41 protein-coding genes, 2 tRNA genes and 1 riboswitch are annotated in these 40,745 nt (G+C 69.6%); of the genes, 39 read left to right on the top strand and 4 right to left on the bottom strand.

Annotated features, from left to right (window positions below; all coding sequences use genetic code 11):
• Window positions 1–314: 314 nt before the first annotated feature.
• The 9 genes from V7Z97_RS13190 (at window position 315) to V7Z97_RS13150 (ending at window position 8,298) form a co-directional block, all read left to right on the top strand.
• Complete coding sequence (locus V7Z97_RS13190; RefSeq protein ID WP_334163887.1) at window positions 315–1,040, top strand: SDR family oxidoreductase; 726 nt, start codon at window positions 315–317, stop codon at window positions 1,038–1,040.
• On the top strand, window positions 1,040–1,636 hold the full coding sequence (locus tag V7Z97_RS13185) for a 2-hydroxychromene-2-carboxylate isomerase (RefSeq protein ID WP_334163886.1): 597 nt from the start codon (window positions 1,040–1,042) through the stop codon (window positions 1,634–1,636). Before V7Z97_RS13190 ends, V7Z97_RS13185 begins: the two co-directional genes overlap by 1 nt.
• Window positions 1,636–2,358 carry a DNA alkylation repair protein gene (locus V7Z97_RS13180; protein WP_334163885.1) on the top strand — a complete coding sequence of 241 codons (723 nt, stop codon included), beginning with the start codon at window positions 1,636–1,638 and terminating at the stop codon, window positions 2,356–2,358. Before V7Z97_RS13185 ends, V7Z97_RS13180 begins: the two co-directional genes overlap by 1 nt.
• A gap of 285 nt (window positions 2,359–2,643) precedes the next feature.
• Complete coding sequence (lon, locus tag V7Z97_RS13175; protein ID WP_334163884.1) at window positions 2,644–5,040, top strand: endopeptidase La; 2,397 nt, start codon at window positions 2,644–2,646, stop codon at window positions 5,038–5,040.
• Window positions 5,041–5,208: 168 nt separating this feature from the next.
• Window positions 5,209–5,484 carry an HU family DNA-binding protein gene (locus tag V7Z97_RS13170; protein WP_334163883.1) on the top strand — a complete coding sequence of 92 codons (276 nt, stop codon included), beginning with the start codon at window positions 5,209–5,211 and terminating at the stop codon, window positions 5,482–5,484.
• 85 nt (window positions 5,485–5,569) lie between these two features.
• Window positions 5,570–5,674: riboswitch (yybP-ykoY riboswitch) on the top strand.
• A gap of 84 nt (window positions 5,675–5,758) precedes the next feature.
• Complete coding sequence (locus V7Z97_RS13165) at window positions 5,759–6,340, top strand: TMEM165/GDT1 family protein (RefSeq protein ID WP_334163882.1); 582 nt, start codon at window positions 5,759–5,761, stop codon at window positions 6,338–6,340.
• A 71-nt stretch (window positions 6,341–6,411) separates the two neighbouring features.
• Window positions 6,412–6,488: transfer RNA gene (locus V7Z97_RS13160), tRNA-Val, on the top strand.
• 14 nt (window positions 6,489–6,502) lie between these two features.
• Window positions 6,503–7,384 carry an alpha/beta hydrolase family protein gene (locus tag V7Z97_RS13155; protein ID WP_334163881.1) on the top strand — a complete coding sequence of 294 codons (882 nt, stop codon included), beginning with the start codon at window positions 6,503–6,505 and terminating at the stop codon, window positions 7,382–7,384.
• Window positions 7,384–8,298 carry an aldo/keto reductase gene (locus tag V7Z97_RS13150; RefSeq protein WP_334163880.1) on the top strand — a complete coding sequence of 305 codons (915 nt, stop codon included), beginning with the start codon at window positions 7,384–7,386 and terminating at the stop codon, window positions 8,296–8,298. The genes V7Z97_RS13155 and V7Z97_RS13150 overlap by 1 nt, the downstream gene beginning before the upstream one ends.
• A gap of 3 nt (window positions 8,299–8,301) precedes the next feature.
• Here V7Z97_RS13150 and V7Z97_RS13145 read toward each other — a convergent pair whose 3' ends face one another.
• A complete protein-coding gene (locus V7Z97_RS13145; protein WP_334163879.1) occupies window positions 8,302–8,757 on the bottom strand; it encodes a DUF4402 domain-containing protein in 456 nt (151 codons plus the stop codon).
• Window positions 8,758–8,905: 148 nt separating this feature from the next.
• Between V7Z97_RS13145 and V7Z97_RS13140 the strand changes: the two genes are divergently transcribed.
• Both V7Z97_RS13140 and V7Z97_RS13135 read left to right on the top strand, forming a co-directional pair.
• Window positions 8,906–10,828 carry an NAD(P)/FAD-dependent oxidoreductase gene (locus V7Z97_RS13140; RefSeq protein WP_334163878.1) on the top strand — a complete coding sequence of 641 codons (1,923 nt, stop codon included), beginning with the start codon at window positions 8,906–8,908 and terminating at the stop codon, window positions 10,826–10,828.
• A 62-nt stretch (window positions 10,829–10,890) separates the two neighbouring features.
• The gene (locus V7Z97_RS13135) at window positions 10,891–11,166 is read left to right on the top strand and encodes an MliC family protein (RefSeq protein WP_334163877.1); all 276 of its coding nucleotides are present in this window, start codon (window positions 10,891–10,893) and stop codon (window positions 11,164–11,166) included.
• Between the two features lie 23 nt (window positions 11,167–11,189).
• Here V7Z97_RS13135 and V7Z97_RS13130 read toward each other — a convergent pair.
• Window positions 11,190–11,266: transfer RNA gene (locus V7Z97_RS13130), tRNA-Asp, on the bottom strand.
• 191 nt (window positions 11,267–11,457) lie between these two features.
• Here V7Z97_RS13130 and V7Z97_RS13125 point away from each other — a divergent pair.
• The 19 genes from V7Z97_RS13125 (at window position 11,458) to V7Z97_RS13035 (ending at window position 29,818) form a co-directional block, all read left to right on the top strand.
• Window positions 11,458–11,835 carry an NADH-quinone oxidoreductase subunit A gene (locus tag V7Z97_RS13125; protein WP_334163876.1) on the top strand — a complete coding sequence of 126 codons (378 nt, stop codon included), beginning with the start codon at window positions 11,458–11,460 and terminating at the stop codon, window positions 11,833–11,835.
• Window positions 11,805–12,386, top strand: coding sequence for a NuoB/complex I 20 kDa subunit family protein (locus V7Z97_RS13120; RefSeq protein ID WP_334163875.1), 582 nt, complete (start codon window positions 11,805–11,807; stop codon window positions 12,384–12,386). The genes V7Z97_RS13125 and V7Z97_RS13120 overlap by 31 nt, the downstream gene beginning before the upstream one ends.
• Before the next feature lie 8 nt (window positions 12,387–12,394).
• A complete protein-coding gene (locus tag V7Z97_RS13115) occupies window positions 12,395–13,006 on the top strand; it encodes an NADH-quinone oxidoreductase subunit C (protein WP_442958038.1) in 612 nt (203 codons plus the stop codon).
• Window positions 13,003–14,238, top strand: coding sequence for an NADH-quinone oxidoreductase subunit D (locus V7Z97_RS13110; RefSeq protein ID WP_334163873.1), 1,236 nt, complete (start codon window positions 13,003–13,005; stop codon window positions 14,236–14,238). The genes V7Z97_RS13115 and V7Z97_RS13110 overlap by 4 nt, the downstream gene beginning before the upstream one ends.
• Complete coding sequence (locus V7Z97_RS13105) at window positions 14,235–14,585, top strand: nuclear transport factor 2 family protein (protein WP_334163872.1); 351 nt, start codon at window positions 14,235–14,237, stop codon at window positions 14,583–14,585. Before V7Z97_RS13110 ends, V7Z97_RS13105 begins: the two co-directional genes overlap by 4 nt.
• Before the next feature lie 7 nt (window positions 14,586–14,592).
• Window positions 14,593–15,264, top strand: a complete 672-nt coding sequence (gene nuoE / locus V7Z97_RS13100; protein ID WP_334163871.1) for an NADH-quinone oxidoreductase subunit NuoE — start codon at window positions 14,593–14,595, stop codon at window positions 15,262–15,264.
• Window positions 15,264–16,577: an NADH-quinone oxidoreductase subunit NuoF gene (gene nuoF, locus V7Z97_RS13095; protein WP_334163870.1), complete on the top strand. Its 1,314-nt coding sequence runs from the start codon at window positions 15,264–15,266 to the stop codon at window positions 16,575–16,577. Before nuoE ends, nuoF begins: the two co-directional genes overlap by 1 nt.
• A gap of 5 nt (window positions 16,578–16,582) precedes the next feature.
• On the top strand, window positions 16,583–18,628 hold the full coding sequence (gene nuoG / locus V7Z97_RS13090; protein WP_334163869.1) for an NADH-quinone oxidoreductase subunit NuoG: 2,046 nt from the start codon (window positions 16,583–16,585) through the stop codon (window positions 18,626–18,628).
• A 2-nt stretch (window positions 18,629–18,630) separates the two neighbouring features.
• Window positions 18,631–19,731, top strand: a complete 1,101-nt coding sequence (gene nuoH / locus V7Z97_RS13085) for an NADH-quinone oxidoreductase subunit NuoH (protein WP_334163868.1) — start codon at window positions 18,631–18,633, stop codon at window positions 19,729–19,731.
• Window positions 19,728–19,922 carry a hypothetical protein gene (locus V7Z97_RS13080; RefSeq protein WP_334163867.1) on the top strand — a complete coding sequence of 65 codons (195 nt, stop codon included), beginning with the start codon at window positions 19,728–19,730 and terminating at the stop codon, window positions 19,920–19,922. Before nuoH ends, V7Z97_RS13080 begins: the two co-directional genes overlap by 4 nt.
• Window position 19,923: 1 nt before the next feature.
• The gene (gene nuoI, locus V7Z97_RS13075; protein WP_325458099.1) at window positions 19,924–20,415 is read left to right on the top strand and encodes an NADH-quinone oxidoreductase subunit NuoI; all 492 of its coding nucleotides are present in this window, start codon (window positions 19,924–19,926) and stop codon (window positions 20,413–20,415) included.
• A gap of 74 nt (window positions 20,416–20,489) precedes the next feature.
• Complete coding sequence (locus V7Z97_RS13070) at window positions 20,490–21,119, top strand: NADH-quinone oxidoreductase subunit J (protein WP_334163866.1); 630 nt, start codon at window positions 20,490–20,492, stop codon at window positions 21,117–21,119.
• Window positions 21,116–21,424, top strand: coding sequence for an NADH-quinone oxidoreductase subunit NuoK (gene nuoK, locus V7Z97_RS13065; protein WP_111458380.1), 309 nt, complete (start codon window positions 21,116–21,118; stop codon window positions 21,422–21,424). The genes V7Z97_RS13070 and nuoK overlap by 4 nt, the downstream gene beginning before the upstream one ends.
• A 10-nt stretch (window positions 21,425–21,434) precedes the next feature.
• Window positions 21,435–23,678, top strand: a complete 2,244-nt coding sequence (gene nuoL / locus V7Z97_RS13060) for an NADH-quinone oxidoreductase subunit L (protein ID WP_334163865.1) — start codon at window positions 21,435–21,437, stop codon at window positions 23,676–23,678.
• Between the two features lie 18 nt (window positions 23,679–23,696).
• A complete protein-coding gene (locus tag V7Z97_RS13055) occupies window positions 23,697–25,184 on the top strand; it encodes an NADH-quinone oxidoreductase subunit M (RefSeq protein WP_334163864.1) in 1,488 nt (495 codons plus the stop codon).
• Window positions 25,185–25,191: 7 nt separating this feature from the next.
• Complete coding sequence (nuoN, locus tag V7Z97_RS13050) at window positions 25,192–26,622, top strand: NADH-quinone oxidoreductase subunit NuoN (protein ID WP_334163863.1); 1,431 nt, start codon at window positions 25,192–25,194, stop codon at window positions 26,620–26,622.
• Complete coding sequence (locus V7Z97_RS13045; protein ID WP_334163862.1) at window positions 26,623–27,363, top strand: biotin--[acetyl-CoA-carboxylase] ligase; 741 nt, start codon at window positions 26,623–26,625, stop codon at window positions 27,361–27,363.
• Window positions 27,360–28,136, top strand: coding sequence for a type III pantothenate kinase (locus V7Z97_RS13040; RefSeq protein ID WP_334163889.1), 777 nt, complete (start codon window positions 27,360–27,362; stop codon window positions 28,134–28,136). The genes V7Z97_RS13045 and V7Z97_RS13040 overlap by 4 nt, the downstream gene beginning before the upstream one ends.
• On the top strand, window positions 28,136–29,818 hold the full coding sequence (locus V7Z97_RS13035) for a ribonuclease J (RefSeq protein ID WP_334163861.1): 1,683 nt from the start codon (window positions 28,136–28,138) through the stop codon (window positions 29,816–29,818). The genes V7Z97_RS13040 and V7Z97_RS13035 overlap by 1 nt, the downstream gene beginning before the upstream one ends.
• Here the strand turns inward: V7Z97_RS13035 and V7Z97_RS13030 are convergent.
• Window positions 29,815–30,174 carry a hypothetical protein gene (locus V7Z97_RS13030; protein ID WP_334163860.1) on the bottom strand — a complete coding sequence of 120 codons (360 nt, stop codon included), beginning with the start codon at window positions 30,172–30,174 and terminating at the stop codon, window positions 29,815–29,817. The genes V7Z97_RS13035 and V7Z97_RS13030 overlap by 4 nt on opposite strands.
• 154 nt (window positions 30,175–30,328) lie before the next feature.
• Here V7Z97_RS13030 and mce point away from each other — a divergent pair, with 154 nt between their 5' ends.
• The 5 genes from mce to V7Z97_RS13005 all read left to right on the top strand — a co-directional run bounded on the left by mce (window position 30,329) and on the right by V7Z97_RS13005 (window position 34,384).
• Window positions 30,329–30,751 (top strand): methylmalonyl-CoA epimerase, encoded by a 423-nt coding sequence (mce, locus tag V7Z97_RS13025; protein WP_334163859.1) that lies wholly within the window; start codon window positions 30,329–30,331, stop codon window positions 30,749–30,751.
• Entirely contained in the window at window positions 30,751–31,011 is a 261-nt protein-coding gene (locus V7Z97_RS13020; RefSeq protein WP_334163858.1) for a DUF1467 family protein, read from the top strand. Before mce ends, V7Z97_RS13020 begins: the two co-directional genes overlap by 1 nt.
• 76 nt (window positions 31,012–31,087) lie before the next feature.
• Window positions 31,088–32,410: a proline--tRNA ligase gene (gene proS / locus V7Z97_RS13015; protein ID WP_334163857.1), complete on the top strand. Its 1,323-nt coding sequence runs from the start codon at window positions 31,088–31,090 to the stop codon at window positions 32,408–32,410.
• Complete coding sequence (locus V7Z97_RS13010) at window positions 32,407–33,702, top strand: lipoprotein-releasing ABC transporter permease subunit (RefSeq protein ID WP_334163856.1); 1,296 nt, start codon at window positions 32,407–32,409, stop codon at window positions 33,700–33,702. The genes proS and V7Z97_RS13010 overlap by 4 nt, the downstream gene beginning before the upstream one ends.
• Window positions 33,695–34,384 carry an ABC transporter ATP-binding protein gene (locus V7Z97_RS13005; protein WP_334163855.1) on the top strand — a complete coding sequence of 230 codons (690 nt, stop codon included), beginning with the start codon at window positions 33,695–33,697 and terminating at the stop codon, window positions 34,382–34,384. The genes V7Z97_RS13010 and V7Z97_RS13005 overlap by 8 nt, the downstream gene beginning before the upstream one ends.
• A 6-nt stretch (window positions 34,385–34,390) precedes the next feature.
• Here V7Z97_RS13005 and V7Z97_RS13000 read toward each other — a convergent pair whose 3' ends face one another.
• Window positions 34,391–35,617, bottom strand: a complete 1,227-nt coding sequence (locus V7Z97_RS13000) for a hypothetical protein (protein ID WP_334163854.1) — start codon at window positions 35,615–35,617, stop codon at window positions 34,391–34,393.
• A 122-nt stretch (window positions 35,618–35,739) separates the two neighbouring features.
• Between V7Z97_RS13000 and sidA the strand changes: the two genes are divergently transcribed.
• The 4 genes from sidA (at window position 35,740) to rpsB (ending at window position 40,712) form a co-directional block, all read left to right on the top strand.
• Entirely contained in the window at window positions 35,740–35,829 is a 90-nt protein-coding gene (gene sidA / locus V7Z97_RS12995) for a cell division inhibitor SidA (protein WP_325458113.1), read from the top strand.
• A 16-nt stretch (window positions 35,830–35,845) separates the two neighbouring features.
• On the top strand, window positions 35,846–39,319 hold the full coding sequence (gene dnaE, locus V7Z97_RS12990) for a DNA polymerase III subunit alpha (RefSeq protein WP_334163888.1): 3,474 nt from the start codon (window positions 35,846–35,848) through the stop codon (window positions 39,317–39,319).
• A gap of 10 nt (window positions 39,320–39,329) precedes the next feature.
• Window positions 39,330–39,638, top strand: coding sequence for a hypothetical protein (locus V7Z97_RS12985; protein ID WP_334163853.1), 309 nt, complete (start codon window positions 39,330–39,332; stop codon window positions 39,636–39,638).
• 186 nt (window positions 39,639–39,824) lie between these two features.
• Complete coding sequence (rpsB, locus tag V7Z97_RS12980) at window positions 39,825–40,712, top strand: 30S ribosomal protein S2 (RefSeq protein WP_334163852.1); 888 nt, start codon at window positions 39,825–39,827, stop codon at window positions 40,710–40,712.
• Window positions 40,713–40,745 lie beyond the last annotated feature (33 nt).

Raw genomic sequence — 40,745 nt, 5'->3', positions numbered from 1 at the left:
GACGCGCGCAGGATGGAACCACGGAATACACGGACCACACGGAAGGCGGGCCCCATCGCAGGCCGCGCCCAGGTCACCCTGCGCGCCTCCGGCGCGCGATCTCACGTCCACCCGCGCCGCCCGGCCCGCACGTTCAGCGCCGCCCCCATCCGTGTGATCCGTGTAATCCGTGGTTCCTTCCTTCCTTCCTTCCCCTGCCGCCCCGCGCCGGGCAGGGCGCCGTTTCCCTCTCCAAGCGCCCGCAGAATTTCTGCCGCGCGCAATCCACGCCATGTGCGCTTACGCTGTACCCTCAAGGCACAGGAGCGCGGGTCATGGCGGAGAAGGCGGCCATCGTCATCGGAGCCGGCGACGCCCTGGGCGGCGCCATCGCCCGCCGCTTCGCCCGCGAGGGCTATGCGGCGGTGATCGCGCGCCGCCACGCCGACCAGCTCGAGGACCTCGCCGCGGCCATCCGCGACGCGGGCGGCGAGGCGCACCCGTTCGGGCTCGACGCCCGCCAGGAGGACCAGGTCGTGGCCCTGTTCGACAAGGTCGAGGCCGGGATCGCCCCGGTGGAGGTCTGCGTCTTCAACATCGGCGCGAACGTCCGCTTCCCGATCGCCGAGACCACCGCGCGGGTCTACTTCAAGGTCTGGGAGATGGCCGCCTTCGCGGGCTTCCTGGCCGGTCGCGAGGCCGCCCGCCGGATGACGCCGCGCGGCCGGGGGACTATCCTCTTCACCGGCGCCACCGCCAGCGTCCGCGGCCGCGAGGGCTTCGCCGCCTTCTCCGGGGCCAAGCACGCGCTCCGCGCGCTCGCCCAGAGCATGGCCCGCGAGCTGGGACCGAAGGGGATCCACGTCGCCCACACCATCATCGACGGGGCGATCGACACCGCCTGGATCGCCGAGAACTTCCCCGAGCGCTATGCCCTGAAGGACCAGGACGGCATCCTGAACCCCGACCACATCGCCGAGGCCTACTGGATGCTCCACGCCCAGCCGCGCGACGCCTGGACCCACGAGCTCGACCTGCGCCCCTGGACGGAGAGCTTCTGATGGCCCGCAAACTCGAGTTCCTGTTCGATTTCGGCAGCCCGGCCAGCTACCTGGCCTACAAGGCGCTGCCCGGCCTCGTGGCCCGCACGGGCGCGGAGGTCCAGTACGTCCCCGTTCTGCTGGGCGGGGTCTTCAAGGCCACCGGCAACGCGTCGCCGGCGACCATCCCCGCGAAGGGGGCCTGGATGAACGCCGACCTGGCCCGCTGGGCGAAGCGCCACGGCGCGGTGTTCAACCGCAACCCGCACTTCCCGATCAACACCCTGCACCTGATGCGCGGGGCCGCGGGCCTGCAGGGCGACCCGCGCTTCGCCGCCTATGTGGAAGCGGTGTTCGACGCCATGTGGAAGGAGCCACGCAACCTCGGAGACCCGGCCGAGATGGGCCCGGTCCTGGCCCGCGCCGGCGTCTCGGGCGACGAATTCATCGCCTTCCAGCATGACGGGGCGGTGAAGGCCCGGCTCAAGGACGCCACCGAGGCCGCCGTCGCCCGAGGCATGTTCGGGGCGCCGACCTTCTTCGTCGACGGCGAGCTGTTCTTCGGCCAGGACCGCCTCGACTTCGTCGAGGAGGCGCTGCAGGCGCCCGGTCGCTGATGCACCCCGAGCACGCCGGCCTGCTCGCCGGCCTGGAGGCGCTCGCCCCGCCGCCCGGCAAGCGCCCGCCGCCGAACTATCTGGGGCAGGGGAGCCATCCCCTGCTGGGCGTGTCCGTGCCGGCCAAGCGGTCCCTGGCCCGCGCCTGGGCCGTCGCCCACAAGACCACGGCGCCGGCCGAGGTGCTGGCCGTGGTCGAGAGCCTGTTCGCGGGCGCCTCCTACGACGAGAAGACGCTCGCCCCGCTGATCCTCGCCGCCCACCGGCCCGCGAGGCTCGCCGTGCGCCCCCACGACGTCCGCCGCTGGCTGGGCGGGCTCGTCGGCTGGGCCGAGGTCGACCACCTCTGCCAGAACCTGTTTCCGCCCGAGCAGCTGCTCGCCGACTGGCCCGCCTGGAGCGGCATGATCGCGGACCTGGCCGCCGACCCGGAGATCAGCCGCCGCCGCGCCGCCCTCGTGCTCCTGACCGGCCCTGCGAAGCGCTCGCCCGACCTCCGGCTGCGCGACCTCGCCTTCGCCAACCTGCAGGCCCTGCAGGGCGAGCGGGACGCCCTTGTCGCCAAGGCGGTCTCCTGGCTGCTGCGGGCCCTCGTCGTCCACCATGCCCGGGAGGTGGCGGCCTGGCTCGAGGCCCACGCGGCGGCCCTGCCGGCCATCGCGGTGCGGGAAACGTGCGGCAAGCTCGCCACGGGCCGCAAGTCCGGCCGGCCTGCGGCTTGATGGGAGGCGCCCGGCTTCCTATCTGAACAATGTTAAGTGAGGCATGGCCTTGCGCGAACGGCCCGGCTTTGTCCGGTGAAGCTAACCTGTGGATAGCGCTGAGGCCGAGTGTCGCGCACGGATGTTGCTCCGCTTGCGCGGGCTGGGAAACGGTCCACATAAAACAGTAACAGGCCGCCGCGGTCACGGCGGACGGGTCGTCCGACTCAGGCGCATCGTCTGGGTGACCGCGATCCGGCGAGCCTAAGCCCGGCGCCAATCGGGCAGGCCAGGAGTTGAAGCATCATGTCCGAGATTAAGATCCTCCCGATCCTGCCGCTGCGGGACATCGTGGTCTTCCCGCACCAGCCGGTCCCGCTCTTCGTGGGCCGGGAGAAGTCCGTGCGCGCCCTCGAGGAGGCCATGCGCAACGAGGGCAAGCAGATCCTGCTCGCCACCCAGAAGGACAAGGACGACGACGATCCGTCGCCCGAGGCGATCTATGACGTCGGCGTGGTCGCCACCGTCCTGCAGCTCCTGAAGCTGCCCGACGGCACCGTGAAGGTGCTGGTGGAAGGCCGCGCCCGGGCGGGCGTCGCCAAGTTCACCGACCAGGCCGACTACTACGAGGCCGAGGTGGCCTATGTCGCCGAGGACGGCGCCGGCACGGCCGAGGCCGAGGCGCTGAGCCGCGCGGTCGTCGAGCAGTTCGAGAACTATGTGAAGCTGAACAAGAAGGTGCCGCCCGAGGCGCTCGCTGCGATCCCGCAGATCGAGAACCCGGGAGAGCTGGCGGACCGCATCGCCTCGCACCTGTCGGTCAAGATCAGCGAGAAGCAGCAGCTGCTCGAGGTCTTCAACGTCGTGAAGCGTCTGGAGAAGGTCTACGCCCTGATGGAGGGCGAGATCTCCGTGATGCAGACGGAGAAGAAGATCCGCAACCGCGTGAAGCGTCAGATGGAGAAGACGCAGCGCGAGTACTATCTGAACGAGCAGATGAAGGCGATCCAGCGCGAGCTGGGCGAGCAGGACGACCAGCGCGACGAGCTGATGGAGCTCGAGAAGCGCATCAAGAAGACCAAGCTCTCCAAGGAAGCGCGGCAGAAGGCCGATGCGGAGCTGAAGAAGCTGCGCAACATGAGCCCGATGTCGGCCGAGAGCACCGTCGTCCGCAACTACCTGGACTGGCTGCTGTCGATCCCGTGGGGCAAGGCCAAGCAGAAGCCCATCGACCTGCAGAAGGCCGAGGACATCCTCAACGAGGACCACTACGGCCTCGACAAGGTCAAGGAACGGATCCTGGAGTACCTCGCGGTCCAGAGCCGCGTGGGCACCCTGAAGGGCCCGATCCTGTGCCTCGTGGGTCCTCCCGGCGTCGGCAAGACCTCCCTGGGCAAGTCGATCTCCAAGGCCACCGGCCGTGAGTTCGTCCGCGTCTCCCTGGGCGGCGTGCGCGACGAGGCCGAGATCCGCGGCCACCGCCGGACCTACATCGGCTCCATGCCGGGCAAGATCATCCAGTCGATGAAGAAGGCCAAGTCGACCAACGCCTTCTTCCTGCTCGACGAGATCGACAAGATGGGCTCGGACTGGCGCGGCGACCCGTCGTCGGCCCTGCTCGAGGTGCTGGACCCGGCGCAGAACTCCACCTTCGCCGACCACTACCTGGAGGTGGACTACGACCTGTCGCCGGTGATGTTCGTCACCACCGCCAACTCGCTGAACATGCCCCAGCCGCTGCTGGACCGCATGGAGATCATCCGCATCCCCGGCTACACCGAGGACGAGAAGGTGGAGATCGCCAAGCGCCACGTCCTGCCGAAGCTGACCAAGGACCACGGCCTGAAGCCGGAGGAGTTCGTGGTGCCGGAAACGGCCATCCGCGACCTGATCCGCTACTACACCCGTGAGGCCGGCGTCCGCTCGCTGGAGCGGGAACTGGGCAACCTGGCCCGCAAGACGGTCCGCGACCTGGCCCGCGAGAAGGTGCTGTCGATCACCATCGACGACGAGCGGCTGGCCAAGTACGCCGGCGTCCGCAAGTACCGCTACGGCGAGACCGACGCGGAGGACCAGGTCGGCATCATCACCGGCCTCGCCTACACCGAGTTCGGCGGCGACATCCTGACCATCGAGGCGGTCAAGATGCCGGGCAAGGGCCGCATGTCCATCACGGGCAACCTGAAGGACGTGATGAAGGAGTCGATCTCGGCGGCGAACAGCTACGTCCGCAGCCGCGCGACCCGCTTCGGCGTCGAGCCGCCGTCGTTCGAGAAGACCGACGTGCACATCCACGTGCCCGACGGGGCCACGCCCAAGGACGGTCCGTCCGCCGGCGCGGCCATGGCCACGGCCATCGTCTCGGTGCTCACCGGCATCCCGATCCGCAAGGACATCGCCATGACCGGCGAGGTCACCCTGCGCGGCCGGGTGACGGCGATCGGCGGTCTGAAGGAGAAGCTTCTGGCGGCCCTGCGCTCGGGCGTGAAGACCGTCCTGATCCCGACCGAGAACGAGAAGGATCTGGCCGACATTCCCGACAACGTGAAGAACGAGCTCGAGATCATCCCCGTCTCCACCATGGACGAGGTGCTCAGCCACGCGCTCACCCGCCAGCCGACCCCGATCGAATGGTCGGAAGCCGACGCCCCGCCGGTGTCGGTCGTCGAGGACGGCGACGTCGAGAGCGTGATCACCCACTAGGGCCGATCAAATCTGCTGAAACAGGGGCGGCGCGGGGGCGATCCCGCGCCGCCTTCGTTTGACGGCTAAGGTTCTCAGGGCCTTTAATCTCCCGCGAGGCGCGGAAGGGGGCGACGCCTGCGAGCCCTTCGACCTGCCCAAGAAAAAATGATGATGGGAGAAGACCACATGACGAAGGCCGAACTCGTCTCGGCGATCGCCGACAAGGCCGGGTTGAACAAGGCTCAGGCCAAGGAGGCGCTGGACGCCTTCATCGCCTCCGTCTCCACCTCGCTCAAGGCCGGCAAGGAGGTCCGCCTGGTGGGCTTCGGCAGCTTCGTGCCCGTGAAGCGCGCCGCCGGGACGGCCCGCAATCCCAAGACCGGCGAGACGGTCAAGCGGCCCGCCTCCCGCACCTGCCGCTTCCGGGTCGGGGAGAGCCTGAAGGGCGTCCTGAACGGCTGAGCCGGTCCGGCCGGCACGGCAAAGGGCGGCCGCTGGGGGAGCGGCCGCCTTTTTCGTTGCCCGATCGCGGCCTCGCCGGTTATGACCGCCGCCTCTTCGGGGAGTAGCCGTTCGCTCCAGCGAAGTCCGCGTCAACACACTTGCCCTTGCGGGGGCATGGCGCGGACGGCGGGCCAGTCAGGCCCGGATTGGCGAGACCGACGATGCGCGCGGGGCCTCACGGGCCGGCCCGGCGCCGCGTCGTCGTGCGTCCGCCGGCCCAGGAGCGTCCCAGTTGGAACCATTCCTCATCTCCGCCGGCGTCGTGGCCATCGCCGAGATCGGCGACAAGACCCAGCTCCTCGCCATGGTGCTGGCCGCCAAGTACCGCCGCCCGGTCCCCATCATCCTGGGCATCCTGGTCGCTACGCTCCTGAACCATGCGCTCGCCGCTGGTCTGGGCGTCCTGATCGCCCAGTGGCTCGAGGGCCGGCTGTTCCAGGCCGTCGTCGGCCTGGCCTTCGTGATCATGGCCGGATGGGCCCTGATCCCGGACAAGGAGGACGAGGGGGCCGCCGGACACACCCACGGCGGCGTCTTCCTGACCACCGTCGTGGCCTTCTTCCTCGTGGAGATCGGCGACAAGACCCAGATCGCCACCTCGCTGCTGGCGGCGCGCTTCGAGAACCTGACCCTGGTCACGGCCGGCACGACGCTCGGGATGATGCTGGCCAATGTGCCGGCCGTTTACCTGGGCGAGGCGGCGACGAGGGTCGTCCCGCTCAAGGTGGTGCGTATTGTCGCGGCGGCGATCTTCGCCCTTATCGGCCTGTGGGTGCTAGCCTCGGCCTTCCTTCCGCTGGGCTTCCGCGTCTAGGCGGCTTCGGGGCGCCGGCCCCGTCGATGCCTATGCGAACCCGCCGGACTTCGATTAGAACCGCTCGCGACGGGCGGCTAGCTCAGCTGGTTAGAGCACCTCGTTTACACCGAGGGGGTCGGGGGTTCGAACCCCTCGCCGCCCACCATCCCGGAGAGACGCGTGCGGCCATGGTCGATCCTCGGCGCGATGCTGGCGGTGGCGGGCGTGGCTGAAGCCGGGCCCGCGCCGCTCTCGGCCTACATGGAGCAGGCCCGCGTCCAGGCCGACGCGACGGTGCGCTACGGGTCCGAGCCGTCGCAGGTTGTGGAGCTGTTCCTGCCGGAGGGGCAGGGGCCGCACCCGGTCGTGGTCCTGTTGCACGGCGGCTGCTACCGCCAGGCCTTCGAGGGGCTGCCGCAGACCAGCGGGATCGCCGCCGACCTTGCGCGGCGCGGCCTCGCCGTCTGGAACGTGGAGTACCGCCGCCTCGGCGAGGCGGGGGCGGGCTACCCCGGGACCTTCCAGGACGTGGCGGCCGCCATCGACCGCATCCGGGACGAGGCCGGCCGCCACGATCTCGATCCGGGCCGCGTCGTCGCGGTCGGCCACTCGGCCGGGGGTCACCTGGCGCTGTGGGCCGCCGCCCGCCACCGCCTGCCCAAGGACAGCCCGCTGAGCCGGCCGGATCCCGTCCGCATCCGGGCCGTGGTGAGCCTGGCCGGCATCGGCGACCTGGAAGGGCAGGGCGACGTCTTCTCGCGCGCCTGCGGGGCCGACACCTTCCCGCAGATGCTCGGCGACCCGCGCCGCCTCGCCGATACCTCGCCGGCCGAGCTGCTGCCGACCGGGGCGCGCGTGGTGATGGTCCACGGCGCCTACGACCACGTCATGCCGCCGTTCACCGGCCTCGAATACGTCGGCAAGGCCCGGGCGGCCGGGGACGCGGCCGAGGTGGTGACGATCCCGGACGCCGGCCACTTCGATGTGGTCATCCCAACCACCGCGGCCTGGGGCGCCGTCGCGGACCTAGTGACGCGCGTCGCGCGGGACGAAGGTTCCTGATGCTCTATCGCTCCCTGGGCCGGACCGGGCTGCAGGTCTCCGAGATCGGCTACGGCTGCGCCAGCTGGTGGGGGAAGCCGACCTTCTCCGAGGCGACGGCCGTGGGCCTCGTCCATGCCGCCATCGACCTCGGCGTCACCTTCCTCGACACCGGGGCCAGCTATTCGGCCGGGGAGGCGGAGCCGAGGCTGGGACGCGCCCTGAAGGGCCGCGACGTGTCGCGCCTGGTGGTCGCCACCAAGGCCGGCACCTTCCATGCCGGCGGGGGCCGTATCGGCCGCAACTTCTCGCCCGCGGCCGTCGCCGCCAGCGCCGAGCGGTCGCTGCGCAACCTGGGCCTCGACGTGCTCCCGCTGCTGCAGTTGCACGGACCGGCCGTCTCCGAGCTCACCGACGAACTGCTCGCGGCGCTCGGCGACCTGAAGGCGAGGGGGCTGGTCCGGGCGCTGGGGGTCAACAGCTTCGATCCCGCCGTGATCGAGCATGTCGTGGACCTGCCGCAGTTCGACGCCGTGATGGTCGACTACAACGTGCTGCGCCCCGAGCGCGAGCCGCTGATCGCCCGGGCCGCGGCCGCCGGGAAGGGCGTCCTGGCGGGCATGGCGCTGGCCATGGGCCACACCGGGCTGAAGGTGGCGAAGATCCGCGGGCCCCAGGACCTCTGGTACGCCGCCCGCGGGCTGGTCCGGCACCGCGAGGAGGTGCGGCGCGGCGCGCGCTTCGGCTTCCTGCACCGTCAGCCGGACATGACGGGCTCCCAGGCCGCGCTCGCCTATGTGCTGGCGAGCCCGCACGTCTCCTGCGCCGTGATCGGCACGACCCGGCCGGCGCACCTGTACGAGAACGCGGCCGCTTCGGGCATGGCGCTGCCGCCCGCGCTGATGGCGCGGATCCGCAAGGCTCAGGCGGGATAGGACCTACTGGTAGGCGACGGTGACGTCGTACTGGCCCTGGTAGACGCCGCTCTTGGCGTCGCTGGCCACCGGCAGGGAGCCGCTGACGCCCACCTTGGCCGTCGCCGGCTGGCCCGCGGGGCCCGCGAAGGCGCCGACGGTCTGGCTGGGCACGATCTGGAGCCGGATCTCCTCAGTCCCGCCCTGGCGGGTGAGGACGACGCTCTGGGGCGCCGAGACGGCGAACGCCTCGCCGCCGAGGCCGGTGAGGGTGTAGCTGCCGTCCGAGGCCTTGGCGGTCCTGGCGCCCTTGGCGGGACGCGAGACCGTCGGCACGGCGAGATCGGCGTCCTGCCGCACCTGGGCCGGGTCGATGACGGTCACCGACCCCTGGGTGGGCGCCGAGACCCGCGACTGCGCGCAGGCGCTCCCCGCCGCGAGTGCGGCGGCCGTGAAGGTCGCGATCAGGATCGGTCGCATGGGCGTCATCCCCCTCAGCCTAGGCGGTTCGCCTTAACGGGACAATGACGCAGGCGCGACGTGGCCTGACGTCACGGCGCCCTTTCGCTCCGGGCGGGCGGGAGTCATGCTGGCCGAAAGAACAACGATAACCTGGGAGAAGACGAGGATGGCGGAGGCTGCCCTGCTGGACCAGGCGCTCCGGGAAGCGCACCTGCCGGCCCTGATCGCGGCCCTGGCGCAGGTCACCGGCGACCCCGACTGGCTCCGCCCGGAATGGACGCCCACCTACGTCCCGCTGTCGCGCGACGACATCGGGATATCCGAGGCCGAGAAGGCGAAGATCCGCGAGAAGGCGAAGGCGGCGATCGAGGCCCTGCTGGGGGGCGGCGAGGCGAAGGCGTCGACGCCCGAGCCCGCGCTCCTGCGGCGGCTGATGGACTTCGTCGCCGGCGCGCCGATCCCCGAGGGCTACGCCGACTTCCTCGCCGACGAGCTGGCCATCTCCGGCAAGAGCTCGAAGGACCCGCAGTTCGAGCAGCCCCGCCTCAAGGAAGCCGCCCGCCGGCTGAACGTGCTGGTGATCGGGGCCGGGATGTCTGGCCTGCTCACCGGCATCCGCCTGTCGCAGGCCGGCGTGCCGTTCCAGATCGTCGACAAGAACCCCGACGTCGGCGGCACCTGGTTCGAGAACACCTACCCGGGCTGCCGGGTGGACAACGCGAACCACATGTACAGCTACTCCTTCGAGCCGAACCACCTCTGGCCGCAGCACTTCTCCACCCAGCCCGTGCTGCTGAGCTACTTCCGCGGCATCGCCGAGAAGTACGAGCTGCGGAAGCACATCCGCTTCGAGACCCTGGTCGAGAGCCTGACCTGGGACGAGGGCAGGGCGGTGTGGCGGGCCGTGCTCAAGGGGCCCGAAGGGCGAACCGAGACCGTCGAGGCAAAGGCCGTGGTCAGCGCCGTGGGCCAGCTCAACCGGCCCCGCTATCCCGACATCGAGGGCCTGGACACCTTCGAGGGGCCAGCCTTCCACTCCGCCGAATGGCGCCACGACGTCGACCTGACGGGCAAGCGCGTCGCGGTGATCGGCACCGGCGCCTCGGCCTACCAGTTCGTGCCGGAGATCGCGCCCAAGGTGGCGCAGCTGAAGGTCTTCCAGCGCACCCCGCCGTGGGGCCTGCCGGTGCCGCACTACCATGAGGATGTGGGCGAGGGCATGAAGTGGCTCCTGGAGCACGTGCCCTTCTACGACAAGTGGTACCGCTTCTACCTGTTCTGGACGACCACCGAGGGCTTCCTGCCGATGGTGAAGTCGGACCCGAGCTGGAACGGCGGCCCCGGCGCGGTCGGACCCGAGAACGCCATGCTGCGCGAGATGGCCGCCCAGGCGATCGCCGCCCAGGTGGCGGACCGGCCCGACCTCGCCGAGAAGGTGATCCCGCAGTACCCGGTGGGCGGCAAGCGCGCCGTCCTGGACAACGGCGTCTGGCTGGCCGCCCTGAAGCGCCCGAACGTCGAGCTGATCACCGACCGGATCGAGAAGGTGACGCCGCACGGCGTGGTCACCGCCGAGGGGACCGAGCACCCGGCCGACGTGCTGATCTACGGCACCGGTTTCCAGGCCTCGAACTTCCTGTCCTTCATGAAAGTGACCGGCCGCGGCGGGCTCGAACTGCACGAGGCCTGGGGCGGGGACGCGCGCGCCTACCTGGGTGTCACCACCCCGGGTTTCCCCAACTTCTTCATGATCTACGGACCGAACACCAACATCGTCGTGAACGGCTCGATCATCTTCTTCTCGGAGTGCGCGGTCCGCTACATCGTGGGCTGCCTGCGGCTCCTGGCCGAGACCGGCGCGCGGGCCATCGAGGTCAGGAAGGACGTGCACGACGCCTTCAACGCCCGGGTCGACGAGGCCAACCAGGGCTGGGCCTGGGGCTCGCCGCACGTGTCCAGCTGGTACAAGAACAAGTTCGGCCGGGTGAGCCAGAACTGGCCGTTCGGCCTGATCGACTACTGGCGCGCCACCCTGGCCCCGAATCCCGAGGACTACACCCTGGAGCGGCAGCCGGAGGCGGTCGCCTGACCGGCGCGGCGTCCCGCCTCGCCCTCCTGGCGGCCGGCCTGGCGCTCACCGGATGCAGCACCGTGCTCAATCCTCACCAGCCGGCGGCGGTGCTCCACTGCGACAACGGCGAGACGGTGGAGGCCTCCTACGCCGACGACATCGCCATCGTCCGCTACAAGAACCGCAGGCACGTCATGCGCAGCGTCATCTCGGGCAGCGGGGCGCGCTACGTCGGCGAGGGCATGCAGTGGTGGACCAAGGGATTCGATCGGGGAACCATCGCGCCGATCCTGCCGGGCGAGGACGTGGCGAGCGCGGAGCCGGTGACCTGCAGGGCAGGTCCGCCGCCGCCCTGACCGCTGATGGCGATGTGGGGAAGTGGCGCGAGTGACGGGACTCGAACCCGCGACCTCCGGCGTGACAGGCCGGCGCTCTAACCAACTGAGCTACACCCGCGTAAGGCCGTTGGGCCGTGCGAAGGCGCGTCTGATAGGTGCGGACCGGAATCGTGTCAACGGGAGAGTGGCGCCCGGCCCAAATTGAGCCTCCGAGCGGCCTTCCGCCGCCCGGCTTCGGCGGTGCGAAAGCCCCGTTTGAAACCGCCCCATGGGTGGTCTAGAAGGGCGCGCGACTCCCCCGAGGACTCCATGAACGCGTTCCTTCTGCAGTACCTGCCCATCGTGATCTTCCTGGGGATCGCGGCGGGCCTGGGCCTGGTCTTCATCCTGGGCGCCTACGTCCTGGCGCCGAAGGCTCCGGACCCCGAGAAGCTGTCCTCCTACGAGTGCGGCTTCAACGCCTTCGACGACGCGCGGATGAAGTTCGACGTCCGGTTCTACCTGGTCTCGATCCTCTTCATCATCTTCGACCTTGAAGTGGCCTTCCTGTTCCCATGGGCGGTGAGCCTGATGAAGCTCCCGACCGACGTGGCGCAGTTCGCCTTCTGGTCGATGATGACCTTCCTGGGCGTGCTGACGGTGGGCTTCATCTACGAATGGAAGAAGGGGGCCCTGGAATGGGAGTGATCGTTCCCGCGGGCGAGGCCGGCCGAACCACGGTCGAGGGCTACGACCCGAAGAAGCACGACCCGTTCTTCGACGGCGTGTCCCAGAACCTGGCCGACAAGGGCTTCGTCACCGCCGGCCTCGACGACCTGATCACCTGGGCGCGCACCGGCTCGCTCATGTGGATGACCTTCGGCCTGGCGTGTTGCGCGGTCGAGATGATGCAGGCGTCGATGCCGCGCTACGACCTGGAGCGCTACGGCTTCGCGCCCCGCGCCAGCCCGCGCCAGTCGGACGTGATGATCGTGGCCGGCACGCTGTGCAACAAGATGGCCCCGGCGCTGCGCAAGGTCTACGACCAGATGCCGGAGCCCCGCTACGTCATCTCCATGGGCTCGTGCGCCAACGGCGGCGGCTACTACTACTTCAGCTACTCCGTGGTCCGCGGCTGCGACCGGATCGTGCCGGTGGACGTCTATGTGCCGGGCTGCCCGCCCACGGCCGAGGCGCTGGTCTACGGCGTGCTGCAGCTCCAGAAGAAGATCCGCCGCACGGGGACCATCGTCCGATGACCTGGCCCATGACGAGAGAGGCGCTCGAGGCGCTCGGCCAGGAGATCGTGGCGAACGGGGCAGGGGCCTTCACTGGCTACGAGGTGGCCTTCGGCGACCTCAGCCTGACCGCCCAGCTGCCGCAGATCGTGGCCGCGCTCACCTACCTGCGCGACGCCCAGGGCTTTCACCAGCTGGTGGACATCTGCGGCGTGGACTACCCGGAGCGCGAGCGGCGCTTCGACGTGGTCTACCACCTGCTGTCGATGACCCGGAACCGTCGTATCCGCATCAAGGTGCAGACCGACGAGGACATCGCCGTGCCGTCGGCGACGCCCGTGTTCCCGAGCGCCGACTGGTACGAGCGCGAAGCCTTCGACATGTACGGCATCTTCTTCGAGGGGCACCCGGACCTGCGCCGGATCCTCACGGACTACGGCTTCCACGGCCATCCGCTGCGGAAGGACTTCCCGATGACCGGCTATGTCGAGGTCCGCTACGACGACGAGCTGAAGCGGGTGGTCTACGAACCCGTGAAGGCCGTCGAGTGGCGCAACTGGGACTTCCTCTCGCCGTGGGAAGGCATGGAGCGCGGCTACGCCCCGCTGCCCGGCGACGAAAAGAGCGAGCCGAAAGCATGACCGGCCAGAACGCGCCCGCCGAGGCGATCCACGCCGAGGTCGGCCACACGCCCGAGACCCCGGTCCGCAAGTTCAACATCAACTTCGGCCCGCAGCACCCGGCGGCCCACGGCGTGCTGCGCCTGGTCCTGGAGCTGGACGGCGAGGTGGTGGAGCGGGTCGATCCGCACATCGGCCTGCTGCACCGTGGCACCGAGAAGCTGATGGAGGCCCGGCCCTACGCCCAGACGATCCCCTACTTCGATCGCCTGGACTATGTGGCCCCGATGAACCAGGAGCACGCCTACTGCCTGGCGCTCGAGCGGTTCATGGATGTCGAGATCCCGATCCGCGGCCAGCTGATCCGCGTGCTCTACTCCGAGATCGGCCGGATCCTGAACCACCTGCTCAACGTCACCACCCAGGCCATGGACGTGGGCGCGCTCACCCCGCCGCTATGGGGCTTCGAAGAGCGCGAGAAGCTGATGGTGTTCTACGAGCGCGCATCCGGCGCGCGCCTGCACGCCAACTACTTCCGCGTCGGCGGCGTCCGCCAGGATTTGCCGCCGGAGCTGGTGCAGGACATCTCCGACTGGTGCGACGCCTTCCCGGGCATCCTCGACGACATCGAGGGCCTGATCACCGACAACCGCATCTTCAAGCAGCGCAACGTCGACATCGGCGTGGTGACCAAGGAAGAGGCCATCGCCTGGGGCTTCTCCGGCGTCATGGTGCGCGGCTCGGGCATCGCCTGGGACCTGCGCCGTTCGCAGCCCTACGAGTGCTACAACGACCTCGAGTTCGACATCCCGCTCGGCGTCAACGGCGACTGCTACGACCGCTATCTCTGCCGCATGCAGGAGATGCGGGAGTCCACGAAGATCATGAAGCAGTGCTGCGACCGCCTGCTGAAGACCCCCGGGCCGGTGATCTCCGAGGACAACAAGATCGCGCCGCCGCGCCGGGGCGAGATGAAGCGCTCGATGGAAGCGCTGATCCACCACTTCAAGCTGTTCACCGAGGGCTATCGTCCCCCGCCCGGCGAGATCTACGCCGCGGTGGAGGCTCCCAAGGGCGAGTTCGGCGTCTACCTGGTCTCGGACGGCACCAACCGGCCGTACCGCTGCAAGATCCGCGCGCCGGGCTATCCGCACCTGCAGGCGATGGACTGGATGAACCGCGGCCACATGCTGGCCGACGTCTCCGCCATCCTGGGCTCGCTCGACATCGTGTTCGGGGAGATCGACCGGTGACCGCGGACGCAAACCTCAGCCCCGTCGACATCGCCCAGGGCCAGCTCGACGCCTACAACGCCCGGGACCTGGACGCCCACTGCGCCTTCTTCGCCGACGACGTGGTGGTGGCCGACCTCAACGGTGACGTCACGATCCGCGGCATGGACGCCTACCGGGCCAAGTACGCCCAGGTGTTCGCCGACTTCCCGAAGAACCGCGCCGAGCTCGCCAACCGCATCGTGGTCGGCGACACCGTGATCGACCACGAGCGCGTCTATCGCGACGGGGTCACCGAGGCCTTCCAGGTCATCGCCATCTACACCCTCGCCGGCGGCAAGATCGCCCGCGTGGATTTCCGTAAGTGAGGCCCGCGTGAGCGTCCGTCGCCTTTCGCCTGTCCAGCCCGAGAGCTTCGCCTTCAAGCCCGAGGTGCTGAAGGAAGCCCAGCGCTGGATGGCCAACTATCCGGCCGGCAAGCAGCAGTCGGCGGTGATCCCGATCCTGTGGCTGGTCCAGAAGCAGGATGGCTGGGTGTCCGAGCCCGCCATCCGCGCCGTGGCCGAGCTGCTCGGCATGCCGGTGATCCGGGTGCTGGAGATCGCCACCTTCTACACCATGTTCATGCTGGAGCCGGTCGGCACCCATGCGCTGGTGCAGGTCTGCGGCACCACGCCGTGCCAGACGCGCGGGGCCGAGGCCCTGCTGGACGTCTGCAAGCGCCGGATCGGCCCGCAGAACCACCGGTCCGCGGACGGCAAGTTCTACTGGCAGGAAGTGGAGTGCCTGGGCGCCTGCTCGAACGCGCCCATGGCCGCCATCAACGACTACTACTACGAGGACCTCGACCCGGCTTCGTTCGAGAAGCTGCTCGACCAGTTCGCGGCCGGCGAGACCCCGCCGCCGGGCTCGGTGATCGGCCGGCAGGGCGCCTCGCCCGAGGGCGGGCCGCTGACGCTGACCGACGCCGGCCTCTACGACGGCAGCCGCGCCAAGAAGATCAAGATCCCCAACCTGCCCAGCAAGTCCTCGAAGGAGACCGCCTGATGCCCGGCCTGCTTCAGGACAAGGACCGCATCTTCACCAACCTCTACGGCCTCCACGACTGGGGGCTCGAGGGCGCGAAGAAGCGCGGCTGCTGGAACGGCACGGCCGACATCGTCGCCCAGACGCCGGAGTGGATCTGCGACCAGATCAAGGCCTCGGGCCTGCGCGGCCGGGGCGGGGCGGGGTTCCCCACCGGGCTGAAGTGGACCTTCATGCCCAAGCAGGAGAGCGAGCGGCCGCACTACCTGGTCGTCAACGCCGACGAATCCGAGCCGGGCGCCTGCAAGGACCGCGAGATCCTGCGCAACGATCCGCACCTGCTGATCGAGGGCTGCCTGATCGCCTGCCGCGCCATCCGCGCGCACACGGCCTACATCTACATCCGCGGCGAGTACGTCTTCGAGCGCGAGCGCCTGACCGCCGCCATCAAGCAGGCCTATGACGCCAAGCTGATCGGCGCGGGCAACGTCCACGGCTGGGACTGCGACGTGCGGGTCACCCACGGCGGCGGCGCCTACATCTGCGGCGACGAGACCGCCCTGATGGAGAGCCTGGAGGGCAAGAAGGGCCAGCCGCGCCTGAAGCCGCCGTTCCCGGCGGGCGCCGGCATCTACGGCGCGCCGACCACCATCAACAACGTCGAGTCGATCTCGGTCGTCGGCACCATCCTGCGCCGCGGCGCCGAGTGGTTCGCGGGCTTCGGCACCGAGAAGTCCACCGGCACCAAGCTGTTCGCGGGCTCGGGTCACCTGAACAAGCCCTGCGTGGTCGAGGACGCCGTCGGCATCCCGCTGCGCCAGCTCATCGAGGAGCACATGGGCGGCGTCCGCGGCGGCTGGGGCAACCTGAAGGCCGTCATCCCCGGCGGCATCTCGGTGCGCATGATCCCGGCCGAGGAGGCCGAGGTCGCGGTGATGACCTACGAGGACCTGCAGGCCCGGGGCTCGGGCCTCGGCACCGGCACCATGATCGTCTTCGACAAGGACGCCGACCTGGTGAAGGCCATCGCCCGGGCGTCCTACTTCTACAAGCACGAGAGCTGCGGCCAGTGCACGCCGTGCCGCGAAGGCACCGGCTGGATGTGGCGGGTGATGGAGCGGATGGTCACCGGCGAGGCCGAGATGAGCGAGATCGACTTGCTCCTCGACGTCGCCAGCCAGGTGGAAGGCCACACCATCTGCGGCCTGGGGGATGCGGCCGCCTGGCCGATCCAGGGCCTCTTCCGCCACTTCCGCCACGAGGTGGAGGAACGGATCAACGCTTACCGCGCGCGCAAGGGCTCCTACGCCGGCGCATCGATCGCGGCGGAGTAAACGAGATGCCTATCGCCAAGGTCGACGGGGTCGAGGTCGAGTTCGAACCCGGCATGAACGTGCTCCAGGTGGCGGAGCTGGCGGGGAAGGAGATCCCCCGCTTCTGCTACCACGAGCGGCTCTCCATCGCCGGCAACTGCCGGATGTGCCTCGTCGAGGTGAAGCCCGGCCCGCCGAAGCCGCAGGCCTCGTGCGCCCTGCCGGCGGCCGAGAACATGGAGATCTTCACCGACACGCCGATGGTGAAGAAGGCCCGTCACGGGGTGATGGAGTTCCTGCTGATCAACCACCCGCTGGACTGCCCGATCTGCGACCAGGGCGGCGAGTGCGACCTGCAGGACCAGGCCATGGGCTATGGCCGCGACGACAGCCGCTATGCGGAGAACAAGCGCGCGGTCGAAGAGAAGTTCATGGGGCCGCTGATCAAGACGGTCATGACCCGCTGCATCCAGTGCACGCGCTGCGTCCGCTTCATCACCGAAGTGGCCGGCGTGCCGGAGATCGGCCTCATCTCCCGCGGCGAAGACGTTGAAATCACGACCTATCTCGACAGGGCGGTGACCTCCGAGCTGTCGGCCAACGTCATCGACCTGTGCCCGGTGGGCGCGCTGACCCACAAGCCCTGGGCCTTCAACTACCGCCCCTGGGAGCTGAAGAAGTCCGAGAGCGTGGACGTCATGGATGCGCTGGGCTCGGCGATCCGCGTCGACAGCCGCGGCCCCGCCGTGCTGCGCGTGCTGCCGCGGATAAACGAGGACATCAACGAAGAGTGGATCTCCGACAAGACCCGCTATGTCGTGGACGGCCTGTCGCGCCAGCGGCTCGACCGGCCCTACATCCGTGAGAACGGCAGGCTGCGCCCCGCGTCCTGGAGCGAGGCCCTGGACGCCGTCGCCGCGCAGCTCAGCGCCGCCAAGCCCGACCGGGTGGGCGTGATCGCCGGCGACCTGCAGGACGCGGAGTCCATGAAGGCCGCGCTGGACCTGTTCCGCGGCCTGGGCGTGCAGTCGACCGACTGCCGTCAGGACGGCATGACCCTGGGCGACGGCCCGCGCGAAAGCTGGCTGTTCAACTCCACCCTGGCCGGGATCGAGGACGCCGATGTGGTCCTGCTGGTCGGGACGAACCCGCGCCTCGAGGCGCCGGTGTTCAACGCCCGGCTGCGCAAGCGCTGGCTGGCCGGCGCGCTTCGGGTGGGCGTGGTCGGCGAACAGGCCGACCTGACCTACAGCTACGACTACCTGGGCGCCGGACCGCAGACCCTGTCGGGCCTCTCTCGCCAGCGCAGCGACTTCGTCAAGGCGCTGAAGGAGGCGAAGAACCCCGCGATCATCGTGGGCGCGGGCGCCCTGACCCGCGCCGACGGCGCGGCGGTGCTGAAGGCCGCGGCGGGCGTCGCCAAGAGCTTCGGCATGACCTGGAACGTGCTGCACACGGCGGCAAGCCGGGTGGGCGGGCTCGACATGGGCTTCGTGCCCGGCCCCGGCGGCAAGTCCGCGCGCGAGCTGGTCGCGCCCGGCGGGGCGGACGTCCTGTTCCTCATGGGCGCCGACGAGATCGAGCTCTCGGCCACCGACGCCTTCGTCGTCTACATGGGCACCCACGGCGACGCCGGCGCCCACAAGGCCGACGTGATCCTGCCGGCCGCCGCCTACACCGAGAAGAACGGGCTCTATGTGAACACCGAGGGCCGCGTGCAGCTCGGCGTCCGTTCGGTCTTCCCGAAAGGCGAGGCCCGGGAGGACTGGGCGATCCTGCGGGCGCTGTCGGAGCGCCTGGGCGCCAAGCTGCCCTACGACACCCTGGACCAGCTGCGCGCCCGGCTGTTCGCCGACCACCCGACCTTCGGCCGCATCGACTATGTGGCGGGACCGGAGGGGGCGAGGGGCCTCGACCTCGGCGGCCTCGGCGCTGCGGGGGACCTGCGCGACGAGCCGTTCGCCAGTCCGATCAAGAGCTTCTACCTGACCAACCCCATCGCCCGCGCCAGCGTGACGATGGCCGAGTGCGCGGCCCTGGCTTCGGGCGCCACGAAGATCGCGGCGGAGTAGCCATGGAACCTGTCGCCACTCAAAGCTTCTGGGCCACGCCGGGCGGCTGGACGCTGCTGGCCGTCGGCCAGATCCTGGCCGTGATGATCTGGATCCTTCTGTCGCTGGCCTTTCTGCTGCTGGCCGACCGGAAGATCTGGGCGGGCGTCCAGATGCGCAAAGGGCCGAACGTCGTGGGCCCCTTCGGCCTGCTGCAGTCCTTCGCCGACTTCGGCAAGTTCCTGCTGAAGGAGATCGTCATCCCGGCGGGCGCCGACAAGGCGGTCTTCCTGCTGGCCCCGCTGATCTCCTTCACCCTGGCCTTCGCCGCCTGGGCGGTGATCCCGCTCGCGCCCGGCTGGGTGGTCTCCGACGTCAACGTCGGCATCCTCTACCTGTTCGCGATCAGCTCGCTGGGCGTCTACGGCATCATCATGGGCGGCTGGGCGTCCAACTCGAAGTACCCCTTCCTGGGCAGCCTGCGCTCGGCCGCGCAGATGGTCTCCTACGAGGTCTCCATCGGCTTCATCATCGTGGCCGTCATCGTGCTGGCCGGCTCGATGAACCTGCAGCAGATCGTCTCGACCCAGCAGGGCGGCTTCTGGAACTGGTACGTCTTCGGCGGCCCGGGCGGCCTGGAGAAGCTGCCGCTTCTCCTGTTCACGATCCCGCTGGCGGTGATCTTCTTCATCTCCGGCCTGGCCGAGACCAACCGTCCGCCGTTCGACCTGCCGGAAGCGGAGTCCGAGCTCGTGGCGGGGTACCAGGTGGAATACTCGTCCACGCCGTACCTGCTCTTCATGATCGGCGAGTACGCCAACATCGTGCTGATCTGCGCGATGACCGCCATCCTGTTCTTCGGCGGCTGGACCGCGCCGTTCCCGACGCCGTTCACGGACGCCTGGCATCCGACGGCGGCGAGCTTCTTCTACTTCATGTGGTTATTCCTGAAGGTCATCTTCTTCTTCTTCCTCGTGTCGATGGCGAAGGCGATCGTGCCCCGCTACCGCTACGACCAGCTGATGCGGCTGGGGTGGAAGGTGTTCCTGCCGTTCTCGCTGGTCGCGATCTTCGCGATCTCGGGCTGGGCGCTCTTCGTGCTCCGGCCGGCGGCGGGCGCATGAGGACGGTCCTGGCGTCGCTGCTGGCCCTGGGCGTGAGCGCCTGCGCCACGGCCATGCCGGCCGGCGGGATCGCCACCTACGACGACCTGAGGCGGGCGCAGGCCGACTGCGCCGCCAAGGGCGGAAACCTGACGCTGAAGCGGGGCGGGGACTCCCAGTACCTGGAAGACTACGCCTGCGAGAGGAACTGAGATGATCAATCGGATCGGACAGGCGGTGAAGGGAGCGGCGCTCCTCGACTTCGCCGGGGCCTTCGGCCTGGCCATGAAGCACATGGTGCGTCCCAAGAAGACCGTGCAGTACCCGCACGAGCGCAACCCGCAGAGCCCGCGCTTCCGCGGCGAGCATGCCCTGCGCCGCTACCCGAACGGCGAAGAGCGCTGCATCGCATGCAAGCTCTGCGAGGCGGTGTGCCCGGCCCAGGCGATCACCATCGAGGCGGAGCCCCGCGCCGACGGCTCGCGCCGGACGACCCGCTACGACATCGACATGGTGAAGTGCATCTACTGCGGCCTGTGCCAGGAGGCCTGCCCGGTGGACGCCATCGTGGAAGGCCCGAACCTGGAGTTCGCCGTCGAGACGCGGGAGGAGCTCTACTACGACAAGGAGCGCCTGCTGGATAACGGTGACCGCTGGGAGCGGGAAATCGCGAAGAATCTGGAACTGGACGCGCCCTATCGCTAAGACAGCCGCGCGATTCCGCGGCCGCCTGGCATAGGCGCAGAACTCAGGTATTTGAGGGGAGCTCGAACCCGCCGATGGCCCTCCAGGCGATCGCATTCTACTTGCTGGCGGCGGTGACCGTCCTCGCGGGTTTCTCCGTCGTTTCGGCGCGGAACCCCGTCCACTCCGTGCTGTGGCTGATCCTGGCCTTCTTCTCGGCCGCGGGGCTCTTCGTCCTTCTGGGCGCGGAGTTCCTGGCGATGCTGCTGATCGTGGTCTACGTGGGCGCCGTCGCGGTGCTCTTCCTGTTCGTGGTCATGATGCTGGACGTGGACTTCGTGGCGCTCCGCCAGGGCTTCGCGCGGTACCTGCCGCTGGGCCTGCTGATCGCCGGCATACTGGCCATTGAGATGGTCATGGTCTCGACCACGGTGGCGACCCGCGGCGCGGCCGCGGCCAACGCGGTTCCGAACGCCGCCGGCCGTGACGTGGCCGCCGACGTGACCAACGCCGAGGCGATCGGCCGGGTGCTCTACACGGACTACGTCTACTTCTTCCAGGCGGCGGGCCTGGTGCTGCTGGTGGCCATGATCGGCGCCATCGTGCTGACGCTCCGCCACAAGCCCGGGGTCCGGCGCCAGCTGGTCGCCGATCAGGTTGCGCGCACGCCTAAGGCGGGCATGCGCATCGTCAACCTCAAGCCCGGCGAAGGGGTCGGCGAATGACCATCGGCCTTGCCCACTACCTGGCGGTCGCCGCCATCCTGTTCACGATCGGGGTGTTCGGCATCTTCGTGAACCGCAAGAACATCATCGTCATCCTGATGTCGGTCGAGCTGATCCTGCTCGCCGTGAACATCAACCTGGTGGCCTTTTCGGTCTATCTGCACAACGTGGTGGGGCAGATCTTCGCCATGTTCGTGCTGACCGTCGCCGCGGCGGAAGCCGCCGTGGGCCTGGCCATCCTGGTCACCTTCTTCCGCAACCGCGGCGACATCTCGGTGGATGACGCCTCGATGATGAAGGGCTGAGCGCACCCTCATGTCCGCCGAAACCCTCGTCACCATCATCCTCTTCGGGCCGCTGCTGGGCGCGATCACGGCCGGCCTGTTCGGCCGCCGGATCGGCAATGTCGCCTCGCAGGCCGTCACCACCGGCTTCCTGATGCTGTCGGCGGTCCTCTCCTGGGTCGTCTTCAGCCAGTGGACCTGGGGCGGGCTCGAGCCCTTCACCATCACCTACGCGCCCTTCATCCACGTGGGCGAGTTCGTCTCCAACTGGGCGTTCCGGCTGGACGGCCTGTCGGCGGTGATGCTGGTGGTCGTGACCACCGTCTCCTCCCTCGTGCACCTCTATTCGTGGGGCTACATGGCCGAGGACCCGGACAAGCCGCGGTTCTTCGCCTACCTGTCGCTCTTCACCTTCGCCATGCTGGCGCTGATCAGCGCCGCCGACTTCATGCAGCTGTTCTTCGGCTGGGAGGGCGTGGGCCTGGCGAGCTACCTCCTGATCGGCTTCTGGTTCAAGAAGCCCACCGCCAACGCCGCGGCCATCAAGGCCTTCGTGGTCAACCGGGTCGGCGACTTCGGCTTCGCGCTCGGCATCATGACCGTGTTCTGGGCCTTCGGGACGATCCAGTTCGCCGAGCTGTTCCCGGCCGTGGCGGCCAATGCCGACCGCGCGTGGGAGTTCGCCGGCCAGTCCTGGCGGCTCATGGACCTCGCCTGCGCCTTGCTGTTCGTGGGCGCCATGGGCAAGTCCGCCCAGTTCTTCCTGCACACCTGGCTGCCCGACGCCATGGAGGGCCCGACGCCGGTGTCGGCCCTGATCCACGCGGCGACCATGGTGACCGCCGGCGTTTACATGGTCTGCCTGCTGTCGCCGATGTTCGAATACGCCCCGGTGGCCAAGAACATCGTGACCGTGGTCGGCGCGGTGACGGCGCTGTTCGCCGCCACCGTCGGCCTGACCCAGAACGACATCAAGCGGGTCATCGCCTATTCGACCTGTTCGCAGCTCGGCTACATGTTCTTCGCCGCGGGCGTGGGCGCCTACCAGGCGGCCATGTTCCACCTGTTCACCCACGCCTTCTTCAAGGCCCTGCTGTTCCTGGGCGCCGGCTCGGTGATCCACGGCATGGCCCACGAGCAGGACATGCGCCGCTACGGGGCGCTGGCGAAGTACCTGCCGGTCACCTACGCGGTGATGACCATCGGCACCATCGCCATCACCGGCCTGGGCATCCCGGGCGTGGAGCTGGGCTTCGCCGGATTCTACTCCAAGGACGCCATCATCCACGCCGCCTACGAGGCCGGCGGGGCGGGCGAGCCGTTCGGCTACTTCGCCTTCGTGATCGGCGTCTTCGTGGCCGGCCTGACCGCCTTCTACTCCTGGCGCCTGGCCTTCTTCACCTTCAACGGCCACGCCCGCTGGACGTCCGAGGACCTGGAGCACCACTGGCACAACCGCGACCATGCCCATGGCCACGCGGACGATCACGCCAGCCCGGCCCAGATCGAGACCCACGACGAGCCCCTGGCCAGCGATGACCATGCCCACGGGCATGGCCACGGCGGCCACGACCACAAGCCGCACGAGAGCCCGTGGACCATGCGCCTGCCGCTGATCCTGCTGGCGATCGGGGCGATCGGCGCGGGCTTCGCCTTCCACCACCAGTTCATCGGCGACCACAAGGCCGAGTTCTGGCGCGGCGCCATCTACAACGCCCCGGCGCACCACGCGCCGGCGCACGCCGAGGCGACCGGCCCGGCCGCCCATGAGGGGGCCGCGGTCGCCGCTGCCCCTGCCGCGGAGGGCGCGGCCAGCCACGCCGCCCAGACCGCCGCCGGTCCCGTGCCCGGCACGGACGCCTCGACGGCCGAGGCGCACCACGCGCCGACCTGGGTGATCTGGGCCCCGCTGGTGGCCTCGGTGCTCGGCCTGCTGGTGGCGGCCTACGTCTACCTGCTGCGGGAAGGGCTTGGCGCACGCCTGGCCGCCCGCGGCGGGCCGCTCTACGTCTTCTTCTACAACAAGTGGTTCTTCGACGAGCTCTACGACGCGACCTTCGTCCGCGGCGCGAAGTTCCTCGGCGACCTGTTCTGGAAGGGCGGCGACCAGAAGATCATCGACGGCCTGGGGCCGGACGGGGTCTCGGCCGTCTCCTACGCGGTCGGCCGCGGCACGGGCCGCCTGCAGACCGGCTACGTCTACCACTACGCCTTCGTGATGCTGCTCGGCGTCGCGGGCCTGCTCACCTACGCCCTCTGGGCCTGGAACGCCTAAGGGGAGGGCGCAGACGACATGACCGGCATCCTCTCCCTCATCACCTACGCCCCGATCGTGGGCGTGGCGGGCATCCTGATCCTGCGCCTGCTGCGCGGGCCGGACGATGCGGCGGTGATCAACGCGTCCAGGTGGATCGCGTTCGTGACCACGCTCGCCACCTTCGCGCTCTCGGTGCTGCTGGTGGTCCAGTTCGACCCGAACGTGGCCGGCTTCCAGTTCCTGGAAGAGGTCCCCTGGTTCGGGACCTTCTCCTATCGCATGGGCGTGGACGGCATCTCGGTGCTGTTCGTCCTGCTGACGGCCTTCCTGATGCCGCTGTGCATCGCGGCGTCCTGGCGCTCCATCGAGCACCGGGTCCCCGAGTACATGATCGCCTTCCTGGTCCTCGAGACGCTGGTGATCGGCGTCTTCTGCGCCCTCGACATCGTGCTGTTCTACATCTTCTTCGAGTTCGGCCTGGTCCCGATGTTCCTGATCATCGGCATCTGGGGCGGCGCGCGGCGGGTCTACGCGGCCTTCAAGTTCTTCCTCTACACCCTGCTGGGCTCGGTCCTGATGCTGGCGGCGATCCTCGCCATGATCGGCATCGCCGGCACGAGCTCGATCCCCGAGCTGATGGCCTACGAGTTCGACGCCGGCCTGCAGACCTGGCTCTGGCTCGCCTTCTTCGCCTCCTTCGCGGTGAAGATGCCCATGTGGCCGGTGCACACCTGGCTGCCCGACGCCCACGTCGAGGCGCCCACGGCGGGCTCGGTGATCCTGGCCGGCATCCTGCTGAAGATGGGCGGCTACGGCTTCATGCGCTTCAGCCTGCCGATGTTCCCGGACGCCTCGGAGATGTTCACGCCGCTGGTGTTCGCGCTCAGCGTCATCGCCATCGTCTACACCTCGCTGGTCGCCTTCCGGCAGACCGACATCAAGAAGCTGATCGCCTATTCGTCGGTGGCCCACATGGGCTTCGTGACCATGGGCATCTTCTCGGGCAACGCCCAGGGCGAGCAGGGCGCGCTGTTCCAGATGATCAGCCACGGGGTGATCTCCGGGGCGCTCTTCCTCTGCGTCGGCGTGGTCTACGACCGGATGCACACCCGCGAGATCGCCTTCTACGGCGGGCTGGTGCAGCGGATGCCCTGGTACGCGGCGGTGTTCATGCTGTTCACCATGGGCAATGTCGGCCTGCCGGGCACCTCGGGCTTCGTCGGCGAGATCCTGACCATGACGGGCGCCTACCAGGCGTCGACCTGGACGGCGATCGTGGCGGCCTCGGGCGTGATCCTGTCGGCCATGTACGCGCTGACCCTCTACCGCCGGGTGATCTTCGGGGAACTGGTCAATCCCAAGCTCGCCGCCATCACCGATCTGGACTGGCGCGAGGTGGCGATCTTCGCCCCGCTGATCGCCGCCACCCTCTACCTGGGCGTCCAGCCCAACTCCGTGTTCAACCTGACCGCGGCCTCCGTGGACCAGCTCGTCTCGGTCTACCAAGCGGCCATCGGGGGCTAAGCCGAAGATGACGTTCTCCGCCGACCTCGGCCTTGCATTCCCTGAGCTGATCCTGGCGGGCGGCGCCTTGCTGCTGCTCGTCTGGGGCGCTTTCGCGCCCCGGATGACCACGGCGGTGAGCGCCGCGGCCGTCGTGGCCCTGCTGGGCGCGGCCGTCGCCTCGGCCACCGGCCCGTTCGGGCGCGCCTTCGCCGGCGGCCTGATCTCCGACGAGGCGGCGACCTTCGCCAAGGTGGCGATCTATGTCGCCTCGGCCGTCTGCATCCCGCTCGGCATGCGCTGGTTCGAGCGCCGCGGCGTGCGCAACTTCGAGTTCCCGGTGCTGATCCTGCTGGCCGCGCTCGGCATGGGCATGATGGCCTCGGCCGGCGACCTCATCAGCCTCTATGTCGGCGTCGAGCTGCACTCCCTGGCGCTCTACATCCTGGCCGCCATGCACCGCGACGACGCCAAGGCCTCCGAGGCCGGCCTGAAGTACTTCGTGCTGGGCGCGCTCTCCTCCGGCCTGCTGCTCTATGGCGCCAGCCTGATCTACGGCTTCGCCGGCTCGACCCTGTTCTCCGACATCGCCGTGGCCGCCCAGGCGGGCGCCAACACCGGCCTGCTGTTCGGCCTGGTGTTCCTGATCTGCGGCCTCGCCTTCAAGGTCTCCGCCGCGCCGTTCCACATGTGGACGCCGGACGTCTACGAGGGCGCGCCGACCCCGGTCGTGGCCTTCTTCGCCGCCGCGCCGAAGCTGGCGGCCATGGTGCTTTTCGCCCGGGTGCTCGCGGAGGGCTTCGCCGGCGCCGTGCCGCAGTGGCAGCAGGTGCTGATCGCCATCGCGCTGATCTCGGTCTTCGTCGGGGCCTTCGCGGGTCTGGCGCAGAAGAACCTCAAGCGCCTGTGGGCCTACTCCTCCATCGCCAACGTCGGCTACGCCATCCTCGGCCTCGCCGCCGGGACGGGTGAGGGCGTCCAGGCCATGCTGATGTTCATGGTCCTCTACATGATCGACGTGACGGGCTTCTTCGCCTGCCTCGCGGCCCTGTCGCGCCAGGGGAGGTCGATGGAGACGATCGAGGACATGGCCGGCCTGATCAAGGAACAGCCGGGCCTGGCGCTGGCCATGACCGCCTTCTCGCTCTCGGCGCTCGGCCTGCCGCCGTTCTCCGGCTTCTGGGCCAAGGTCTATGTCTTCAAGGCCGCCATCGACGCGGGCCTCGGCTGGGCCGCCGTCGCCGGGCTGATCGGCTCGGTCGTGGCCGCCTTCTACTACCTGCGCCTGATCAAGGTGATGTGGTTCGACGCCGGCGTCGGCGCGACCGACAAACCGGCCTTCGAGGCCCGGTTCATCGCGTTGGCCCTGGCCGTCTTCTCCTTCCCGCTCGTGCTCGTGGCGCTCACCTGGCTCGACCCCCTGGCGGCCCGCGCCGCGGCGGCGTTCGGTCTGGCCTAGGTGCCCGACCACCCGCCGATCGAAGCCTACGACGAGATCGACTCCACCAATGCGGAGGCGCGCCGCCGGGCGGAAGCCGGGGAGGGCGGCCCCCTGTGGATCACCGCCGCGGTCCAGACGGCGGGGCGAGGGCGCCGCGGCCGGGCCTGGTCGACCCAGCGCGGCAACCTCGCCGCCACCCTGCTGATGACCACCGACCTGGCGCCGGTGGAGGCGGCCCAGGTCTCCTTCGTGGCCGCGCTCGCCGCCTGCGACCTGGCCGACACCTGCCTCGGGACAGGCGCCGCGCGGCTGAAGTGGCCCAATGACGTCCTGGTGCATGGCCGAAAGGCGGTCGGCATCCTGGTCGAATCCGGCAGCCGCCCTGACGGGCGGCTGTGGCTGGCCGTGGGGATCGGCGTGAACCTCGCCCACGCGCCGCAGGACGTGGAGCGGCCGGCCGCCGCCTTCGCCGACCACATGAGCGGACCCCCGCCCGCGCCGCGCGACGCGCTGGAGGTGCTGGCGAGCCGTTTCGAGGCCTGGCGCAGGCTCTGGGCGACCCAGGGCTTCGCGCCCGTCGCCAGGGGCTGGACCGACCGCGCCCATGGCCTCGGCCAGCGCTGCGAGGCGCGCCTGCCCAGCCGCACCCTTTCCGGGGTGGCGGAAGGCCTGGACCTGGACGGGGCCCTGCGGCTCAGGCTGGACGACGGCTCGCTGGAGCGCATAACGGCAGGCGACGTGTTCTTCGGGGGCTCCTGATGCTGCTGGCGATCGAGCAGGGCAACACCAACACCCTCTTCGCCGTCCACGACGGCGAGCGGTGGACGGCCCAGTGGCGGGCGGCGACGGAATCCAGCCGCACGGCGGACGAGTACGCGGTCTGGCTCTCGCAGCTCCTGGCCATGGCCGGTCTGCAGCTCGGCGTGTTCAACGGCTGCATCATCTCCAGCGTGGTGCCGCAGTCGATCTTCAACCTCCGCAACCTGGCCCGGCGCTACCTGCACGTGGAGCCGCTGGTGATCGGCGAGAACGCCGAGCTCGGCATTCCGGTGCGGATCGACAAGCCGTCGGAGGCCGGGGCCGACCGGCTGGTCAACGCCATCGGCGCCCATGTGGTCTATCCGGGCGCCCTGATCGTCATCGACTCCGGCACCGCCACCACCTTCGACGTGATCGCCCCCGACGGCGGCTTCGAGGGCGGCGTCATCGCCCCGGGGATCAACCTTTCCATGGAAGCGTTGCACACCGCGGCGGCCAAACTTCCCAGGGTCGCGATCCAGAAGCCCCAGAGGGTGGTGGGCACGGATACGGTGGGCGCGATGCAGTCGGGCGTGTTCTGGGGCTATATCGCCCTGATCGAGGGGCTGATCGCCCGCATCAAGGCCGAACAGGCCCGCCCGCTGACCGTCGTCGCCACCGGCGGCGTCGCCTCGCTATTCCACGGCGCGACCGGCGCCATCGACCACTTCGACCCCGACCTCACAATCCGCGGCATGCTGGAGATCTGGCGCCGCAACTTGAAAGCGACCTGATGGCCAAGGCAAGCGGCCATGACGAACTCGTCTTCCTGCCCCTCGGCGGGTCGAACGAGATCGGCATGAACTTCAATCTCTACGGCTTCGGCCCGTCCCACGACCGCCGCTGGGTGGTGGTGGACCTGGGCGTGACCTTCGGCGACCAGTCGACGCCCGGCGTCGAGGTGATCCTGCCCGACCCCGAGTACATCGAGGAATATGCCGACCGGATCCTCGGCATCGTGGTCACCCACGCCCACGAGGACCACATCGGCGCGGTGGCGCACCTCTGGCCAAGGCTGAAGGCGCCCGTCTACGCCACGCCGTTCACCGCCTTCGTCCTGCGCGAGAAGCTGCGCGAGGCCGACCTCCTGGACCAGGTGCCGATCACCGAGGTGCCGCTGGGCGGCGTCATCGAGCTCGGTCCGTTCCGGATGGAGCTGATCACGCTCACCCACTCGATCCCCGAGCCCAACGGCATCGCCATCAAGACGCCGCTGGGCACCATCCTGCACACGGGCGACTGGAAGATCGACCCGCACCCGCTGCTGGGCGCCCCCACCGACCAGGACGCCATCCGCCGGCTCGGCGACGAGGGCGTGCTGGCGATGGTCTGCGATTCCACCAACGTCTTCGTGGACGGAGTTGCGGGTTCGGAAGCCGAGGTCCGGGACGCGCTGATCCCGCTGATCGGCGGCCTGAAGGGCAAGGTGGCGGTGGCCTGCTTCGCCTCCAACGTCGCCCGGATGGACAGTGTGATCCGCGCCGCCGAGGCGGCGGGGCGCCGGGTCTGCCTCGTGGGCCGCTCCATGCACCGCATGGCCTCGGCCGCCAAGTCCGTCGGCCTGATGCAGGACGTCCAGGACTTCGTGTCGGAGGGCGAGGCCGGCTACTTCCCCGCCGAGAAGATCCTCTACCTGTGCACCGGCAGCCAGGGGGAGCCCCGCGCCGCGCTCTCGCGCATCGCCGACGGCAGCCATCCGCACGTCAGCCTCGGCGCGGGCGATTCCTGCATCTTCTCCTCCCGGGTGATCCCCGGGAACGAGATCCCGATCCGCAACCTGCAGAACAAGCTCGCCGACCGCGGGGTGCGCCTCTACACCGAGCGCGACCACCCCGGCATCCACGTCTCCGGCCACCCCTGCCGCGACGAACTGGCGGAGATGTACCGCTGGGCCCGGCCGCAGATCGCGGTCCCGACCCACGGCGAGCGCCGCCACCTGCTCGAGCACTGCGCCTTCGCCAAGGACCTGCAGGTGCCCCAGGCGGTCGCGCCGCGGAACGGCGACATGGTGCGCCTGGCGCCGGGCCGGGCGGAGATCATCGACGAGGTGCCGTCGGGCCGGCTCTACGTGGACGCCGGCGTGCTCACGCCCGAGAACGGCGAGGCCCTGCGCGAACGCCGCCACGCCGCCTACAACGGCATGCTCTCGGTCTCGGTCGTGCTCGACCGCAAGGGCAAGATCCTGGCGGGCCCCGAGGTGCGGGCGCTGGGCCTGCCCACCGACGAGGACTATCCCCTCGAGGACGTGCTCGACGACCTCTCGGAGGAGGCGGAGAACGCGCTCGACCGCCTGAGCCGCGAGAACCGCGACCTGGACGACGCCGTGGAGACCGCCATGTCGCGGGCCGTGAAGAAGGCCAGCCAGCGGATCTGGGGCCGCCGCCCCGTGGTGGAGACGACGGTGCTGCGGGTCTAGCCGGCCAGGTAGGGCTGAAGCAGGCGCACCTGCAGGAAGCCCAGCACCAGGACCGAGTTGGCGACCCAGGCGATGGTGAGCAGGCGCGCCATGATCCCCCAGGGCTGGCGCGCCGTCTCGGCGCAGCGCCAGACCGCCACCAGCACCCAGGCGGTGTAGATCGCGAAGAGGCCGATCATCGTCTGCTGCAGGGCCGCGTCGCCCTGCATGAGCGCGGCCACGAAGACGGCGATCAGGATCAGGCTGACAAGGACGCCGTAGCCCCAGAACACCGTCGCCAGGCTCGCGTGGCCGCGCCAGGCGTCGAGCGGCGTGGCCGCGACCGGCTTCAGGACGGCGGGGTGAGAATTGGCCATGCGACCTCCCGATCTTGTCTCCGGCGGCCCGGGCCGGCCGGATTTGCTTTGAAAGCTTAGCACGCCAGGGCTGAGCGAGTTTGCGTTTGCGCAACCTGCCGGTTTCCGCCGCGTGATCTCGCGCCGCCGCGGGGGAGGGCGTATATGCCCCTCCATGATCGGAAGACTGAACCACATCGGCGTCGCCACTCCCTCGATCGAGGAGTCCGTGAAGCTCTACCGGGACGTCCTGGGGGCCACGAAGATCGGCGAGAAGTTTCCCATGGAGCAGCAGGGCGTATGGGTCTGCTTCGTGGACCTGCCCAACAGCCAGATCGAGCTGATCGAGCCGCTGGGCGACGCCTCGCCGCTCAAGGGGTTCCTTGAAAAGAACCCGATGGGCGGGCAACACCACGTCTGCTTCGAGGTCAAGGACATCCTCGCCGCCCGCGACGACATGGCCGCCAAGGGCGCGACCGTGCTCAACAACGGCGAGCCCCGCATCGGAGCCCACGGCACGCCGGTGATCTTCGTCCACCCGAAGAACATGGGTGGCGTGCTGGTGGAGCTGATGGAGACACCGAAGGGAGCCCACTGATGGGGCCGTTCACCGCCGTCGCGATCTACATCACCATCTGGTGGACGGTGCTGTTCGCCGTCCTGCCGTGGGGGGTGACCAGCCACGCCCAGGCCGGGATCGACAAGGGGGACGGCGGCGATCCCGGCGCGCCGGTGGATCCCAAGCTGAAGAAGAAGTTCATCACCACGACCTGGATCTCGGCGATCCTCTGGGTCGTTGTCTGGGCCATCATCCACTTCGGCCTGCTCAAGCTGCCCAACCTGCCGTCCGGCTACTAAGCGGGCCGTTGCCAAGCGGAGCCGGCGGGGGCTATCAGGGCCGCTCGCCGTAAGCTCCAGGGACACCCGTCAAACGATGCGCCTCTCGCGTTACTTCATGCCGACCCTGCGCGAGGCGCCGTCCGACGCCCAGATCGTGTCCCACCAGCTGATGCTGCGCGCCGGCCTGATCCGCCAGGAGGCGGCGGGCATCTACGCCTGGCTGCCGCTGGGCCTGAAGGTGCTGAAGAAGATCGAGCAGATCGTCCGCGAGGAGATGGACCGCGCCGGCGCCGTCGAGATCCTCATGCCCACCCTGCAACTCGCCGACCTGTGGCGGGAGAGCGGGCGCTACGACGACTACGGCGAGGAGATGCTGCGGATCAAGGACCGCCATGAGCGGGACCTGCTGTACGGCCCCACGGCGGAGGAGGTCGTCACCGACATCTTCCGGTCTTATGTGAAGTCCTACAAGGACTTGCCGAAGAATCTTTACAACATCCAGTGGAAGTTCCGCGACGAACGCCGCCCCCGGTTCGGGGTTATGCGCGGCCGCGAGTTCCTGATGAAGGACGCCTATTCGTTCGACATCGACGAGGCCGCCGCCCGGCGCGCCTACAACCGGATGTTCCTGGCCTATCTGAACATCTACGCGCGGCTGGGCCTCAAGGCGATCCCGGTGCGGGCGGACACCGGCCCGATTGGCGGCGACCTGTCGCACGAGTTCATCATCCTGGCCGACACCGGCGAGAGCCAGGTGTTCGCCCACCGCGACCTGGTCGAGATGGGCGCGCCGGGCCCCGACCTCGACTGGGACGGCGACCTGCAGCCGCTCGTCGAGCAGCGCACCCGCCTCTACGCCGCCTCCGACGAGATGCACGACCAGGCCCGCTTCGAGGCCGAGGCCGCCGAGGGCGACCGGATGACGGCCCGCGGCATCGAGGTCGGTCACATCTTCTACTTCGGCGAGAAGTACTCCAAGCCGATGGGCGCCAGGGTGGCCGGACCGGACGGCAAGGAAGTCCCCGTGCACATGGGCTCCTACGGCGTCGGCGTCTCGCGCCTGGTGGGCGCGATCATCGAGGCGAGCCACGACGACGCCGGCATCATCTGGCCCGATCCCGTGGCCCCGTTCGGCGCGGCCGTCGTCAACCTGCGGCCGGGCGAGCCCACCGTCGACGAGGTGGCCGAGCAGGCCTACCGGGCGCTCGCCGACCGCGGCAAGGAGCCCTGCCTCGACGACCGCGACGACCGCCCGGGCGCGAAGTTCGCCTCCCTGGACCTGGTCGGCGTGCCTTGGCAGCTCATCGTCGGTCCCAAGGGGGTCGCCGAGGGCGCGGTGGAGATCAAGCGCCGCGCCACGGGCGAGCGCCAGACCCTGCCGCTGGAGCAGGCCCTGAAGGCGATCTGCGCCGCATGAGCGACCCCGCCGCTCCCATCGGCGGGCGTGCGCCGCCCTTCGGCCTGTGGGAACGCATGCTCGCCGGACGCTACCTGCGCGCCAAGCGCAGCCAGGGCGGCGTGGCGCTGATCTCGGTCATCTCCTTCATCGGCATCATGCTGGCCGTGGCCACCCTGATCATCGTCATGAGCGTGATGAACGGCTTCCGCACCGAGCTGCTCGGGCGGATCCTGGGCTTCAACGGCCATGTGTTCGTGGCCGGTCCCGTTCTCGACGGGGACGGGCGCGACGCCGCCGTCGCCCGCATCGCCAAGGTGCCCGGCGTGGTGCAGGTGGCGCCGATCATCGAGGCCCAGGCCATCGCCATGGGCCCCACCCAGATCTCCGGGACCATCGTCCGCGGCATCGCGCCGAAGGACCTGGCGGCCACGCGGCTCGTCTCCGGCAACATCACCCGCGGCTCGATCCGCGGCTTCGGCGAGGGCGAGTACGGCGGCGACATCATCGTCGTGGGCGAGCGGCTGGCCCAGGCGCTGGGTGTCTCGCCCGGCGACGCCCTGACCCTGATCTCCCCCACCGGCGGCGCCACCGCGTTCGGCGGCACCCCGCTGCAGAAGACCTACACGGTCGGCGGGACCTTCAGCGTCGGCATGAGCCAGTACGACCAGGCCTACATCTACATGCCCTTCGCCCAGGCCCAGCTGTTCTTCGGGCGCGAGGGAACGGCCGACGTGATCGAGGTGAAGGTCGCCGACCCGGACAAGGCCACGCAGATGAAGGCGGCGGTGCACCGCGCCGCCGGGCCCTTGGCCATGGTCACCGACTGGACCCAGCGGGACTCCTCCTTCTGGGGCGCGCTGAAGGTCGAGCGCAACGTCATGCGCCTGATCCTCATGCTGCTGGTGGCCATCGCGGCCATGAACATCATCTCGGGCCTCGTGATGCTGGTGAAGAACAAGGGCCGCGACATCGCCATCCTGCGCACCATGGGCGCGGGGCAGGGGTCGATCCTGCGGATCTTCTTCATGTCGGGGGCCTCGATCGGCGTGCTGGGCACCGCCGTGGGGCTGACGCTCGGCATCGTCTTCTGCATCTACATCGGACCGATCCAGCAGTTCGTGGAATGGGCGACGGGCCAGGCGGTGTTCGCCTCCGACGTCTATTTCCTGAACCGCATCCCGGCGAAGGTGGACTGGCGGGAGGTGGCGATCATCACCTTCTGGGCCCTGGCCATGAGCTTCCTGGCGACCCTGCCGCCCGCCTGGCGGGCCTCGCGCCTCGATCCGGTGGAGGCGCTCCGCTATGAGTGAGCCCGTCCTCTCCATCCGCGGCCTCGAGCGCACCTACGTCACCGCCGCGGGGCCGCTCAACGTCCTGCGCGGCGTCGACCTGGACCTGCGGCCGGGCGAGATCGTCGGCCTGATCGGGCCCTCCGGCTCAGGCAAGTCGTCCCTGCTGCACGCCGCGGGCCTGCTGGAGCATCCCGACGGCGGCCGCATCTCGGTGCTGGGCCAGGACTGCACGGACCTCTCGGACCGCCAGCGCACACGGGTGCGGCTGGCCACCATCGGCTTCGTCTACCAGTTCCACCACCTGCTGCCGGAGTTCTCGGCGGTCGACAACGTGGCCCTGCCGCAGATGATCGCCGGCAGGAGCCGCAAGGCCGCCCAGGAGCGGGCCCGCACCCTGCTGACCGAACTCGGCCTGAAGGAGCGGGCGCACCACCAGCCGGCGCAGCTCTCGGGCGGGGAACAGCAGCGGGTCGCCATCGCCCGCGCGCTCGCCAACTCGCCCCGCCTCCTGCTGGCCGACGAGCCGACGGGCAACCTCGACCCGACCACCTCGGGCGCGGTGTTCGAGAACCTCTATGCGCTGGCCCGCAGCGAGGGCGTGGCGGCGCTGGTCGCCACCCACAACCTAGAGCTCGCCCGCCACATGGACCGGGTCTTCGCGCTCAAGGACGGCCACCTGGAAGAGCAGCCGCGGGGCTAGCCGCCGCTATCGCTGGCGCCGCCAGGCCTCGCCCGTGGCCGGGGCGGGCGCGTCGGCGGCGGAGATCTGGTCGATTAGGTCCAGGGCGACTTTGCTTCCGGCGTCGATGTCGGATTCTCTGGCCAGACCCTGCCGGACCTCGAACAGATAGTCCCCGCGGCGAAGGACGTACATCGTCTGGATCTGCCCGTCCTTGTCCATCCACCACCGGCCGGCGAGCACCGGCTCGTCGCGCCCTGGCCGCAGCTTGGAGAGACTGCGGGTGACCCCGTACGCCTCCTCTTCCTGCCGGATCCGTTCGGCGACGTAGGCCTTGTCCGTGGACTTGTCGGGCATGAAGGTCGCGTCGACCACGGTCCAGCTATCCTGCGTCGACCAGGTGCAGGCCAGGTCCAGGCCCTCATCGCTGATGTCCAGCACCTGCACGCGGATGCGCTCGAAGGGACCGTAGGCGGGCCGGCAGGCAAACCCGGAGCCGCGGAACACCCAGTCGCCGTTCCTGGCTTCCGTCACCAACCCTCCGTCGGGGGCAAGGAGGGTCGCGGGCGTGGAGACGCTGACGCCGGACGGGCGGAACAGCTCGGCGCGGGGCCCGGCCGCGGTCTCCAGCAGCAGGGACACGGCCCCGCCGTCGTCGCCGTAGGCGGCGAGCCCTTCGGCCTTGGCCTCCGCGGCCGCGGCGATGTCGTCGGCGAGCAGCGTCGCGGCGGGCGGTCCATCGTAGACCTTGAACAGGAAGAAGGGCTCATCGCCCTGCCGGCTCACGAGGTAGTAGGCCGGCGGCGCCGTTGCGCCGGGCAGTCCGCGGCGCGTGCGGCTCCACGCGGCGGCGTCGATCGGCGACGGGCCCCGGACCAGGAAGTAGGCGTCGCCGCGTCCGGTGGCGATGGCGACGCGCACGGGGGCGTTGCCGGCGCCGGAGAACAGCGTCCAGACCACGTCATCGGCGGCGAAGCGCGCCACAGGGCATCCGCCGGCCGCCTTGAGGTCGGCCTCGGACCAGCCCTGGCCGGTGGGGTCGTGGAGGGTGAGGAACAGGCCGGCCATGAGCCCGGCGCGTCCTGCCTCGTCCAGCGGCGCCTTGAAGGTCAGCGGCTTGCCGGTGGCGGCGAGCGGCGTGCCGCAACTGGGCGGCGGCAGGGCCTGGAACATCCGCGGGCTGTCGGCGGCGGCCGCGGAGAACGGCGTCGCGAGACAGGCGAGCGCTGCGACGACAAGGGAACGGACGAACATGCGGAGCCTCCCCGAATCCAGGCTTCGCTATAGCAGCTTGACGATGAGAACAAAACCGGAATAAGAACGAAAACGGAACGCAACCGGTCGTCCACAGGACACCCACAGCAGGAACGTCGCACATGGTTCGTCTGGCTCGGGAATCACTGGCTTTTGCCTCGGTGGCCAGCTTTGTCTGGATGATGTGCTCGGTGGCGGCCCACGTGGGGTGACGACGCCATGAGCCGGATGGCGGAGGCGGCGGGGTTGAGCGGCGAGGGGGCTTCTGGCGAGGGCGGCTTCGTCCACCTGCGGGTCCGGTCCGCCTATTCCCTGCTCGAAGGGGCCATCAAGGCCGACAAGATCGGCGCGCTGGCCCACGGCCAGCACATGCCGGCCGTGGCGCTCACCGACCGCGCCAACCTGTTCGGGGCGCTGGAGTTCTCGGTGGCCACCAAGGGCGCGGGCGTCCAGCCGATCGTCGGCTGCGCCCTGCCGGTCTCCGGGATCGGCGAGAAGCCGCCGGAACGCTGGGCCAAGACGCCCACCGTCGTCCTGCTCGCCCAGAGCGAGCGGGGGTACCTCAACCTCTGCGAGCTCTCGTCCATCGCCTATGTCGAGAGCGACGGGACCGAGGACCCGCACGTGCCCTGGGCCCGGGTGGCCGAGCATGCCGAGGGGCTGATCCTGCTCTCCGGCGGTCCCGACGGGCCGGTCGACCATCTGTTCGCGGCCGGCAAGGTGAAGGAGGGACGCGCGGCGCTCTCCGAGATGCACCGGGTGTTCGGCGACCGCTTCTATGTGGAGCTGCAGCGCCACGGTCTGGCGTCCGAGGCGGCGGCCGAGGGCGAGCTGGTGGCCTTCGCCTACGACCAGGACGCGCCGCTCGTCGCCACCAACGACTGCTACTTCGCCAAACAGGCCATGCATCAGGCGCACGACGCCCTGCTGTGCATCGCCGACGGCAGCTTCATCGGCCAGGACGAGCGCCGGCGGGTCACCGCCGAGCACTGGTTCAAGCCGGCGGCCGACATGCGGGCCCTGTTCGCGGACCTCCCGGAGGCCTGCGACAACACCGTCGACATCGCCCGCCGCTGCGCCTTCATGGTCCACAAGCGCGACCCCCTGCTGCCGCGCTTCCCCACCGAGGGCGGCCGCTCCGAGGCGGACGAGCTGGCCCACCAGGCGCGCGAGGGCCTGAAGCTGCGGATGGCCCGCGGCCAGGCCAATTCCGCGCCGGCGGAGGAGTACGAGGCCAGGCTGGAGCGGGAGATCGGGGTCATCACCCAGATGGGCTTCCCCGGCTACTTCCTGATCGTTGCGGACTTCATCAAGTGGGCGAAGGCCCACGAGATTCCGGTCGGCCCGGGCCGCGGCTCGGGGGCGGGCTCCCTGGTCGCCTATGCGCTGACCATCACCAACCTTGACCCGCTGCAGTACGGCCTGCTGTTCGAGCGCTTCCTCAATCCGGAGCGGGTGTCCATGCCCGACTTCGACATCGACTTCTGCCAGGAACGGCGGGAGGAGGTGATCAGCTACGTCCAGCAGCGCTACGGCCGCGACCGGGTGGCCCAGATCATCACCTTCGGCACCCTGCAGGCCCGCGCCGTGCTGCGCGACGTGGGCCGGGTGCTGCAGCTGCCGCTGGGGCAGGTGGACCGGCTAGCCAAGATGGTGCCCGCCAACCCGGCCAACCCGGTGACCCTGGCCCAGGCCATCGACATCGAGCCGCGCCTGCGCCAGGCCCGCGACGAGGACGAGGGCGTCGCCCGGCTGCTGGACACCGCCCTGCAGCTGGAGGGCCTCTACCGCAACGCCTCGACCCACGCCGCCGGCGTGGTGATCGGCGACCGCCCGCTGACCGAGCTGACGCCGCTCTACCGCGATCCGCGCTCCGAGCTGCCGGCCACCCAGTTCAACATGAAGTGGGTGGAAAGCGCGGGCCTGGTGAAGTTCGACTTCCTGGGCCTGAAGACGCTCACCGTCATCGACCGGGCGCTGAAGTACCTGGAGAAGCGCGGCGCGCGGGTCGACATGACGGCCCTGCCGCTCGACGACGCCAAGACCTATGAGCTGATGAGCAACGCCCAGACGGTGGGGGTCTTCCAGCTCGAAGGGCAGGGGATGCGCGACACCCTGCGCCAGCTCCGCCCCAACTCGATCGAGGACGTCACCGCCATCGGCGCCCTCTACCGACCGGGCCCGATGGACAACATCCCGGCCTTCGTGGACTGCAAGTTCGGGCGCAAGCCGATCGACACCCTGCACCCGACGCTGGCGCCGGTGCTGAACGAGACCTACGGCATCATCGTCTACCAGGAACAGGTGATGCAGATCGCCCAGATCCTGGCGGGCTACAGCCTGGGCGAAGCCGACCTTCTTCGCCGCGCCATGGGCAAGAAGAAGAAGGAGGAGATGGACGCCCAGCGGGCGCGGTTCGTCTCCGGCGCGGAGAAGAACGGCATCCCAGCGGCCCAGGCCGGCGCGATCTTCGACCTGGTCGACAAGTTCGCCGGCTACGGCTTCAACAAGTCCCACGCCGCGGCCTATGCGGTCGTCAGCTACCAGACCGCCTGGCTCAAGGCGAACGCGCCGGTCGAGTTCTTCGCCGCGTCCATGAGCCTCGACATCGCCAACACCGACAAGCTCAGCGTCTTCTACCAGGACGCCAAGCGGTTCGGCGTGAAGATCCGGCCGCCCGACATCAACCGATCGGCCGCCGACTTCGAGGTGGAGGACGGCGAGGTGCTCTATGCGCTGGGCGCCATCCGAAACGTCGGCCTGCAGGCCATGGAGCACGTGGTGGAGGTCCGCCGCGAGGGCGGGCCGTTCCGCGACATCTTCGACTTCGTCGAGCGGGTGGACCCACGGCAGGTCAACAAGCGCACCTTCGAGACGCTCGCCCGGGCCGGCGCCTTCGACGCCATCCATCCGAACCGGGCCCAGCTGGTCGAGGCCGCCGACCTGCTGCTGGGGTTCGCCCAGAGCGTGGCCGCCCAGCGGGCGTCGGAGCAGGCCGCGCTGTTCGGCGACAGCAACGACCAGCTGGCCGAGGCCCAGAAGCGCAAGATGCCCAGGCGGGAGCCCTGGACGCCGACCGAGCGCCTGGACGAGGAGCTGGCGGCGATCGGCTTCTACCTCTCCGGCCACCCGCTCGAGGACATGGTCGAGGCCCTGCGCCGCAAGCGCACCGACCTCTACACCGACGCCATCGCCAAGGCGCTCGCCGGGGCCGAAGCCCTGCGGATGGCCGGCATCGTGCGGCGCAAGCTGGAGAAGCCGGGCCGCACGGGCGAGAAGTTCGCCTTCGTGACCCTGTCCGATCCGACCGGCGAGTACGAGGTGCTGTTCCCGCCGGAGACCCTGCGCCGCTGCCGTGACTTCCTGGAGCCGGGCAAGGCGGTCTCGATCCGCGTCCGCGCCAAGGCCAGCGAGGGCGAGGTGCGCTTCTTCGGCGACGACGCCATGCCGGTGGAGAAGGCGATCGAGAACGCCGTCGCGGGCCTGCGCGTCCACCTGGCCCCCCGCAGCGCCGAGATCGAGGCCCTGAAGAAGCGGCTGGAGGGCGTCACCGACCCCCGCGGCGGCGAGATCCTGCTGGTCGCGGGCCTCGGCGCGGGCCGGGAGGTGGAGATGAAGCTGCCCGGCCGCTTCACCCTCAACGGCGCTGTCCGCGGCGCCCTGAAGACCGCGCCGGGCGTGGTGTTCGTCGAGGATCTCTGAGGAGAACGCCTTGAGGCTGACGTTCGCCGCCGCCGCCGCCCTGGCCCTGGTCGCCGCGCCGGCTGCGGCCCAGGGTTACGGGACGTTCGCGCCCAAGGCCCCGAAGCCCCCGCTCGCCAGCCCCGGCTATCCGGCCTACAAGCCGCCGTCGCTGACCGCGCCGCCGTCGTACGGCGTGCCGGCGCCCTCCACGGCCGCGCCGCCCGCGAAGCCCAGGCCCTACGATCCCGACCCGCCCCGGCCGCCGGCCTTCAAGCCCCACGAACCCTACAGGCCGCCCAGCCTGTTCGGGCCGCCCGGCCAGCCGAAGCGGACGTAGGGCGCGAGCCGCGCGCGGCCCGCCCGGGGCACTTGATTTTCCGGCGCTTTCCCCCTACATGCGCCGCTCCAATCCACACGCAGGCGTTCGGCCTGGCCGGGGAGACATCCCGACCACGTCCGTTCCGGTCCTCTTCGGAGGGTTTGCCTGCGGCGGTTCAACCGGAAGAAAGACGAGATACAGACGATGGCTCTGCCTGAATTCTCCATGCGCCAGCTCCTGGAAGCCGGCGCCCACTTCGGCCACCAGACCCACCGCTGGAACCCGAAGATGGACCGCTACATCTTCGGCAGCCGGTCCAACATCCACATCATCGACCTGTCGCAGTCGATCCCGCTGCTCCACCAGGCCCTGGTGAAGGTGCGCGAAGTCGCCGCGTCCGGCGGCCGGATCCTGTTCGTCGGCACCAAGCGCCAGGCCTCCGAGCCGATCGCCACGGCGGCGCGCCGCTGCGCCCAGTACTATGTGAACCACCGCTGGCTGGGCGGCACGCTCACCAACTGGCGCACCGTCTCGGGCTCGATCGCCCGCCTGCGCGAGCTGGAAGGCGTGCTGGAAGGCGAGAGCGGCCGCACCAAGAAGGAGCTGCTGCAGCTGACCCGCGAGCGCGACAAGCTCGAGCTGAGCCTCGGTGGCATCAAGGACATGGGCGGCATCCCGGACCTGATGTTCGTGATCGACACCAACAAGGAAGCGATCGCGATCCAGGAAGCCCGCAAGCTGAACATTCCGGTGATCGCCATCCTGGACACCAACTGCAATCCGGACGGCATCACCTATCCGATCCCGGGCAACGACGACGCGGCCCGCGCCATCCAGCTCTACTGCGACCTGATGGCCGACGCGATCCTCGACGGCCTGGCCGCCGGCCAGGCGGCCTCGGGCGTCGACCTCGGCGCCTCGGAGGCTCCGGTGGAGCCGGCCCTGGCCCGCGAACTGACGCCGCAGGCCCCGGCCGAGCCCGAGGTGAGCGCGCCGGAAGCCGCGGCCCTGGAAGCCGAGATGACCGGCGCGGAAGCCCCGGCGGAAGCCGAGGCCGCGCCGGAAGCCGCCTCCGAGCAGCCGAACTCGTAAGAGACCCGGTCGGGCGCAGGTCCTGCGCCCGCC

The organism is Phenylobacterium sp. (genome assembly GCF_036821595.1).
In the GTDB taxonomy this organism is placed as follows: Bacteria; Pseudomonadota; Alphaproteobacteria; order Caulobacterales; family Caulobacteraceae; genus Phenylobacterium.
The sequence above is the reverse complement of the archived record's forward strand: the minus strand, read 5'-3'. Positions and strand labels throughout refer to the sequence as shown.

Coding starts and splice junctions, on each gene's coding strand:
- V7Z97_RS13190 (WP_334163887.1), top strand. CDS start 315: ATGGCGGAGAAGGCGGCCATCGTCATCGGAGCCGGCGACGCCCTGGGC.
- V7Z97_RS13185 (WP_334163886.1), top strand. CDS start 1,040: ATGGCCCGCAAACTCGAGTTCCTGTTCGATTTCGGCAGCCCGGCCAGC.
- V7Z97_RS13180 (WP_334163885.1), top strand. CDS start 1,636: ATGCACCCCGAGCACGCCGGCCTGCTCGCCGGCCTGGAGGCGCTCGCC.
- lon (WP_334163884.1), top strand. CDS start 2,644: ATGTCCGAGATTAAGATCCTCCCGATCCTGCCGCTGCGGGACATCGTG.
- V7Z97_RS13170 (WP_334163883.1), top strand. CDS start 5,209: ATGACGAAGGCCGAACTCGTCTCGGCGATCGCCGACAAGGCCGGGTTG.
- V7Z97_RS13150 (WP_334163880.1), top strand. CDS start 7,384: ATGCTCTATCGCTCCCTGGGCCGGACCGGGCTGCAGGTCTCCGAGATC.
- V7Z97_RS13145 (WP_334163879.1), bottom strand. CDS start 8,757: ATGCGACCGATCCTGATCGCGACCTTCACGGCCGCCGCACTCGCGGCG.
- V7Z97_RS13140 (WP_334163878.1), top strand. CDS start 8,906: ATGGCGGAGGCTGCCCTGCTGGACCAGGCGCTCCGGGAAGCGCACCTG.
- V7Z97_RS13125 (WP_334163876.1), top strand. CDS start 11,458: ATGAACGCGTTCCTTCTGCAGTACCTGCCCATCGTGATCTTCCTGGGG.
- V7Z97_RS13120 (WP_334163875.1), top strand. CDS start 11,805: ATGGAAGAAGGGGGCCCTGGAATGGGAGTGATCGTTCCCGCGGGCGAG.
- V7Z97_RS13115 (WP_442958038.1), top strand. CDS start 12,395: ATGACGAGAGAGGCGCTCGAGGCGCTCGGCCAGGAGATCGTGGCGAAC.
- V7Z97_RS13110 (WP_334163873.1), top strand. CDS start 13,003: ATGACCGGCCAGAACGCGCCCGCCGAGGCGATCCACGCCGAGGTCGGC.
- nuoF (WP_334163870.1), top strand. CDS start 15,264: ATGCCCGGCCTGCTTCAGGACAAGGACCGCATCTTCACCAACCTCTAC.
- nuoG (WP_334163869.1), top strand. CDS start 16,583: ATGCCTATCGCCAAGGTCGACGGGGTCGAGGTCGAGTTCGAACCCGGC.
- nuoH (WP_334163868.1), top strand. CDS start 18,631: ATGGAACCTGTCGCCACTCAAAGCTTCTGGGCCACGCCGGGCGGCTGG.
- V7Z97_RS13080 (WP_334163867.1), top strand. CDS start 19,728: ATGAGGACGGTCCTGGCGTCGCTGCTGGCCCTGGGCGTGAGCGCCTGC.
- nuoI (WP_325458099.1), top strand. CDS start 19,924: ATGATCAATCGGATCGGACAGGCGGTGAAGGGAGCGGCGCTCCTCGAC.
- V7Z97_RS13070 (WP_334163866.1), top strand. CDS start 20,490: ATGGCCCTCCAGGCGATCGCATTCTACTTGCTGGCGGCGGTGACCGTC.
- nuoK (WP_111458380.1), top strand. CDS start 21,116: ATGACCATCGGCCTTGCCCACTACCTGGCGGTCGCCGCCATCCTGTTC.
- nuoL (WP_334163865.1), top strand. CDS start 21,435: ATGTCCGCCGAAACCCTCGTCACCATCATCCTCTTCGGGCCGCTGCTG.
- V7Z97_RS13055 (WP_334163864.1), top strand. CDS start 23,697: ATGACCGGCATCCTCTCCCTCATCACCTACGCCCCGATCGTGGGCGTG.
- nuoN (WP_334163863.1), top strand. CDS start 25,192: ATGACGTTCTCCGCCGACCTCGGCCTTGCATTCCCTGAGCTGATCCTG.
- V7Z97_RS13035 (WP_334163861.1), top strand. CDS start 28,136: ATGGCCAAGGCAAGCGGCCATGACGAACTCGTCTTCCTGCCCCTCGGC.
- V7Z97_RS13030 (WP_334163860.1), bottom strand. CDS start 30,174: ATGGCCAATTCTCACCCCGCCGTCCTGAAGCCGGTCGCGGCCACGCCG.
- mce (WP_334163859.1), top strand. CDS start 30,329: ATGATCGGAAGACTGAACCACATCGGCGTCGCCACTCCCTCGATCGAG.
- V7Z97_RS13020 (WP_334163858.1), top strand. CDS start 30,751: ATGGGGCCGTTCACCGCCGTCGCGATCTACATCACCATCTGGTGGACG.
- proS (WP_334163857.1), top strand. CDS start 31,088: ATGCGCCTCTCGCGTTACTTCATGCCGACCCTGCGCGAGGCGCCGTCC.
- V7Z97_RS13010 (WP_334163856.1), top strand. CDS start 32,407: ATGAGCGACCCCGCCGCTCCCATCGGCGGGCGTGCGCCGCCCTTCGGC.
- V7Z97_RS13005 (WP_334163855.1), top strand. CDS start 33,695: ATGAGTGAGCCCGTCCTCTCCATCCGCGGCCTCGAGCGCACCTACGTC.
- V7Z97_RS13000 (WP_334163854.1), bottom strand. CDS start 35,617: ATGTTCGTCCGTTCCCTTGTCGTCGCAGCGCTCGCCTGTCTCGCGACG.
- sidA (WP_325458113.1), top strand. CDS start 35,740: ATGGTTCGTCTGGCTCGGGAATCACTGGCTTTTGCCTCGGTGGCCAGC.
- dnaE (WP_334163888.1), top strand. CDS start 35,846: ATGGCGGAGGCGGCGGGGTTGAGCGGCGAGGGGGCTTCTGGCGAGGGC.
- rpsB (WP_334163852.1), top strand. CDS start 39,825: ATGGCTCTGCCTGAATTCTCCATGCGCCAGCTCCTGGAAGCCGGCGCC.